The organism is Sphingomonas sp. Leaf407 (genome assembly GCF_001425385.1).
Taxonomy (GTDB): domain Bacteria; phylum Pseudomonadota; class Alphaproteobacteria; order Sphingomonadales; family Sphingomonadaceae; genus Sphingomonas.
In genome coordinates, this window is sequence record NZ_LMQO01000008.1 from 1 (window position 1) to 52,694 (window position 52,694).

42 protein-coding genes and 1 riboswitch are annotated in these 52,694 nt (G+C 69.0%); of the genes, 15 read left to right on the forward strand and 27 right to left on the reverse strand.

All coding sequences use genetic code 11. The annotated features are described in order from the left end of the window. On the forward strand, positions 1–319 hold a 319-nt coding region (locus ASG37_RS16760), incomplete at its 5' end, for an Lrp/AsnC ligand binding domain-containing protein (protein ID WP_055763261.1). Positions 320–457: 138 nt separating this feature from the next. Continuing rightward, on the forward strand, positions 458–2,167 hold the full coding sequence (locus tag ASG37_RS16765; protein ID WP_055763152.1) for a peptidase M61: 1,710 nt from the start codon (positions 458–460) through the stop codon (positions 2,165–2,167). Positions 2,168–2,183: 16 nt separating this feature from the next. On the opposite strand, the gene ASG37_RS16770 is transcribed toward ASG37_RS16765, so the two are convergent. Next, on the reverse strand, positions 2,184–3,440 hold the full coding sequence (locus ASG37_RS16770) for an MFS transporter (protein WP_235525123.1): 1,257 nt from the start codon (positions 3,438–3,440) through the stop codon (positions 2,184–2,186). Positions 3,441–3,532: 92 nt separating this feature from the next. On the opposite strand from ASG37_RS16770, the gene ASG37_RS16775 reads away from it, so the two are divergent. From ASG37_RS16775 to ASG37_RS16785, 3 genes are all read left to right on the forward strand, one after another. After that, on the forward strand, positions 3,533–4,675 hold the full coding sequence (locus tag ASG37_RS16775; RefSeq protein WP_082448022.1) for an ROK family transcriptional regulator: 1,143 nt from the start codon (positions 3,533–3,535) through the stop codon (positions 4,673–4,675). A gap of 74 nt (positions 4,676–4,749) precedes the next feature. Next, the gene (locus tag ASG37_RS16780; protein ID WP_055763158.1) at positions 4,750–7,260 is read left to right on the forward strand and encodes a TonB-dependent receptor; all 2,511 of its coding nucleotides are present in this window, start codon (positions 4,750–4,752) and stop codon (positions 7,258–7,260) included. Further along, on the forward strand, positions 7,257–8,210 hold the full coding sequence (locus ASG37_RS16785) for a glycerophosphodiester phosphodiesterase family protein (protein ID WP_235525124.1): 954 nt from the start codon (positions 7,257–7,259) through the stop codon (positions 8,208–8,210). Before ASG37_RS16780 ends, ASG37_RS16785 begins: the two co-directional genes overlap by 4 nt. A 19-nt stretch (positions 8,211–8,229) precedes the next feature. Here the strand turns inward: ASG37_RS16785 and ASG37_RS16790 are convergent, their stop codons facing one another. Continuing rightward, positions 8,230–8,793 carry a recombinase family protein gene (locus ASG37_RS16790; protein WP_055763160.1) on the reverse strand — a complete coding sequence of 188 codons (564 nt, stop codon included), beginning with the start codon at positions 8,791–8,793 and terminating at the stop codon, positions 8,230–8,232. Positions 8,794–9,155: 362 nt separating this feature from the next. Here ASG37_RS16790 and ASG37_RS16795 point away from each other — a divergent pair, with 362 nt between their 5' ends. The 5 genes from ASG37_RS16795 (at position 9,156) to ASG37_RS16815 (ending at position 16,513) form a co-directional block, all read left to right on the forward strand. Beyond that, the gene (locus tag ASG37_RS16795) at positions 9,156–12,176 is read left to right on the forward strand and encodes a TonB-dependent receptor plug domain-containing protein (protein WP_235525125.1); all 3,021 of its coding nucleotides are present in this window, start codon (positions 9,156–9,158) and stop codon (positions 12,174–12,176) included. 401 nt (positions 12,177–12,577) lie between these two features. Then, positions 12,578–13,504, forward strand: a complete 927-nt coding sequence (locus ASG37_RS16800) for a DUF459 domain-containing protein (protein WP_082448024.1) — start codon at positions 12,578–12,580, stop codon at positions 13,502–13,504. Beyond that, positions 13,504–14,736: a GDSL-type esterase/lipase family protein gene (locus tag ASG37_RS16805; RefSeq protein ID WP_055763170.1), complete on the forward strand. Its 1,233-nt coding sequence runs from the start codon at positions 13,504–13,506 to the stop codon at positions 14,734–14,736. Before ASG37_RS16800 ends, ASG37_RS16805 begins: the two co-directional genes overlap by 1 nt. A gap of 1 nt (position 14,737) precedes the next feature. Next, complete coding sequence (locus tag ASG37_RS16810; RefSeq protein WP_055763173.1) at positions 14,738–16,153, forward strand: MBOAT family O-acyltransferase; 1,416 nt, start codon at positions 14,738–14,740, stop codon at positions 16,151–16,153. 12 nt (positions 16,154–16,165) lie between these two features. Then, a complete protein-coding gene (locus tag ASG37_RS16815; protein WP_055763178.1) occupies positions 16,166–16,513 on the forward strand; it encodes a hypothetical protein in 348 nt (115 codons plus the stop codon). Between the two features lie 200 nt (positions 16,514–16,713). Here the strand turns inward: ASG37_RS16815 and ASG37_RS16820 are convergent, their stop codons facing one another. From ASG37_RS16820 to ASG37_RS16895, 16 genes are all read right to left on the reverse strand, one after another. Next, positions 16,714–18,015, reverse strand: coding sequence for a hypothetical protein (locus ASG37_RS16820; RefSeq protein ID WP_156349051.1), 1,302 nt, complete (start codon positions 18,013–18,015; stop codon positions 16,714–16,716). Positions 18,016–18,360: 345 nt separating this feature from the next. Next, complete coding sequence (locus tag ASG37_RS16825) at positions 18,361–18,891, reverse strand: cell wall hydrolase (RefSeq protein ID WP_156460581.1); 531 nt, start codon at positions 18,889–18,891, stop codon at positions 18,361–18,363. A gap of 448 nt (positions 18,892–19,339) precedes the next feature. After that, positions 19,340–19,594: a PepSY domain-containing protein gene (locus tag ASG37_RS16830; RefSeq protein ID WP_055763189.1), complete on the reverse strand. Its 255-nt coding sequence runs from the start codon at positions 19,592–19,594 to the stop codon at positions 19,340–19,342. Between the two features lie 43 nt (positions 19,595–19,637). Next, the gene (locus ASG37_RS16835; RefSeq protein ID WP_235532993.1) at positions 19,638–19,976 is read right to left on the reverse strand and encodes a hypothetical protein; all 339 of its coding nucleotides are present in this window, start codon (positions 19,974–19,976) and stop codon (positions 19,638–19,640) included. 5 nt (positions 19,977–19,981) lie between these two features. Next, the gene (locus tag ASG37_RS16840) at positions 19,982–20,227 is read right to left on the reverse strand and encodes a hypothetical protein (RefSeq protein ID WP_055763194.1); all 246 of its coding nucleotides are present in this window, start codon (positions 20,225–20,227) and stop codon (positions 19,982–19,984) included. A 478-nt stretch (positions 20,228–20,705) separates the two neighbouring features. Continuing rightward, positions 20,706–21,893 (reverse strand): replication initiator protein A, encoded by a 1,188-nt coding sequence (locus ASG37_RS16845; protein ID WP_055763197.1) that lies wholly within the window; start codon positions 21,891–21,893, stop codon positions 20,706–20,708. Between the two features lie 136 nt (positions 21,894–22,029). After that, positions 22,030–23,052 (reverse strand): ParB/RepB/Spo0J family partition protein, encoded by a 1,023-nt coding sequence (locus ASG37_RS16850; protein ID WP_055763200.1) that lies wholly within the window; start codon positions 23,050–23,052, stop codon positions 22,030–22,032. Between the two features lie 158 nt (positions 23,053–23,210). After that, positions 23,211–24,407 carry an AAA family ATPase gene (locus tag ASG37_RS16855; RefSeq protein ID WP_055763202.1) on the reverse strand — a complete coding sequence of 399 codons (1,197 nt, stop codon included), beginning with the start codon at positions 24,405–24,407 and terminating at the stop codon, positions 23,211–23,213. Positions 24,408–24,494: 87 nt separating this feature from the next. Continuing rightward, positions 24,495–25,019 (reverse strand): flavin reductase family protein, encoded by a 525-nt coding sequence (locus ASG37_RS16860; RefSeq protein ID WP_055763205.1) that lies wholly within the window; start codon positions 25,017–25,019, stop codon positions 24,495–24,497. After that, positions 25,016–26,014 carry a bile acid:sodium symporter family protein gene (locus ASG37_RS16865; RefSeq protein WP_235525126.1) on the reverse strand — a complete coding sequence of 333 codons (999 nt, stop codon included), beginning with the start codon at positions 26,012–26,014 and terminating at the stop codon, positions 25,016–25,018. Before ASG37_RS16865 ends, ASG37_RS16860 begins: the two co-directional genes overlap by 4 nt. After that, a complete protein-coding gene (locus tag ASG37_RS16870) occupies positions 26,011–27,045 on the reverse strand; it encodes a methionine synthase (protein WP_055763208.1) in 1,035 nt (344 codons plus the stop codon). Before ASG37_RS16870 ends, ASG37_RS16865 begins: the two co-directional genes overlap by 4 nt. Positions 27,046–27,242: 197 nt before the next feature. After that, entirely contained in the window at positions 27,243–28,220 is a 978-nt protein-coding gene (locus ASG37_RS16875) for a putative oxygenase MesX (RefSeq protein ID WP_055763212.1), read from the reverse strand. A gap of 126 nt (positions 28,221–28,346) precedes the next feature. Beyond that, positions 28,347–28,569, reverse strand: a riboswitch (cobalamin riboswitch). Positions 28,570–28,610: 41 nt separating this feature from the next. Then, on the reverse strand, positions 28,611–29,240 hold the full coding sequence (gene prfH, locus ASG37_RS16880) for a peptide chain release factor H (RefSeq protein WP_055763215.1): 630 nt from the start codon (positions 29,238–29,240) through the stop codon (positions 28,611–28,613). Further along, the gene (locus ASG37_RS16885; RefSeq protein WP_055763218.1) at positions 29,237–30,388 is read right to left on the reverse strand and encodes an RNA ligase RtcB family protein; all 1,152 of its coding nucleotides are present in this window, start codon (positions 30,386–30,388) and stop codon (positions 29,237–29,239) included. The genes prfH and ASG37_RS16885 overlap by 4 nt, the downstream gene beginning before the upstream one ends. Before the next feature lie 146 nt (positions 30,389–30,534). Beyond that, positions 30,535–31,716, reverse strand: coding sequence for an N-methyl-L-tryptophan oxidase (solA, locus tag ASG37_RS16890; RefSeq protein ID WP_055763221.1), 1,182 nt, complete (start codon positions 31,714–31,716; stop codon positions 30,535–30,537). A gap of 5 nt (positions 31,717–31,721) precedes the next feature. Further along, positions 31,722–33,932 (reverse strand): TonB-dependent receptor, encoded by a 2,211-nt coding sequence (locus ASG37_RS16895; protein ID WP_055763223.1) that lies wholly within the window; start codon positions 33,930–33,932, stop codon positions 31,722–31,724. A 140-nt stretch (positions 33,933–34,072) separates the two neighbouring features. Between ASG37_RS16895 and ASG37_RS16900 the strand changes: the two genes are divergently transcribed. Further along, positions 34,073–35,251: an MFS transporter gene (locus ASG37_RS16900; RefSeq protein WP_082448032.1), complete on the forward strand. Its 1,179-nt coding sequence runs from the start codon at positions 34,073–34,075 to the stop codon at positions 35,249–35,251. Then, the gene (locus ASG37_RS16905; protein ID WP_055763230.1) at positions 35,248–36,480 is read left to right on the forward strand and encodes a cytochrome P450; all 1,233 of its coding nucleotides are present in this window, start codon (positions 35,248–35,250) and stop codon (positions 36,478–36,480) included. Before ASG37_RS16900 ends, ASG37_RS16905 begins: the two co-directional genes overlap by 4 nt. Here ASG37_RS16905 and ASG37_RS16910 read toward each other — a convergent pair. The 7 genes from ASG37_RS16910 to ASG37_RS16940 form a co-directional block, all read right to left on the reverse strand. Beyond that, positions 36,461–37,054, reverse strand: a complete 594-nt coding sequence (locus tag ASG37_RS16910; RefSeq protein ID WP_056493724.1) for a TetR/AcrR family transcriptional regulator — start codon at positions 37,052–37,054, stop codon at positions 36,461–36,463. The two genes, ASG37_RS16905 and ASG37_RS16910, sit on opposite strands and share 20 nt — an antisense overlap. 82 nt (positions 37,055–37,136) lie before the next feature. Further along, positions 37,137–37,322: a hypothetical protein gene (locus ASG37_RS17855; protein ID WP_162233454.1), complete on the reverse strand. Its 186-nt coding sequence runs from the start codon at positions 37,320–37,322 to the stop codon at positions 37,137–37,139. A gap of 75 nt (positions 37,323–37,397) precedes the next feature. Further along, complete coding sequence (locus tag ASG37_RS16920) at positions 37,398–38,708, reverse strand: APC family permease (protein WP_055763239.1); 1,311 nt, start codon at positions 38,706–38,708, stop codon at positions 37,398–37,400. Then, positions 38,705–40,162, reverse strand: a complete 1,458-nt coding sequence (locus ASG37_RS16925; RefSeq protein WP_055763242.1) for a S10 family serine carboxypeptidase-like protein — start codon at positions 40,160–40,162, stop codon at positions 38,705–38,707. Before ASG37_RS16925 ends, ASG37_RS16920 begins: the two co-directional genes overlap by 4 nt. Next, the gene (locus ASG37_RS16930) at positions 40,159–41,394 is read right to left on the reverse strand and encodes a pyridoxal phosphate-dependent aminotransferase (RefSeq protein WP_235525127.1); all 1,236 of its coding nucleotides are present in this window, start codon (positions 41,392–41,394) and stop codon (positions 40,159–40,161) included. The genes ASG37_RS16925 and ASG37_RS16930 overlap by 4 nt, the downstream gene beginning before the upstream one ends. 56 nt (positions 41,395–41,450) lie before the next feature. Further along, complete coding sequence (locus ASG37_RS16935; RefSeq protein WP_055763245.1) at positions 41,451–44,507, reverse strand: TonB-dependent receptor plug domain-containing protein; 3,057 nt, start codon at positions 44,505–44,507, stop codon at positions 41,451–41,453. A 169-nt stretch (positions 44,508–44,676) separates the two neighbouring features. Then, positions 44,677–46,083 carry a S10 family serine carboxypeptidase-like protein gene (locus ASG37_RS16940; RefSeq protein WP_156349052.1) on the reverse strand — a complete coding sequence of 469 codons (1,407 nt, stop codon included), beginning with the start codon at positions 46,081–46,083 and terminating at the stop codon, positions 44,677–44,679. Positions 46,084–46,205: 122 nt separating this feature from the next. On the opposite strand from ASG37_RS16940, the gene ASG37_RS16950 reads away from it, so the two are divergent. After that, on the forward strand, positions 46,206–47,495 hold the full coding sequence (locus ASG37_RS16950) for an aminotransferase class V-fold PLP-dependent enzyme (RefSeq protein WP_055763253.1): 1,290 nt from the start codon (positions 46,206–46,208) through the stop codon (positions 47,493–47,495). A 19-nt stretch (positions 47,496–47,514) separates the two neighbouring features. Next, positions 47,515–49,026, forward strand: a complete 1,512-nt coding sequence (locus tag ASG37_RS16955) for a S10 family serine carboxypeptidase-like protein (protein WP_235525128.1) — start codon at positions 47,515–47,517, stop codon at positions 49,024–49,026. A 218-nt stretch (positions 49,027–49,244) separates the two neighbouring features. Here the strand turns inward: ASG37_RS16955 and ASG37_RS16960 are convergent, their stop codons facing one another. Further along, on the reverse strand, positions 49,245–51,311 hold the full coding sequence (locus tag ASG37_RS16960) for an amidohydrolase family protein (protein ID WP_235525129.1): 2,067 nt from the start codon (positions 51,309–51,311) through the stop codon (positions 49,245–49,247). Next, complete coding sequence (locus tag ASG37_RS16965) at positions 51,308–52,261, reverse strand: ornithine cyclodeaminase family protein (protein ID WP_055763258.1); 954 nt, start codon at positions 52,259–52,261, stop codon at positions 51,308–51,310. Before ASG37_RS16965 ends, ASG37_RS16960 begins: the two co-directional genes overlap by 4 nt. Before the next feature lie 128 nt (positions 52,262–52,389). On the opposite strand from ASG37_RS16965, the gene ASG37_RS16970 reads away from it, so the two are divergent. Then, positions 52,390–52,694 (forward strand): Lrp/AsnC family transcriptional regulator (locus ASG37_RS16970; protein WP_156460582.1); only part of this gene is annotated, 305 nt, incomplete at its 3' end.

The following is a 52,694-nucleotide window of genomic DNA, read 5'->3' on the forward strand; positions in this document are numbered from 1 at the left end:
GCGAGAAGTTCGGCGAGAGCATGGCGAGAAGTTCGGCGAGAGCATGTATATCTTCGCCCAGCTCAAGATGGGCCGGCTGAGCGACGACGCGCGCGACCGCTTCATGCGCGCGATCGAGGATATTCCCGAGATCACCGAAGCCTATACGCTGTTCGGCGAGATGGACGTGATGCTGAAGGTGCTGGCACCCAGTATGGGCTGGTATCAGAATTTCACCTTCCGCACGCTGCTGCGGCTGCCCGGCGTCGAGGATATTCGCTCGATCGCCACCCTGTCCGAAGTGAAATGCACCCACCGGCTGCCGCTGCCCGCCGCATGACATGCCGCCGCCGGGGCGGTTGCCGCGAATAGGCTATGCACGTCCCCGCGCGAAACGCGCCGCGCGCGACCGGATTTCGCGGGCGTGGCGCGCTAGGCTGATCGCCGGAACGAGGGAGGCGGCATGATGGCTCGAAGAATGCGCAGGGGTATGGCACTGGGATCGGTGCTGCTGCTGACCGGCGCGACCGCCCCCGACGGCGCGGGCGAGCCGCGTCTGGTCGTCCTGCTCGCCCCCGGTGCGCCCGACGCGGCGCGGCACGTGCCGTTCGTCGACGTGACGCTGGAGGCGCAGGCGATGCACGCCGCGCCGGGCGACGCGCTGTTCGAACTGCCGCTGGTCGCCAGTACCGTGGTGACGAGCGGGCGGGACCTGCGCGCGCTGACGCTGGCCGATGCGCAAGGGCCGATCCCGGTGACGACGCAGGACGTGGCGCAGGACGGGTCGAACACCGTCCGCCGCTGGCGCGCGGGGCGCGCGGTCGACGGGGTGGTGACGGTGCGCTACCGCGTGCCGATCGACGCGGCGGCACCGCCGCTCGCGCTGCCGCAATATGAGATGCGGACCGAGGGCGGCACCTTCTCGGCAGCGGGCAGCGCCTTCCTGCTGCTGCCGACCGACGGCAAGCCGCGCCGGGCGGAGGTGCGGTGGGACTTCGCGGGCTATGGCGCGTCCGGCGTGGGGGCGTCGAGCTTCGGCATGGGTCATGCCCTCACCCCTGCCGCGATCCCGGCGCAGCGACTGGCATCGGCCTATTACATGGGCGGCCGCCCCGGCGTGACCGGGCCGGAGCGCGACGGCTTCTTCGCCGCGTGGCAGGGGGAGCCGCCGTTCGCCATGGCCCCGCTGATGGGCTGGGCCGCCGCGCTGCACCGCTATTACGGCGGCTTCTTCGGCTATGCCCCGCCGCGGTTCGGCGTGTTCGGGCGGACCAACACGCGCAACCCGGGCAGCGGCATCGGGCTGACCGACAGCTTCGCCTATACGTTCAACGCCACGTCGAAACCCGACGACCTGCGCACGCTGCTGGCGCACGAGATGCTGCATAGCTGGGTCAATTCGCTCGACGGGTCGATGGACGCGGCGGGCGGGCTCGACCGGTCGTGGTTCGGCGAGGGGCTGGCGGTACATTACCAGCGGGCGCTGCCGTATCGCGCGGGCATGATCTCGGCGGCGGATTTCCTGACCGACCTCAACGAAACGGCTGCGCGCTACTATACCAACATCAAGATCGCGACGCCCAATGCGGCGATCGCGGACGGCTTCTGGCGCGACACGCGGGTGCGCGTCCTGCCCTATGATCGCGGATCGCTGTATTTCGATACGGTCGATGCGCGCATCCGGGCGCGCTCGGGCGGGCGGCGCTCGCTCGACGACATCGTACGGACGATGCTGCGCACCCGGCGGGACGGCGGCAAGATGGACGAGGCGCTGTACCGGTCGCTGCTGGCAAAGGAACTGGGGCCAGGCGGGATCGCCGATCTCGATGCGATGCTCGGCGGGGCGACGATCCTGCCGCCGTCCGACGCCTATGGACCGCGCTTCCGCCGGGTGATCCGGCCGCTCAGGCGCTATGATCTGGGGTTCGACATGGCCTCGCTCCAGAGCAGGCCCCGGATCGTGCGCGGCCTGAAACCGGGGTCGAACGCCGCCGTCGCGGGACTGCGCGAGGGCGACGAAATACAGAACGGCTTTCCGCAGGATGCGCTGCAGGGCGATCAGCAGGCCTATGTCACGCTGGACGTCGCACGGGCGGGGCGGACGTTCCAGCTCCGCTACCGGCCGAGGGGCGAAACGGTCGATGCGTATCAATGGGTGATGGCCGGTCCGCCGCGACGCCCACGATAGGCGCGACACGACCCGTTCAGGGGACGGAAGCCGCCGGCGCGCCGCGTGGCCGCAGGACGTACAGCGCCAGCAGGCATCCGACGACCGGCAGCAGCAGGACGCCGACCATCAGGTCCGGCCCGTCCGGCGCGGACGTCATCGGCGATGTCGTCAGGGCGACCATCGTGCCCGACACCAGATTGCCGATTGCCGCGGCGGATTTGAGCGTCGTCAGGAACAGGCCGACGGGGGTCGCCTCGTTGGTATCCCCGCTGGTTTCCGGTCGCTGGGCGGCAAGCGCGAGCATCGCCCAGAGCGCGAGGTTCGTCGCGGCCAGCGCCATGCCCAGCAGCATCAGCAACACGGTGCCGCCGATCCCGCGCGAGGCGATCACCAGCCCCAGCATCGCGACGATCGTCATCGCATGGCCGATACGGGCGATCACGATCGGCGGCAGCCGGCGCGACAGCGCCATCCACCCCGGCAGCGAGAGCGACTGGCCGAGCGTGATCGTCGCCAGCGCCGGCCCCGCCCAACCCGCATCCTGATGCACCGCCTGTCCGAAGAACGGCAGCGTGCGCAGGAACAGCGGCACGATCCCCGCCTGAACGGCGGCCACCAGCAGCGTGCGGCGAAACGGGCCATGCCGCCACAGGGCACGCAGGCGGCCGCCCCGCGATACCGGCAGCGGGTTCGTACACGCCGCCGGCCCGCCCAGATGCCGTGTCGCGAACCACGCGGTGGCCAGCGTCGCGACATAGATCGCCCCGCCAACCAGCGCCCCGGTGGCAAAGGCCGCCTGCCGCGCGGCGGCGCCGGCCGGCGCGAGGCTCCAGGTCGAGGCGAGCGCGACCAGCGCCGCGCCGCACGCGCTGAAGATCAGCCGGTATCCCGACACCGACGTCGCATCGCGCGGCGTCCGCGCGACCCGCACCAGCAGCGTGTTATGGCCGACGTCGCACAGCGAATAGCCGATGCGGCACAACAGGATCGCCGCCGCGATGGCCGCCGGCCGGTCGAGCGCGAACACCAGCCAGAAGCCGATCGCGCACATCGGCGCGCCCATCACGATCAACCGGCCCAACCGGTCGCCGCCGCCGCGCGCATCCGCCCACAGCGCCACGGCCAGATCGAACAGCGCATCCCACAACAGCGTCGCCGCCAGCAGGCTGCCCGCCACCAGCGGCGGCAACCCGGCGATCGACACCAGATAGAACAGCATGAAATTCTCGAAGCTGGTCCACACCACGCTCTTGCCGAGATTGCCGATGCTGTAGCCCAATTTGGTCGGCAACGAAGCGGGCGCGGGCGGGGACGGCATGGCGACGATCCATACCCCGGCGCGATTTCATTTATTTGACATTTTGCAACTATATTGACCGTTCCATGTCGCGACCGCACCGCCCGCCGATCCCGCTCAGCGAACCGCAACGCCGCGTGTTGATGCAGCTTCGGATCGACGGCACCGCGCCGCGCACGCATCTGGCCCGGGCGCTCGACATGAACGGCGCGACGATGACCCGGCTGACGCAGTCGCTGCTGGCGCTGGGACTGATCGAGGAGTTGGAATCGCCCGAAGCGGTCGCGCGCGGCCGGCCGATGGTGCCGCTGACCGTGTCGGGCCACGGGGCATGGGCGATCGGCGCGACGCCGCATCCGGGATGGCTGGAACTGGTGCTGGTGGATTTTCGCGGCCGGCCGATCGTCCACGACGCGACGCCGTTCGACAGCCCCGATCCGCATGTCTTCGCCCGCGCGGTCGAGGCGCGGTTGCAGGTGCTGGCGGCATCGCACGGCTTCATGCGCGGCAAGTTCCTTGGGCTGGGCGTCGCGGTGCCGGGCTATGCGCTGCGCGGCGACCGCAACCGCCGGGCGGTGGTCGATCGCGTCGCGGGATGGGACGACGTGCCGCTGGCCGACATCATGGGCGACGCGCTGGGCATGCCGGTGTGGATCGAGAATGACGCGAGCGTCGCCGCGCTCGCCGAATTCTATCAGGACGGGATCATCGGCCGGTATCGATCGGTGCTGACGCTGTTCCTGGGGCACGGCATCGGCGGCGGCCTGGTCGCCGAGCGCGACCTGTTTCTGGGCGAACACGGCAATGCCGGCGAGGTCGGACGGCTGTTCCCCGCCGATCGCGACCGGCCATCGGGCATCGACCTGCTGCGGACGTTCCAGGACGAAGGGGTCGCGGTCGATTCGCTGGCGGAGATCGATGCGCTGATGGAAACGCACCGACCGATCATCGATCGCTGGACCCGGCGGGTGATCGACCAACTGGAACAGGCGGTGCTGAGCGGCATCGTCTGGCTCGATCCCGGCGCGATCGTCGTGTCGGGCGCGCTGCCGCTGCCGCTGTTGCGCACCATCGCGCAGGGGCTGGACGAAATCGGCCGCAACCGGAGCGATCGGTATCGCGCGATGCTGCCGCCCGTCCTGGCATCCCCCATCGGCAGCAAGGCGGTGGTGATCGGCGCGGCGATGATTCCGATCCATGCCGTGACCACGCAACAACCGGCGATTTAATTGCGCGTAAGTAAATAAAACTGTCATCCCCCACGGCCAAGGCGGCCGCCAATCGAACCACCGGGGGCTTCATCATGCACACCAACTTCCTCGGCGGGGCCGCGCTGTTCGCGCTGCTCGCCGGCACCACGCCGGCCGTGGCGCAAACGGCATCGGGCACGCCGGCCACCACCACCACGGACGATAGCGCGACCGACGACGCGCCGGCATCGGACATCATCGTCACCGGATCGGCACGCCAGCAGCGCCGCTTCGACGTATCCTATGCGGTCAATTCGCTGAGCCAGACCGAAATCCAGAAGATCGCGCCCAAGAGCATGACCGACCTGATCGGCACGCTGCCCGGCATCCATGCCGAGGCGACCGGCGGCGAGGTGCAGAACATCACCCGCGTGCGCGGTATCCCGACCGATCGCGGGTTCCTGTACTATCAGCAGGACGGCCTGCCGCTGTTCCAGGAACTGGACGGCTATTTCTTCAACCAGGGCGACGGCATGAACCGGCTCGACCTGATGACCGACCGGGTCGAGGTCGTGCGCGGCGGCCCGGCGCCGATCTATGCCAGCACGGCGGCGGCGATCGCCAACGTCATCACCGTCACCGGCACCGCGACCACGCGCGGCAAGGCGCAACTGACGCTGGGCGATACCGGGCTGTACCGGCTCGACGCCTATCAGGCGGGGCCGGTGTCGGACGACACCTATTATGCGGTCGGCGGCTTCCTGCGCCATCATGACGGCTATCGCGATTCAGGCTTTCCGTCGGATCGCGGCGGGCAGATTCGCGCGAACCTGCGCCACGATCTCGCCAACGGCTTCGTCAAGCTGTCGGCACAATATACCGACGACCACAACCTGTTCTATCTGTCGATCCCGACCGCCGATCCGCGCAATCCGTCGGTCAGCCTCGACCCCTATATCGATTATTTCACCGGCACGCTGAACAGCCCGGCGCTGCGCGACGTGAACATCAAGTACCGCGACGGCGCGGGCGTGCTCCAGAACCAGCGCGGCGACCTGTCGAACGGGCGGCACCTGCGCTTCGGCAATGTCGCGCTGACCTATGAAGGCGATTTCGGCGACTGGCACGTCTCGGCCAAGGGCGGGGTGACGCGGGGCAAGCTGCATTTCGACGCCTTTTACTCCACCTCCAACCCGGTCGACGCGACGACCTTCGCCAGCAACTACCGCGCCGCCGCGACCACCGCGTTCGGGGCGAATGTCGCCCGGCTCGGCTACAGCGTCGCCGGCACCGCCGGGCAGAGCGCCTACAACCCCGCCGCCGATTCGGGGCTGGTGATGCAGGCGCAATACCGCTCGGTCGAGAACGACTTCCATTCGACGCAGGGCGATGTGTCGGTGACGCGCCGGTTCGACACCGCAATCGGCACGCATGACCTGCGCGCCGGCGTCTATGGCTCGCTGTGGGGGCAGACGACGTTCAATGCGTACCAGAACCTGCTGGTCGAGGTGAAGTCGCGCCCGCGCACGCTCGACCTCGCCGCCTATGACGCCGGCGGCGCCGTGCTGGGCTATGTCACCGATCACGGCGCGCTGGCCAATGCCGCGACGCTGGGCGGCGGCGGTGCCGATGGGCAGCTCGTCGCGCTGTATGGCACCGACACCTGGGACGTGACCGACCGGCTGCGCATCGATGCCGGCGTCCGCCACGAATGGTACAGCTACGACGGGTTCGGCCGGCTGAGCGCTGCCTATAACCTCGGCGATCCGACGACGCTGGCCGATAATGCCACGCGCGGCTTCACCGGGGCGATCGGCACGCTGAAACTGAAGCAGCAGGCGACCAACTGGACGGTCGGCGCCAATTACGACGCGACCGGCAACATCGGCGCGTATCTGCGCGCGTCGCAACTCGAAGTGCCGCCCAATACCACGATCACGCTGAACTATCCCACCGCCGCGATCGTCGCGACCAAGGCGAAGCTGTACGAGGCGGGCGTGAAATTCGCCGCCGGCCGCTCCTATCTCTACGTCACCGGCTTCTACACGCGGTTCGATCCGCTCAACGCCAGCTTCGCCGCGTTCAACCCGGCGACCGGTCGCGCCGATCAGGTGACGAACTTCATCGGCACCGCCGAGACCAAGGGGCTGGAAGCCGACGGCCAGCTCCGCCTCGCCGGCCCCGTCTCGCTCGCCGGATCGGTGACGTTCCAGAACCCGCGCTACCTGAACTTCAGCAGCAACACCGGCGCCGACGGCAGCCGGGCGAGCGGCAAGCAGATCATCCGCGAACCCAAGCTGTTCCTGAACGTGCGCCCGACCATCGACTTCGACGTCAGCGGCGCGGCGGTCAGCGTCTATGGCCGCTATGATTATGTCAGCCGGCGCTATACCGATTTCTTCAACAGCACGGCGCTGCCCGCCTATGGCGCGTTCGGGCTGGGCGCGACGGCGAGCAGCGGCGACTGGCAGGTGCAGCTCGTCGGCGACAACATCACCAACGCGCACGGCTTTACCGAGGGGAACACCGCCGGCGACCGCTTCGGGCAGGGTGTGCCGACCGCCATCTTCGGGCGGCCGCTGTTCGGTCGCAACCTGCGCCTGATCGTGAGCCGCAAGTGGTGATCCGCCCGTTGTTCGCCCCGCTCCTCGCCGGTATCGTCCTTGCCTGTGTCGCCACTTCGGCGGCGCAGGCGGGGCCGGCCGACACGATGCGCCGCATCGCCGATCCTAACGGCGGGATCATCGCCATCGCCCATCGCGGCTGCCATGCCGCCGCGCCGCGCCGGGGGCTGGGCACCGTGCCCGAAAACTCGCGTGCCGCGCTGCTGCGCTGTGCCGAGCTGGGCGTGGAGGTGATGGAAACCGACGTGCGCCGCACCCGCGACGGCTATCTCGTCATGGTCCATGACGACAGCGTCGACCGGACGACCGATGGCACCGGCCGCGTCGCCGACCTGACGCTGGCGCAGATCCGCGCGCTGCGGCTGCGCGAGGACGAAGGCGGCGCGGGCGCGGCACCGACCGGCGAGCGCGTGCCGACGCTCGACGAACTGCTGGCGCTGGCCAGGGGGCGGATCGTCCTCAACCTCGACGTGAAGGATGCGATCTATGGCGAGGTCGTCGATGCCGTCGTCCGTGCCGGTGCTACCGACCGGGTGATCGTCAAGACCTTCGCCGGAATCGGATCGCCGCCGCTGGCGGCGATTGCGCCGTACGACCGCGTGCCCTTCGCGCCGATCCCGATCACCGGCGATCCGGCGGCGGGCGACATGCCGGCGATCATCCGGCGGCAGGCGGCGGGGCGGCGGCGGCCGATCGCGGTCGAACTGCCCCGGATGCCCTTGGCGAGCCTGCCGGCCAGCGTCGCGGCGGCCCGGCAGGCGGGCATCGCCGTCTGGGTGAACACGCTGTTCGAAGGCTTCGTCACCGGGCTGGGCGGCGACGCGGCGGCGGCGCGCGATCCCGACGCGGTCTGGGGACGACTGGCGAACGACGGTGTCCGCCTGTTCCAGACCGACGCAGTGGAAGCGCTGCTCGACTGGCGACAGACCTACGGCCGCGCCCGGCGGTAAAACACGGGCAAGGCTGGCGTCACCGGGCGGCGGCAGCGGCGGCCAGCGCTCGGTAGAGCGTGGCATGGTGGCATTGGAGCAGCCGCGCGGCGTCCCGCACCGACGTACCCTCGCCCACCAGTCGTTCGCCCAGCGCGATCTGATCGGGCGTCAGCTTGGGGGGTCGGCCGAAGCGCACCCCCCTCGCCCGCGCCGCCGCCCGGCCGCTGCTGGTGCGCTGGTGGATCAGCTCGCGCTCGAACTCGGCGATGCCGGCGAACACGGTCAGCACCATGCGACCGGCGGGCGAGGTCGTGTCCGCCCAGGGCTCGGCCAGCGAGCGCAGCCCCGCCCCCGCCGCCTTCAGCGTCTCGGCAATGTCGAGCAGGTCGCGGGTGGAACGCGCCAGCCGGTCGAGCCGCGTCACCACCACCGTATCGTCGTCGCGCAACTGGTCGATCATCCGCGCCAGCTCGGGCCGGTCGCGCTTTGCGCCCGACACCTTCTCCTCGAAGGTCCGGCGGCAACCGGCTTCGGCCAGCGCGGCGCGTTGCAGCCGCAAATCCTGGTCGTCGGTCGAGACACGGGCATAGCCGATCAGCATGTCGCGAATATGTATCGGAACCGCCGCATTCGGCAACCGACTTTTGCGACACCACAATGTGCGGAAACACGGTCGGCGGATCGCTGTCGCGAAACTTCGGAGTTGCGCGACACGACAGGAAAAGCCCGCAAGCCCACCCGAAGGAACCGGCGCATCATGCCGCCGACGATCCTGGCCATACCCCACGGCCGGTGCGACCGATCGATGGCGTCGCTGGTGTGTCCCTTCGGCAACACCGGCGACGCTAGTAGGCAGGGCCTACATTTTGCCGCTTGCCGGGTTCCAATATAAATACTCTTATATCGATCAAGCCCAAGCGGCTGAATAAACGGGGAAACTACGTGAAGCTGTCACATCTTTATGTGGCCACGGCTCTGACGCCGCTGGCCATCGCTATCGCTTTGCCTGCGGCGGCGCAGACCATCGCCACCGATACGCAGACCAGCCCGGTGCCCGATCCGACGCAGGTGCCGGCCGACGCGCAAAGCCCGCAGTCGCCGAACGCCGACGCGCAATCGGCCGGGGCCGACATCGTCGTCACCGGATCGCGCATCCGCCGCGACGAATATTCGGTCGCCGAGCCGATCACCGTGGTCGGCCGTGACGAAATCACCCAGGCCGGTTTCGCCAGCATCGCCGACGCGCTGCAAAGCAACGCGATCGCGCAGGGCGCATCGCAGATCAACAGCGCCTATGGCGGCTTCGTAACCGACGGCGGCGGCGGCGCCAACACACTCGGCCTGCGCGGCCTTGGCCCCAACCGCACGCTGATCCTGCTCAACGGCCGCCGGTTGGCGCCGGGCGGAACGCGCGGCTCGCTGCTCGCCGCCGACCTCAACGTGCTGCCCAACGCGATCGTCGAGCGGATCGAGGTGCTGAAGGCCGGCGCGTCGTCGGTCTATGGCTCCGACGCGGTCGCCGGCGTGGTCAACATCATCACCGACCAGAAGCTGAACGGCCTCCAGCTCAATTTCCAGGTGAACGTGCCCGAAGTGGGCGCGGGCATCGATCGGCGCGGCAGCGCCAGCTTCGGCTTCAATAACGACCGGCTGAGCATCATCGGCTCGGCCGAATATCGCAAGCGCGACACGCTCTCGCGCAACGACGTGCCCTTCTTCGGCTGCCCGATCGGCGGCTTCCTGAACGGCGAAGGCTCGGCATTCGGGTCGGGCGACAATTTCGCGCCCGACGATCCGCGTGCCTGCTTCACGATCGACAATGGCGGCGTGACGATCAACACGCTGGGTCTCCCCACGCGCGACGCGATCGGGCGGACCAGCGGCACCATCGGCCGGTTCAACCGGTTCGTGCCCGCGCCCGGCGTCACCACCGGGCCGTTCCCCGGCTATCTCGGCGTCGGCACCTATGACCGCGACACGTTCGATCCACGGCAGGAAGAAGAGCCGCTCATCAACTCGGCCGAAATCTACACCGGCTATCTCGCCGCCACCTACAAGCTGGGCTTCCTCGGCGATGCCGAGGTGTATGGCGAGCTGCTGGCGACGCGCCGCAAGTCGTCGACCCCGCTCTACCGCCAGTTGTCGCTCGACTATCTCCAGGGCAGCCCGCTGCTGCCCACCGCGATCCGCAACGGCGCGTTCGCCAATCCGACCAACACGTCGAGCGGCCGGTTGATCGCGGCGCGCGCGTTCATCGGCTATGGCATGACGTCGTCCGAACAGACGGTCGACTATGTCCGTGCGTCGGGCGGGGTGCGCGGCGACTTCTTCTTCCCGCGCTGGCGCTATGACGCCTATGTCGGCAAGTCGTTCAACGACGGCACCTATGAAGCCGAATCGTTCCTGACCGATCGTCTGGCCAATTCGCTGAACGTCGTGGCCAACGCCAACGGCACCTTCAGTTGCGCCAGCGCCGCCGCGAACCCGACGTGCGTCGCGGCACCGGCACTGACCGCCGGCGTGATCGGTGGCGATCTGCCCGCCGCGTTCCGCAACTACATCGTCCAGAACACGATCGGCAAGACGCGCTTCCGCGAGACGACCTATGCGTTCAACATCGACGGTCCGCTGTTCCACCTGCCCGCCGGCGACGTGCAGGTCGCGCTGGGCGTCGAGCATCGTCGCCAGAGCATCGACGATCAGCCCGACCTGAATTCGATCAACGGCAACCTGTTCGGCCTGACGGCGGCAACGCCCACGGTCGGCAAGGACAATGTGAAGGAAGGCTTCGGCGAAATCTTCGTGCCGATCTTCGAAGACAAGCCGTTCTTCTATCGCCTTAACCTCACCGGATCGGCGCGCTATACCGACTATGCGTCCTATGGGTCGGACGTGACCTACAAGGTCGCGGGCGAATGGGAGCCGTTCCGCGGCTTCGGCGTCCGGGGCAGCTATGGCACGTCGTACCGCGCGCCCGCGCTGGCCGAACAGTTCCTCGGCGCCACCAGCGGCTTCCTGCCCACCACCAGCGATCCGTGCAGCGCGCTGCCGGTCGCCGACGAACAATCGCCCAACCAGCGGATCATCGCGCGCAACTGCGCCTCTATCGGCCTGCCGGCGGACTTCGAACAGCGCAGCGGCATCACCTCGTTCCGGGTCGGCGGTGCCGAAGCGGGCCTCAGCGCGGAAACGTCGACCAACTGGACGATCGGCGCGGTGGTGCGCCCGCAACTGCCCGAGTCGGTGGGCCAGTTGTCGCTCTCGCTCGACTATTTCGACGTGAAGGTCGACAATGGCGTGTCGGACCTGAGCGGCGCGACCATCCTCCAGCGCTGCTACGGCAACGCCAATTTCGATGCGACTGGCGGCTTCTGCCGCTTCGTTCAGCGCGATGCCAACCAGGCGCTGACCGTGACGAGCAGCTTCGTCAACCTGTCCGAAAACATCGTCAAGGGCTTCGAATTCAACGGCCGCTATGCCCGCGAATTGCTGGGCGGAAAGTTCATCCTGAACGCCAACGTCACCAAATATACCGAACAGTCGACCCGCCTGTTCCCCGAGGAGTTCCTGACGGACTCGAACGGCATCGTGACGTCGCCCGACTGGGTCGGCAATTTCGACGCGACGTTCAACGTCGACGCCGTGACCATCCGCTACGGGCTCGACTGGACCGATGGCGACCGCAACCGGACCTATGATTATTTCGCGTTCGACAATCTGACCGGGATCAGCGACCCCGAGCTGGTGCAGGAATATCGCGACAATTATTATCTGGAGGTCGACAACTACTTCCTGCATTCGCTGTCGTTGCAGTTCAACGTGCAGAAGCAGTTCCAGTTTACGGTCGGCGTCCGCAACATGCTCGACACCAAGCCGCCGCGCATCAGCGCGGTCGGGTTCACCACCGTCGCCAACGCACCGTTGTATTCCGGCTACGACTATGTCGGACGGCAGTTCTTCGCCAACGCCAACATCAAGTTCTGATAGCCTGTCTGGAAACTCGCGGAAACGCGGGTTTCCATGCGGTGCCAGCCCGCTCCCCCTCCCGACCACCCACAGCGTATCCTGATTGGGTGGTCGGGAGGGGGAGCGGGCCGGCACCGCAAAATGCGTTTCGACGCATTTTCAAACGATCCAGGCGGGATTGACCTTCAGCCAATGCCACGGCTGTTCGTCGTTCCCGCGCAGGCGGGAACCCATAGACGCAACATGCGCGATTTGATCGCAGGCGTCGGCGTATATGGATCCCCACCTGCGCGGGGATGACGCGGGGAGAGCGGGCCGGCACCGCCTCGAAACCCGCCCTTCCGCAAGTTTGCGGATCATACCGAAAAACTCCGATCTGCCTCCCTTGCGGATATTCCGGCGTCGGGTAGATCGACCCGATGATCCGACCAAAATGGACCCCCGTAGCTTGGCTGGCGGACCGGATGGCGGTCCTCGTCCTCGGGCTGATCGCCGGCTTCCTCGTTGGGCTGTCGTTCGCCGGCGACGGGCGCATCCTGCCGGCCGCGACGACGGTGGCGAGCACGGACGGCCCCGCCCCGTCCCCGGTGCCCGCGGCACCCCCCGTCGCGGCGCAGGGCGTCGACGGGCCGATCCCCCCGCAGGTAACGGCACGGATGCGGCGCGGCGGCGTGCTGCGCGTCGGCGTGTTCGGCGACAGTTTCGGCAACGGCATCTGGGACGCGCTCTACCGGCAATTGCCCACGAGCGACGGGTTCGAGGTGCTGAAATTCGCCAAGGAAGCCACCGGCTTCACCCGCTATCGCACGCTCGACCTCGAAAAACGCGCCTATGAGCAACTGGCACGCGATCCGGTCGACGCGGTGGTCATCAGCTTCGGCGCCAATGACGCGCAGGCGGTCTATGACGACGGGCATCTATACCCGTTGATGGGCGACGGGTGGAAACGGGTGATCGGCCAGCGGGTCGACCGGTTCGTCGCGGCGGCGCGATCGACCGGGGCGGTGGTCTATTGGGTCGGGCTGCCGGTGATCCGCGATCCGCAGCTCGATGCCGACATGCAGGCGATGGACGGTTTCTACGAAGCGCATATGCGTCGCCTCGGCGTGCCGTTCGTCGATTCGCGTCCGCTGACGCTGGGCGCGGACGGGAAATACACTGCCTATCTGCCTGACTCGAAGACCGGGCGACCGGTGTTGATGCGCACCGGCGACGGGCTGCACATGATCGGGATCGGCTATCAGCGCCTGACCAGCGGCGTCGCCGCCGACCTGCGCCGCTATGCCGCGCGCGTCCGGCAGGCGGCGGGGCGGCCCGCACCCACACCGACCGGGGAGCCACGCTGATGCCCGCACTTCTGGCTGTCGCGCTGGCGCAGGCCGCCGCCGCCGCGACCTGCAACGGAGCGCTGTGCGATGCCGATCGCCTGCGCCCGTTCCTCGAAAAGCTGGCGGATGCGCCCGCCGATCCCGCGCCGGTCCGCATCCTCCAGATCGGCGATAGCCACACCGCCGGCGACCAGATCACCGGAAGCTGGCGGACGCTGTTGCAGGCCCGCTTCGGGCGCGGCGGACGCGGGGTGATGGCGGTCGGGCGGCCCTATGCCGGCTATCTGACGCGCGACATCACCGCGACCCAGTCGCCGGGATGGAGCGTCGACGGCATTTTCGGGCCGGCCTATCGCCCCGCCGCCACCGTGCGCATGGGCCTTTCCGCCTATAGCCTGACCAGCCAGACCCCCGGCGCGACGGTGACGCTGAGTGCCGATGGCGGTCGGACCTTCGACCGGCTGACGCTGTGCGCGCTGACCGGGCCGGGGGCGGGCACGGTGCGGCTCGGCATCGGCGCGGCGTCGCTCGACTGGTCGCTGGCCGCGCCCGCCAGCGGCAGCCAGTGCCGCACGCTCGATGCCGGTGGCGAGGCGTCGGGCGCATCGGTCACGGTGATCGCCGGCCCGGTGACGCTGACGTCATGGGATACGGCACGCAGCCGGGGCGGCGGGGTCGTCCTGTCGAACCTCGGCACCGTCGGCGCGCAGCTCGTCCATTTCGGCCGGACCGACGAGCGCGTCGTCACGACCGAACTCGCCACCTATCGCCCCGACCTGATCGTCATCGCGTTCGGCACCAACGAGGCGTTCCGCCCCGGTTTCTCGGCCGCCGCCTATGAAGCGACGCTGCGCGCCGATCTCGCCCGGCTGCGGCGACTGGCCCCCGGCGTGCCGATGCTGTTGTTCGGCGCGCCCGATTCCGCCACGCGCACCCCCGGCCTGCAAAGCGGCGAGGGCGGGATCAGCCCGCCCTGCCCCACCTCAGCGCTCTGGCGGCCGACCGCCGCGCTGGCGGCGGTGCAGGCGATCCAGCGGCGACAGGCGCATGCCGCCGGCATCGCCTATTGGGACTGGGCGCAGGCGATGGGCGGGCGCTGCACCGCCGATGGCTGGACGCAGGGCACGACGCCGCTGATGCGCGGCGACCATGTCCATTTCACCAGTCGCGGCGGCGCGGAGATCGCGCGGCGGCTCCAGGCCGATCTCGACCGCGCGCTCGCCGCGCTGCCCGTGCGGGACCGGTTTTAGGATGCTGTTTCCGACGCTGGGCTTCGGCCTGTTCTTCCTCGTCGTCTATGCGATCACCTGGTCGCTCGACCGGTCGAACGAATGGCGCAAGATCGCGCTGCTGCTGGCGAGCTGGTTCTTCTACGGCGCATGGGATGCGCGGTTCGTCGCGCTGCTGTTCGTCTCGGCGGTGGTCAACTGGGCGCTGGCGCAGGCGATCGTCCGCGACCGGGAAGGCACAGACGGGCGACGCGGGCGGGCGCTGGTCACGCTCGGCGTCGTCGCCAACCTCGGCGTGCTCGGCTATTTCAAATATGCCGGCTTCTTCCTGGAACAACTCGCCAGCCTGTTGCAGCCGTTGGGCTTCGGGCGCGACCTGCCGTTGTTGCAGGTGGTGTTGCCGGTCGGCGTGTCGTTCTTCACCTTTCAGGCGATCTCCTATCTGGTCGACGTCCATCGCCGGCGGATTCCGGCGGCGGGACTGCTCGACCTGACGCTGCTGATGTCGTTCTTCCCGCATCTGGTCGCCGGGCCGATCGTGCGCGGCGCGGACCTGTTGCCGCAGTTCCGCCGCGTGCCGGTGATCGATCGCGGCACCGTCGCCGCCGCGCTGCTGCTAATCGTATGGGGGCTGTTCAAGAAGGCGGTGATCGCCTCGCAACTGGCCGGCGCGCTGGTCGATCCGGCGTTCCTCGATCCCGCCGCGCGGTCGAGCTTCGACCTGCTGATCGGCGCTTACGGCTATGCGGTGCAGATCTACTGCGATTTCTCCGCCTATTCGGACATGGCGATCGGGCTGGCGGCGCTGCTCGGCTACACTTTCCCGCGCAATTTCGACCAGCCCTACCGCGCCGCCTCGCTCCAGGATTTCTGGCGGCGCTGGCATATCAGCCTGTCGAGCTGGCTGCGCGACTATCTCTACATTCCGCTCGGCGGCAGCCGGAAGGGGCCGGTGCGCACCTATCTCAACCTGTTCGCGACGATGGTGCTCGGCGGGCTGTGGCATGGCGCGAGCTGGAGCTTCCTGATCTGGGGCGCGCTGCACGGCGGTTGGCTGGCGATCGAGCGGTTCTGGGCACGGCATCGCCCCGCCGGCCTGCCGCGCGCGCCGCGCTGGGCGGGGATCCTCGTCACCTTCCACATCGTCGTGCTGGGCTGGATCTTCTTCCGCGCGCAGGGCGAGGGGGAGGCGGTCGCCTATCTCGCCGCGCTGGGGGCGGGCGACTGGCGCAACACGCTGGTCACGCCGCTGTCGCTGGGGCTGGTCGCCTTCGGCCTCGCCATCCATGCGGTGCCGGCCCACCTGCTGACCGGGGCGGCGATGCGGCTGCGCCACCACGCCGCGCCGGCGATCGCCGTGGCGCTGGGCATGGCGATCCTGATCGTCGACGCGATGCGGCCCGCCGGGGTCGCGCCGTTCATCTATTACCAGTTCTGAAGCGGGGCAGTCATGACCACGGGTGCCGACCATGGCGAGATCGCCGAAGCAGGATCGCCGGTCCAGGTGCCCGCCGACCCGGTCGACGGCGTGCGGCCGCTGCGCTGGATGACCGGCATTGTCGCGGGTTCGACGCTGTTCCTCGCGCTGTTCAACGCCCCTGCGATCGGCGAATGGTTCGACGAACTGCCGCCGTCGCCCGCCACCGAACCGCTGCGCGCGCCGATCGCGGCATGGGTGGCGACGACCGCCCGCCTGGGGCTGGACACCCCGCGCACGGCGGTACGCACGCGCTGGGAAGCGGCACGCGCGGCGCGCTTCGGTGGGGAACATCCCGGCGGGGAGGATGGTGCGGAGTAGCGCGGGTAACGGCGCGGTGCCGCGAACCGCGCGCTGTCAGGGGTCCGGTTAGAGGATGGTCAACATCGTACGCCAGGCCCCCGCAACCGTCCCGATCGGGATCGCGAAATGGGATCGCCAACGGCTTCCCAGTTCTCCTCCGTGACTATGGGTTTTTAGAACGCGAGCGGCGATATGGCGTCATATCAGCCCCCCCCTTGTCACGGCGCGACGAGATCGTCAGGGATCGTCGGGCCGCCGATCAGCCGCTCGAACGCCGCCCAGCGCGCGGTGGGGTCCGTGCCTACCGCCGCTATCGTCTTGGCAACCATGGCGCGACCCAGGAAATAGTTGAGCACATAGCTGCGATAGGTATCCACGAAACGGATGCTCCGTTGCGCTTCCTGCGGAGTCACCAGAAAATACTGCTCCTTCAAGGCAACGGAGCGAGCGCGATCGATCCGCCCGTCGATATAGTCACGCGCGATCACCGCCGACGCCGGCGCGAGCTTCGCTTGCACAGCTCGGACCTTTTCGAACAGCGCCACGTCCGCCGGGTCGAGCCCGGCGAGGGGGGACAGCGTGTCACGTTCGAACGCAATGCGCTCATCGCCGGGGAACGCCAATTCAGGGCCATAGTCGGCCGACCCTTCGGCGATCAGTGCCATCGGTGCAAAGAGGGGAAACACCGTGTATTCGATCCAGCTCCGCCGCTCCGCCAGGTTTCGTTCGTACAGGGAATAGAGCACGTGATGCCCGGGATATGCCTCGTGGCAGCCCAGCTTGATGACCATGTCCATCGTGAGCGGCACATCAAGGTTGACCTGAATCAGACTGTGCGCATGGCCTTGGAAATAATTATAGCCAGCCCATGGCTTGTCGCGAACCATCTCCAGCGTGATCGCTTCGCCCGGCGGCATCGCGATATGGTCGAGCGTCCGGCGGCGACATTCGGCGATGGCTGCCTTGACCACCGTTTCCGCCTTTTCCGGCGGTACGGTGACGCGGTCGCTCAGCCTTTTCATGCGATCGGCGAGCGTTCCCGGTCCGGCGGGCACGAGCCGGTCGAGCTCGGCGAGAACGGGATCAAAACTGGCGAGCGTCGGAGCAGCGAACGTCACGCCGAACAGGGCCTTGGACTCCTGATCGAAGCTGAGCTTCTGACCCACAACCATCGCCATGCGCGTTTGCGCGGCCGTGAGCTGGAGCAGCAGCGCCGCGCGGCGCTTGCGCTCGATGGGCGACAGCGTCTTCGGGCCGATCGCCGCCAGTCGCGTATGTAGCCTTGCTGCATCGCCGCTCAGTTCAGATGGCGTGCGCTGGTCGAGCTTTGCTGCGGCGGCGAGAGTTGGCGGGCCGAAATAGGCATCGACATAGCCAGGGTCCCGCTCGCCCGCGGCCAGGCTTAGCGCCACATAGTCCTTGGCGATCGCATCGATCGCTGCGCCAGAGCCGCGAGATGATGCCGGAACGACGGCGAACCCGACACATGCAATTGCCAAGAACCACATCAATCGTCGCATTCCGCCGTTCCCCCAACCCGGTTTTAATGGGGTCAATCACGGGCGCACGAAAAACACAATGAACACTTTGGTGGCAGGCATTCCCGAAAACCAAGGTTGAAGGGGGGAGCGCCTGTGCGGCTCGATCCGCATCAACGGTATCCCCTGACCCGTCACGCGATCCATGCGCCCTGATCGGTCCCGGCTCGGGGCGGAAGCGCTCGAAGCGCCGGACCCCGGTCAGAGGACCCTGCAACAGACGTCATCCCGGTGAAGGCCGGGATTTCCCAGGGCCGATGCGCGACAGGCGCCGCTGGAGGCCCCGGCCTTCGCTGGGGCGACGCCTCGATACCGGTGGATCGGACTTTAGCGGTAGAAGATGTGATCCGCGATCTGGGCGACGCGGACGCGCTTGGGCATCGAGCTGCCCGCCGAATGGAAGAACAGCGCGCCCGGCGCGACGTCCTCGTCCTTGCCGCTCAGCGTGCGGATGGCGATGTCGACAGCGGTCGACCAGCGGCCGTTGTTGCGCGGGGGGTTGTAGGCGTCGACGTTGAAGAACTGGCCGCGCTGGCGGACCACGCCGCACGCGCTGTCGGCGAAGCGGCCGCTCTTGACGCGGGCGCGGATGACCTGTGCTACCGCCAGTTGCCCGCGATGCGGCTGATTGCCGGCTTCGTGGACCACGACCTTGGCAACGCATTCGACCTCGTCCTGGTCGACGTCGATGTCGGCGGTGGCATCGGCCACGGCGGGTTCGGGCGGGAGATCGGCTTCGGGGCGGGCTTCGGGAAGCGCCTGCATCACCGGAGCGGGGGTGGCGACCGCATCGGGGGCGGTGGCGGGAACAAGGGCCGGGGTCGGTTGTGGCAAGACCTGTGCCGGATCGGCGGTCATCGCGATATGGGCACTTGCGACGCCGCTAAGGGCCGTCAGACACCATAAAACCAGTACGGACCAGCGCTTGTTCATTCCCACTCGCTATTTATGCGCAAGGGTGCCCGCCATCGGCCGCGGAAACGCGGACAAAATAAAGCGGCCGTCGGGATCCCCCACGTCTCGCCGTCCGTTTCCCGCGTCTCGGTCACGCGGCATACAGGAACGGCTGAAATCGTTCGCTCCCATCGCTTCGCGGCGGCCGGCTGTCAACCGGCGGACGCTGCGCCGGCGACGAACCGTTGGTTCCATCGGATCAATCCATCGCCGAAACGACCCGTCTACACCGGATCGGCGCCGGATCAGCGCCGGCAGGGGCGATCGTCCTCCCGCCGGGGATCACGACGAATCGACGGGCGGTGCCGGCCCGCATATCGCATCATTATGTCGGATACCCCCGCGCGACCGCTCAGTCGGTGTCGGGTTCCATCGCGATGATCCGTCCGGTCTTCGGGCTCATGCGGAAGTCCCACGTCCGGCCGTGGCGGGTCGCCTCGCCTTCCCAATGATCGTCCTCGGGTTCGATCTCGATCAGGCGATAGCCTTCGCGGTGCAGTACCCGCTCGGCCTGACCGATCGAAATCCAGTCCTGTCCGGGTTGATCGGCGCGCGCGGGGGCGGGCGCGATCATCAGTCCGGTCGCGATCAGGGCAAGGGTCTTCATGGCGGGGCTCCTCGACAGACGACAGGCGCGCGCACCGCGGCGCTCACGCATAGCGCCCGAACGCATAGGGGTTCAGAAAGGCGCGGGTCCGCAATATTTCGCGCTCCACCGGGGGTAGCGCGGCTTCGCCGCACGGCGCATCGATCACCGCTTGCGCCGCCGCCTCGCTGAGCAGGAACGGCAGTGCCGCCGCCAGGGCGGCGACCGGGCGGCTGTCGCTGCGCTGGCCAACGATCAGCATCGCCTGGCTCGCCTCGCTCCCCTGCCCTGTCGCCCGGGCAGCGGACGATCCTCCTTCGCGCAGCGGCAGTTCGGGGGCGATCCCGATCGCCCCGCCCCGCGACGATCGGGTCGGCGGCACCGGGCAACCAGATCCAGACATAGGCCTCAGAAGGCATCGTCGACCCGCGTGGCGTGACACACCGCGCCCGACAGCAGCACGAGCCGGTCAGCGGTCCGTGTCGCGGCCTGCGCCAGTCCCCCGGCCTCCAGCCCGAACAGCGGCACGCCGAGGATCGTGGCAACCTTCGACACTGAACCGACCGCGCATCCTGCGTCGCCCCGCTCGATGCGGATCGTGCCGGCCATAAGGGGCAGCGCGTCGCTGGTATAGCGGTAACGAGGCACGGCCATGCGGCACTTGCAGCAAATATCGTACATTCGCCGCACCAAGCGCGGTATTCGCGACTTGCGGGCGGTTCACCCGTTCTTCTCTCTTACAAACCTGAAAACAGCATCGCGCCTGCGTTAGAGGGTTAAATACTAGGTTAAAAGGTTAAGCGGCCAGCAGCACCCCGCAAACCCGCAGAAATCCACGAGTCGCGCGGACCCCCGCGTTCCCGAAGGATCGACGATCCGTTCCCGAAGTGTCGATGCCAGCGTTCCCGAAGGATCGACGATCCGTTCCCGAAGTGTCGATGGCCCGTTCCCGAAAGATCGATGGCCGTTCCCGAAGTGTCGATGCCCCCAGACACGACCGATCCGGCATCCGGCGTTTGAATCAGTTCACCCATGCCCGCCCACAGGAAGGTTCAAAATGGAGCAAACGCCCGCGATCCCCGCCGGAGCGTGGTCGCGAGTGCCGATACTTCGGGAACGCCTGCGCCGAGGATCAGCCCAGTTCGTGGCGATGCTTGGCGTCGAACCGGCGGACATAGCCGATGAACGCCGCCTGATAGCTGACCGGGGTGCGCGCCGGATCGCCGTCGATCCAGCTACGGAAATCGGTATGAAGCGTCTGGTAATCCCATCCCGGACATTCGGCGCGCAGCGTCGCGAGCGTGGCCGACGTGATCTCGCCATCGGTGGCGCGGGTGGCGAGGTGCTTCACCGCCTGGCGGATCGCGGCGGCGGCGTCGACCAGTTCGTCGGTCCGTCCGGCCGACGGCGCGGCGGGCGCGGCGATGGACAGGGTGCGCGGCCCGGGTTCGGGCCGCCGCCGCATCCGCAAGGCCGGTTCCTTGCCGTCGTCGCCCGGCTCCAGCGTCAGCGCATAGCCGGGCAGCTCGTCGCGCTCGGCGATCTTGGCGATCTCGAACTTGAAGCGGCGATACTGCCCCTCCGCCCCCGATTTCTCGAACAGGGTCGGCATCGAGATGGCGAACCCCCCCTCGCCCGCCCCGCCGGCGTGCTTGCGCGCCACGCGGTACAGCCAGCGCTCGCGCCCGCCGGTCAGGTCGAAATAGGCGCGGTCGATCGACAGCACCCCGCCCGCCATCATCACGCCTTCCCAGAACCAGTTCGACAGCTCGATCGTCATGCCGCGCGACCGTTCGGTGGTTTCGTCGACCAACTGCGTCCAGCCATCGAGCCATGAGAAGGTCGCCTCGCGCCGGCCGCGCGTGGTGGCGGCCGCGCCGGTGTCGGCGCGGATGTTGGTCTTGATCGTCGTCGCCACCAACCGGTCGAGCGACTGGCCGAGCAGTTCGTACGACCGTCCGGTCGTCGGCCGGCCGATCGCGCGCAGCAGGTCATAGGGCATCAGGTGCAGCGTGCGCGGCACGTCATTGACCCCGCGCCTTGCCATGTCGGCCAGCACGCTGGCGCAATAGATCAGAATATCGGCGTCCCAGATCGTCGCCATGCCGAATTCGGCATTGGCCGACACATGGACCCACAATTTCCCATCGGGACTCTTGTAGTCGATCGGCTTGACCCGCTTCGACTTGGCGAGGCTGAAGAACGGGCGTTCCATCATCTCGCGCTGGTCGCGTAGCGGCATGTCGGCGAGATAGGGGAGGAACAGGTCGAACTGCCCGGCGCCCTTCGTGCCTCCCTTCGGGGCGGTGGTGCCGGTCATCGGCCGGCGATCCCGGAAAGTTTCCCCGGGGAAACATCGGCGCGGGAGCGATGTGCGGAAAAGTTTCCCCGGGGAAACTTCCTCGCCGCACACCCCGGCGGGGCGCGATGTTTCCCCGGGGAAACACGCCGCCGCATCACCGCTGCAATCCCCGCCCCTGACGCTCCAGCTCGGCGAGCGCGTGGCGCAGCATGCCCGCGAGTTCGTCCGGCCCGACGCCCGATCCAGCGTGCAGCCGCACCGTCACCCCCTGCCGACCGACCGACTGCACGCTGAGCGCGGTCCGGCCGTGCGGTGTCGTGCAGACGATCGGAATCGGCGCGGCGGTGTGGCGATGCGGGGCGGCGAGCAGGCAGCGCAGCACCTCGGACCCGGGCAGCGGCGGCAACCCGTCCTCGCGCAACGCCGCCTGTTCCTCCACCAGATGCTTTGCCTCGGCCAGAATCGCGGCCGATGCGGCGGGATCGTCGAGCGCCTGCGCCAGCGCATAGCCCGGCTTCAACTGCACCTCGGCGGGCGAGGCGAAGGCAGCGACGATCGCGTCGGGCAGCGCCGCGACCTTGAGCATCTTCGACAGCCAGCCCTTCGACAGCTTCAGCCGTTCGGCCATCCGCGTGGCGTGGTTGCCGTAATGCGTCTTGAGCGCCGCCGCATAGTTGCGTGCGCGCTCGAGGTCCGACACATCGGCGCGCGCGCGGTTCTCCAGATCGGCGAGGCGGAACGCCGCCTCGTCGTCGAGCGTCGCGACCTGCGCCACGAAGCGCATCTCGGGATAATTGTTCGCGCGCAGCCACGAGATCGACCAGTGCCGCCGCGTGCCCGCGATGACCTCATAGTCGTGGGCCGCATCGCCCTCGATCCGGCGGACGACGGCGGGGACCTTCTGCCCGCCCTCGGCGATGATCGAATCGATCAGCTCGCGACACCCCGCCTCGGTCAGATGCGCGTAGGAGCGTGCATTGCCCGGCCAGATCCGCACCCGCGCCGGATCGAGCAGCAACTGCGTCACCTGCCGCACCTCGCCCGACGCGACCCGCGCCAGCGCCGATTCACGCCCCAGTAGCGTCGTGCCGCGCGCGCGTTCGGGCGGGGCGGGGGAGGGGGGTGCGGCCTCGTCGTCGAGCAACGCCGCCAGATAGTCGGACTGTTTACGTGCCATCGGATACCCCCTTTCTGCGGAACATATGCGGAACTTTCGCGTGTAGGAAAGGGGGGAGTTCGGGGCGGCCGCACCCGCCGGCGCGGATGCGTCGGACGGGCAGGGTGCCCGCCGGCCGGGCGGCCTGCGCGGCGGATGCCGCGCCGCGCCTTGCGCGGTCAGGCCGCCGCAACTACCGTCTCCTCGCTTGCCGGGGTCACCCGGCCCCATCCCTGCCGCACCAGTTGCGCGATCTGCCCCATCGCCTCGTCGAGATTGGCGCGACAGCGTTTGTGCGTCTTGGGCGTGCCGATCGGCTTTTCGAGTTCGTAGATCGTCATCATCCGCATCGCCGCATGGCTGATTTCGGCGGATTCGAGGATGGGGACGGGGAGGAGCGCGGGGCCGAAGCTCTGTTCCATGATCGCGCGCACCATCGCATGGCTGGGATCATTGCCGTCGAACTTGGAACAGATCAGCCGGACGAAACTGTAGTCGACCTCGATCCCCGCGCCGCTCAATTGTTGCAGCACCTGGTCCATCATCGACAGGAACTGGACGGTCGAACAGAAATCGGGCGTCGTCGCCGCCAGCGGCACCAGCAGCGCGTTGGCCGCCTGCATCACCGCAAGGCTGATCGTGCCAAGCGCGGGCGGCGGATCGAGCAGCACCACGTCATAGTCGTGCGCCAGCGCGATCAGCCCGCGTTTGAGCTTGCGGAACCGCGCCGCCAGCACCGACTGCCCGTCGGATCCCGCCGCCGCCAGTTCATATTCCACGTCGAACAGTTCGAGGTTCGACGGGATCAGGTCGACGTTGGGCCATGGCGTCGCCTTGACCGCATAGGCCAGATCGTCCTGCGTCGGATCGATCGAGAGATAGGGGTAGAGCGTTTCCTCGCGGGTGATGTTAAAATGCGGGTTGAAGCCGAACAGCGTCGTCGTCGTCGCCTGGCTGTCGCAATCGACCACCAGCACGCGGTAGCCCTGCACCGCGAAATAATGGGCGAGGTGGCAGGTGACGGTCGACTTGCCGACGCCGCCCTTGAAATTCTGCACCGCGATGATCGCCGGCACGTCGCCGGCCGAGCGGGCGGGGGAGGCGCCCAGCACCTGGCGCATGTGCAGCAGCTCCTGCACGGTATAGCCGATCCGCCGCCCGTTCTCGCCTGCCGGGGGGGCGGGCAGCCGGCCGTCGTCCTCGGCCATGCGGATGCGATTGGTCGAACAGCCGAGCAGCCCGGCCGCCTCGGCGATGCCGAAGCGGACGTTCAGTCCCTTGCGGCTTTCGGGCAGGAACGCTTTCCGCCGCAACCGCTCGATCATCCGTTCGCCGGCATCGGCCAGATCGCCGATCTGGGTCACGATTGCATTCATAATCCCACCCGATGACCGCTTTGAAGCTTGTTCGCCCGCGACACTGGACCGAATGCTTCAATCGTGCAAGCCCGTGGGCGGGCAGTGTCAGTCGATTGGCGTCAGCGTGTGGAAGCCGCTGGCGTGGAACACCAATGGCGCGATCCCCCCGGCGGTGGCGGCGCGGTGGAGGCGCAGCAGGATGATGTCGTGATCGCCAGCGACGATCTCGCGCTCGACCGAACAGTCGAGCCATGCGGTGGCATCCCCAAGGAACAGCGCGCCGTCGGGGGTGACGTCATAGGCGATGCCCGCGAACCGGTCGTCGCCGGGGCGGGCGAGCTGGCGCGCGGTGGCGGCCTGGGCGTGGCCGAGGAACGAGATGCCGATCCGCCCCAGCGTGCGAAGCTGTGCCCATGTCGCCGATCCGTGGCGGATGCACACCGATACCAACGGCGGCGCGATCGAGATGGCGACGAACGCGCTGGCCGTCATGCCGACCGGCCGGTCGCCGTCCATCGCGCACAGCGCGGTGACGCCGGTCGGGAAGTGGCCGAACAGCCGGCGCAGGTCGGTGTCGTCGCCGGGCGCGCGCAACGCATCGATCGCGCAAGGGGCGGGGGCGGGGGTCATGCCGCCACCTCCGCCGGCATGGCGGCCGGAGCGGTGCGCAGCGCATAGCGCCGGGCGAGCGCGGCGCAGACCATCAACTGCATCTGGTGGAACAGCATCAGCGGCAGGACGATCAGCCCGACCGTGGCCGCCGGGAACAGGATGTTGGCGATCGGCAGTCCGCTCGCCATGCTCTTCTTGGAACCACAGAACACGATCGCGATCTCGTCCTCCCTCGAAAAGCGCAGTAGCCGGCTCGCCATGGTCGTGAAGCCCAGCACCATCGCCAGCAGCGCGCCGTCGAGCAGGAGGACCAGTCCCAGGTCCCGTGGCGTCACCCGGCTCCAGATGCCGGCGACCATGCCCGCGCTGAACGCCGCATAGACGACCAGCAGGATCGATCCGCGATCGACCGACATCGTCAGGGTCTTCTTCTGCGCCAGCCAGTCGCCGATCAGCGGCCGCGCGCATTGGCCGAGCACGAACGGCAGCAAAATCTGCAACGCGATGTCGCCGATCGCGTCGAGCGACATTCCGCCCGCCGCCGTGCCGAGCAGCAGCGTCGCCAGCACCGGGGTCAGCACCACGCCCATCAGGTTGGACAGCGACGCGCAGCACAGCGCCGCCGCGACATTGCCGCGCGCGATCGAGGTGAAGGCGATCGACGACTGCACCGTCGAGGGCAGCAGCGCGACGAACACCAGCCCGGTGACGAGCCCGTCGTCGACATGGCCCTTGAGCGCGGCCATCATGCCCAGGCCGATCAGCGGAAAGACGGCGAAGGTCGTGGCGAACACCAGCGCCTGCAACCGCCAGTGCAGCATGCCCACCCAGATCGCCTGCCGCGACAGCCGCGCGCCGTACAGGAAGAACAGCAGCGCGATGGCGCCATGCACCACCAGATCGAGCAGGTCCTTTGCCGACCCGCGCGCGGGGAACAGCGCGGCGAGCGCGACCATGCCCATGATCGCGACGATATAGCCGTCGGGGCGCAGCCGGCGCAGGAGTGTCGTCAACCGTGGCCCCCCAGTTCGGCGCGGACGATCGCCGCGCCGGCGCACAGCGCGTTCAGCTTGCCGCGCGCCACGCCCTGCGACAGCGGGGCCATGCCGCAATTGGTCGCGGGATATAATTTGTCGGCATCGACGAACGCCAGCGCCCGGCGCAGCGTGTCGGCGACTTCCTCGGGCGTCTCGATCGCGTCGCTCGCCACGTCGATCGCGCCGACCATCACCGTCTTGCCGCGCACCAGCTCGATCATCTCCATCGGCACGCGCGAATTGTGGCATTCGAGCGAGATGATGTCGATCGACGAGCGCTGCAGGTTGGGGAAGGTTTCCTCATATTGCCGCCACTGCGATCCCAGCGTCTTCTTCCATTCGGTATTGGCCTTGATGCCATAGCCATAGCAGATGTGGACGGCGGTCCGCGCCTTCAGCCCCTGCGCCGCGCGCTCCAGCGTGGCGATGCCCCAGTCGTTCGCTTCGTCGAAGAACACGTTGAACGCCGGTTCGTCGAACTGGATGATGTCGACGCCCACCGCCTCCAGCTCGCGCGCCTCGTCGTTCAGGATGCAGGCGAATTCCCATGCCAGCTTCTCGCGGCTGCGGTAATGGCCGTCGTACAGCGTGTCGATCATCGTCATCGGACCCGGCAGCGTCCATTTGATCGGCTGCGCGGTCTGCGCGCGCAGGAACCGCGCGTCGTCGACGAACACTGGTTTCGGCCGCGACACCGCGCCGACCACGCTCGGCACGCTGGCGTCGTAGCGGTTGCGGATGCGCATCACCTCGCGCTTCTCGAAATCGACGCCGTCGAGGTGTTCGACGAAGGTCGTCACGAAATGCTGGCGCGTCTGTTCGCCGTCGCCGACGATGGCGATCCCCGCCTGCCGCTGATCCTCGACCGCGAGGCGCAGCGCGTCGCGCTTGCCCGCAACCAGTTCGTCGCCTTCGAGCTTCCACGGCGACCACAAGGTTTCCGGCTCGGCCAGCCAGAGCGGTTTGGGCAGGCTGCCCGCGGTGGTCGTCGGCAACAACATGGTCATGATCGGGTGTCCTGTATTCGTGGTGCCGCTCCTGCGTCCGGTCGACCTTCGACCCGGAACGCCGGAACCGCTGCTCCCCTCCCTGACAAGCGAGGGGCTGGGGGTGGGTCGGCCTGCGAGGAAACGGGAGCGCGCCACAACCGGCCGCCCCACCCCCGCCCCCTCCCTTGTCAGGGAGGGGAGACGCCGATCCCGGCCTATGCGTCCGAGAACAGCCGTTCGAGCAGCGCGCCGTGCGGGGCGATGAGCTGTTCTTCGGCGAAGCGGCCCTGTTCGACCGCCAGTCGGGCGCGTTCCTCGCGGTCGTAGACGATGCGGGTCAGCGAATAATCCTGCCACGTCAGGCTGGGGCGATAGCATTCCGCCGCGACCGAATTGGCGTTGTAGATTTCGGGGCGATAGATTTTCTGGAACGTCTCCATCGTCGCGACCGTGCTGGCGAGTTCGAGGTTGGTGTAATCGCCGACCAGATCGCCAGCATGATAGAAGGCGAGCGGCGCGACCGCGTGTGGCGGCATGAAATAGCGCGCCTTCAGCCCCATCTTCGCGAAATAGGCATCGGTCGGCGACGACCGGTCGTTGCGATATTCCACGCCCAGGATCGGATGGACGTTGGCGCTGCGGTGATACACCTCGCGGCTCGATACGCTGAGGCAGATGACCGGCGGCTTGGCGAACCGCTCGCGATAGGCCGCCGAGTGCAGGAACAGCTTGAACAGCTTGCCGTGCAGTTCGCCGAAGCGCACCGGCGCGCCGCTGCCATGCTGCTTCAGATGGTCGGGCAGCACCACGCTGAAATCATAATCGCGGACATAGGAGGAGAAATTGTTGCCGACCATGCCGGGCACGCGCTCGCCGCCGACCTTGTCGACGATCGTCGTCTGGAGCACCTCGATCAGCGGAAACGCCCGGTCGCCAGCGCCCTCGTCGATCGTCAGCGCCGCCGACACGATGTCGAGGTCGAGGCCGTAGCGGTCGCCGGCCGGATTGTCCCAGTGCATCAGCGTGTTGAAGCGATTGTCGATCATCGCCAGCGTGTTGCGCAGGTTTTCGCGGCACCGCTCGCCGCGCGCCAGATTGGCGAAATTGGTGGTGATGCGCGTGTTGTCGACGGGGCGATAGTCCTCGTCGAAAGGCATGCTGCTGATCGTGAAACTACACCCGCCGTCGGCCATGACTCACCTGCTTTTGCCGGACGGGGGCGCCGGTGGCAGAACGCGCAGAGCGTGACGCGACCCGGTCGGCGATTGCCGCAGGGCCGTGGCGTCGAAGCGCGATCCACCGGAGGAACCCCCGTCCGAGGAACATATGGCGTCGGAGGCAGGTCTCCTGGCTCACGGGTCGACACGGCGGTTCCGGCCTTCCCGGGCTTCGTCAAAAGCCCAGTGACACGAAAAGGAACCGCCGCTCACCGCTTACAGTTGCGGGGGCAGCGCCGGACTTTGCCCCAGGGGACATCACCGGCTTCCCGTCTTAGCCCCGTCGCCATCGCTGGAACGGGGAACCTCGACAGCGGCGTTCAACACCATCGACCATCGGCTGTCAATGACGATATAAAGATATGTTTATATCGTTGAATGGTCGAATACGAACCGGTCCCCGCGATAGGTGCGGACCGCGTTGCCGCGCTCCAGCTCGCGGTTGCGTGTCCACAGGGTACGCTGGTCGCTGGCGTCGCGGTCGTCGCGCAGCGCGTCAAACAGCAAAGCGAGTTTCAGCCGGGCGATCCTGCGGTTGGCGAACTGGGATCGCTGCTCCTGCGAAAAGGCGGTGAGGCCGGTCGGGCTATGGGTGGCGCGCACCGCGCTGTCGGTCTTGTTGACATGCTGGCCGCCCGGCCCCGACGCGCGTAGCGTCTGGTAGCGGATGTCGGCGTCGCGCAGCGTCGGCACGTCGCCGTCGGCGGGCGCGCGGGTCGCGGCGACGAACCAGTTGCGCCGCCGGTGGAGCGGGCGAAGCAGACTGGCCCCGATCCAGCGGATCGTGCCGCACCGCGCGGCGACGAACGCTTCCGCGCCGTCGCCCGCCACCCGCAACAGCACCGACGCGGCGGCATCGCCGACCGGCTCGACCGGTTCGCACACGAGGCCCGCCGCCGCCGCCTCGCGCGCCCACACGCGGACCAGTCGGCCGACGACCCATTCGCACTCCGCCGGCCCCTGACCGGCGGAGAGGTGCAGGATGATCTCGCTCATGCCCGCCTCGTCTTGTAGGTGAGCAGCGGGCGGAGCGTGGCGACCGGTTCGACCAGTTCGGCATCGGTCAGGTCGCGCACCACCTGATGGATGTCCTTGTACGCCTGCGGGGCCTCCTCATAGATCAGGTCGCGATCCTCGCAGATGACGCGGCTGCCGAGTTTGGTCCGTTCGAGGTCGGCGATGCGGAAGCGGCCCGACAATCTGCCGCGTGCCTCGCTCCGGCTCCATTTGCGGCCGGCACCATGCGCCAGCGAATGGAGCGCCTCGCCCGCACGGGCATCGATCGGCCGGACGAGATAGGTCAGGTCGCCGCGCGATCCGGGGATGACGATCATCCCCCGATCGGCGGGTGCCGCGCCTTTGCGATGCAGCCACCCGCCACGATACGGCGTGACGCTGTTGTGGCAGATGTCGAGCAGGCGCGTGCCGTCGCCGCCGATCCGGTCGAGGAACCGTTCGGCGATCGCCGCGCGGTTCAGGATCGCCCAGCGGATCGCATCGTCATGCGCCGCCAGATAGGCATCGCCCGCCGCCTCGCCCGCGATCAGCCCGGCGACATTGTGGCGGGCGCGGTGGGTGTCGAGGATCGCCTGGCCCAGCCCACGCGATCCGCTGTGGACCATCAGATGGACCGCAGCGGCATCGAGTGGCGTATCGGCCACGAACGTCTGTTCGACGCGCAGCAGCTCGGCGAAGTGATTGCCGCCGCCGATCGTGCCCAGCGCCTCGCCGGCGATCGCCGGCAGCCCCGCCGCCGCCAACCGCTCGGCGGCATCGGGCAGGGGGGTCTCCAGCCCGTGCAGCTTGCGCTCGACGGTGTCGGGACGGAATTTGCGCAGGGTGAGCGTGGTGCTCCACAGCCCCATGCCGCAGCCGATGTCGCTGCCGACGAGATGCGGATAGACGTACGCCCGCGACCAGAAGGCGGCGCCGACCGCGATGCCGCGCCCGGCATGCAGGTCGGGCAGGCCGACGATGGCGTCGATGCCGGGCAGGGTGGCCGTGTGGTGAAGCTGGTCGATCGCCGCCTGTTCGATCCAGCTATCGGACGAGGCGATGACGCGGATGGTCGTCGAAGAAGCCGTGGCGTCGTCGCCACCGCTGGAAATCAGGCGATCGTGATCGCCCGTGGGGGAAGTGCCCATGTCGTATGTTCCGGAACCCGGGGAGTGAGAATGGCGATGGGTGCGGTCGCTGCGCGCATGGCTTCACTCCTTGTGTTCGGGTTGGAAAACGAGGTTGTCCGATAGCGTGATCGTCGCGGAATTGCAACCGTGCGGGTCGGGGATCGTCACGCCGGCAGGGCGACCGCGTCGAAGCGCGACAGCGCGAAACCGGCAAGGTCGATCGCGTCCGCCTCGCCCGCCAGGCGCTGGGCGATCGCCTCGCCGATCGCCGCCGAATGTTTGAAGCCATGCCCCGAACAGGGCGAGGCGACCAGCACCCGGTCCATCGCCGGATGGCCGCCGATCGCGAAATGCGCGTCGGGCGACTGGGTATACAGGCAGGTCGCGGATCGCGCGGCATCGGCGCGCACCCCGCGCAGCCGCCCGGCGACATGCCCGGCGTACATCGCCGCCGCCTCGTCGGGACCGGCGGTGCGGTGCATCGTGTCGGGGGTCACGCGGACCGGGGGTTGTTCGTTGGCGGTCTTGATCGTGCAGCCGCCGTCGATCGAGGGAAAGCCATAGAAATCGCGCGTCCGGTCGGCATGCGACCAGATGAAGGTCGGCCCGTCCGCCCATGCCGCCGCCAGCGCCGGCACCGGATCGAGCGGGAACCAGTGCATCACCTGCCGCGTCGGGGTGAGCAGCGAGGCGAACGGCTCCCCCAGCAACGCGCCGGCCCAGCTTCCCGCCGCGACCACCACCTGCGCGGCGGTGATGCGTTCGCCCCCGGCCAGTTCGATGGCGACGCCGCCGGTGACGGGGTCCAGCGCCACCGCCGTTTCGCCGAAGCGGCAGAGGCCCCCCGCCGCCCGCGCCAGCATCAGGTTGGTCGCGATGCAGCGTTCGACATGGAGATAGCCGCCGCCCGGTTCGAAACAGCCATGGTCGGCGTCGCCCGCCGCGAAGTGGGGAAAGCGGTGGCGGATGGCGTCGGCGTCGAGCTGTTCATGGTCGATGTCGAACCGTTCGGCGGCGGCGATCGTGCGGCCGAGGAAGCTGTCCGCCGCCCGGCCACCGCCTTCGGCCAGCACGAGGCAACCCGATGCGGTCAGCAACGTGCGGCCGGTGCGCGCCTCCAGATCGCGCCAGATCGCATGGCTGCGCAGGGCGAGCGGGACATAGGCCAGCCCCTCGCCGATCGCACGGCGGGTGATCCGCGTCTCGCCGTGCGACGATCCCCAGATGTGCGGCGGCACGAACCGGTCGATGCCGACGCAGTCGAGCCCGCGTTCGGCCGCCTGCAACAGCGTCGCGCTGCCGACCGCGCCCAGCCCGATGATCGCGACGTCGAACCGGTTCGCCATGACGATCAGTAGCTGTAGCCGACCGACAGGCCGATGGTGCGCGGGGTGATGACGCTGATCGTGGTGCCGCTCGCCGGGGTCGCGGCGGTGCGATAGGCCGCGCCCAGACGCCCGCGCCGGTCGGTCACGTTGCGCGCGAACACCGTGAAGGCCAGCGGGCCGCTGCGCACGCCGCCGCGCAGGTCGAGCGTGGCATAGGATGGCAGCACCACCCGCGGCACGCCGGCGCGCGCCTGGAATTCGGCGATGCGCCGGCCGTTGTAGACCGCCGTGCCGCCGATGAAGCCGGTGACGTCGTTGCCCAGCGCCACGTCCTGATCGGCGGCGACCGATCCCGCCCAGCGCGCGCTGTAGGGCAGGCGGTCGCCTTCGGTCCCGAACAGCGCGGCGGTGCGGCCCGCCGGCAGGTCGCGGGTCAGCGCGGCATCGGTATAGGCGCCCGTGACCGCGACGGTGCCGCCGTCCCACGGGCGCAGGTCGACGCTCGCCTCCGCGCCACGGCTGCGCGCGCGGCTGCCGTTGGTGTAGAACAGATAGCCGCTGGTCGGGTCGTTCCCCGACAATTGCACGTTGGTCCAGTCGATCCAGAACAGGCTGACGTCGAACCCGATCCGGCGGTCGGGGGTCAGCCCCTTCAGCCCCAGTTCGTAGTTGGTCGTCCGGTCGCTGTCGAACGACGGCGGCAGGCTGGGCAGGTTGGTGTTGGGGCCGCCGGGGCGATAGCCCGACGCGATCCGGGCATAGGCGGTCAGGTCGCGGCCGATCCGCCAGCGCGGCGACACCAGCCACGTCGCGGCGGTTTCGCGGAAGCGCTGGACATTGGCGGTGGTGCCGCCGTTGAGCGGCCCCGACAGCGCCTGGCGGTACACCTGCCGGTTTTCCGCCACGCGCCCGCCGAACTGGACGTCAAACGCCGGGGTGAAGTGCCAGGTGAGCGTGCCGAAGGCGGCCAGATCGCGGAAGGTCGACGGGATGTTGCCGGCGTACAGGTTCGCGCTGTCGCCGCCGGCGAGCGCGTCGAGGCTTTGCAGCGCGACCGTATCCTCATCGGTGTAGAAGCCGCCGACCAGCCAGTCGATCGTGCCGCCGGGCTGCGAGGCGAGGCGCACTTCCTGCGTCCATTTGTCGGTGTTGATCGTGTTGCTCAGGATCGCGCGGCGACCGGGATAGCCGAAGCGGGTCAGCACGCCGGCGAACCGGTCGGTCGAATCGGTCGGCGTGTTGTAGCGGCTTTCGCCATAGCCGGTGATCGAGGCCAGCTCGACCCCGCCCAGATCCCATGCGATCCGCCCCTGGTACAGCCGGTTGCGCACCGCATAGGGCACCGGCCGCGCCGACAGCGGCGCGGCCCAGCGGCCGAACGGCGACGATCCGTTGCCGGCAAGGAAGACGGTCGGCGCGTCGGTGCCCGACAGGTCCTGCGTCAATGCCTGCACGGTGATGGTCAGCGCATCGACCGGCCGGGCGAACAGCGCGACACGGCCGCCCCACACCCGCCCGCTATTGGCGTCGTCGACCCGCGACAGCGTGTTGTCGATGAACCCCGGGTCCTGCCGGTAGAAGCCGTTGACGCGTACCGCCACCCGGTCCGCGACGATCGGCAGGTTCACCGATCCGCGCGCGAAGGCGCCATCGTCGCCATGCGCGATCGATTGGCCGCCGAATTCGAACGCGGCGCGGGTGCGCGACGGATCGGGGGTGGCGGTGACGTATTTGATGAGCCCGCCCAGATTGTTCGCGCCGTACAGCGTCCCCTGCGGCCCGCGCAGCACCTCGACCCGCTCAAGGTTCGACGGATCGAGATCGGGGGTCAGCCGGTCGCCATAGCCGGCGAAGGACGACGATCCGAACGGGGTATCGTCGACGGTGGTCGACACCGTCGGATTGGCCCCGCGCCCGGTGGTGATGCCGCGCAGCGCGACGGTGGTGAAGCCGCCGCCGCCGGTGTAGCTGAGCCCGGGCACCCGGTCGAAATAGTCGCGAAGCTGGGTCAGATTCTGCCGCGTCAGGTCGGTGGCGTCGATCGCCGTCACCGATACCGGCACGTCGATCAGCCGTTCGACCCGCTTCTGCGCGGTGACGACGATGTCGCCGGGCGCATCGGCGCTATCGGTCACGGGCGCGGGGTCGGCGGCCTGCGCCTGCGCCACGCCGCTCCACCCCGCCACCGCGATGATCGCACCCAGCGCGACGCCATTTTTCCCGATGTTTCGCATAGCCCACCCCGTCGTTACCATTGCACCGCCAGCAGAACAATACACAGGTGTATCGTCAACGCATACGAATGTGATGGGGATTAAAGCTCAGCTATTCGCCGGTTTTGGCATCTGCGATACATCTGTGTATCGTCGCGCCGATGAAAGCCATGGCGGTCCCCGGTTCGACACGCGCCCACCCGTTCCGGTTCTGGACGGGGCTGGCGCCGCGCGACTGGGCGGCGGTCGCGGTTGCGCTGATCGCCGTGACCCTGCCCGACGTCATGCCGGTGATGGTCGCCGCGTTGCAGCGGCAGTTCGGCATCGGGCCGGAGGCGGCCGGGGCGGTCGTCTCGGCGAACATGGGCGGCATCCTGCTCGCCACCGCCTTCGCGCCGTTGCTGCTGGCGCGTGCCCGTGAACGCACGTTGCTGCACGCCGGGCTGGCGGTGATGGTCGCGGGCAATATCGCGACGATCTTCGTCACCGATTACGGGGTGCTGATCGGCGTGCGCGCGCTGTCGGGGCTGGGCGAGGGGCTGGCCTGTGCCGTCGCCTATGGCCTGATGGCGCGGTCGGCGCGGCCGGGGGTGTCGGTCAGCCTGTATGCCGCCGGGCAGAATGTGATCGCGGCGGGCGGCATGGCGATATTGACGCTGATGATGGCGGCGCACGGCCCGGCGATCTTCTATATCGCGGTATCGGTCGTCGCGCTGCCCGCGCTGCTGCTGGTGCCGATCGCGACGCGCGGCGCCCCGCCCCGCGCGGTCGCCAGCCTGCGCCGGCCGGTGCCGGCGGCCGGCATCGCGCCGCTGGTCGCCATCTTCCTCGTCTTTACCGGCATGGGGTTGAGCTGGACCTTCCTCGAACGGATCGGCAGCGCCCATGGGCTGGCGGCGGCGGGCATCGCGACGCTGCTGTCGCTGGCGGCCTCGGCCGGGATGGTCGGTCCGCTGCTGGCGGCGCTGGTCGCCGACGCCCTGCGCTTTCGCCCGGTGTTGCTGGCGGTGGCCGGGGCGGTGGTGCTGGCCGCGATCGGGCTGGGCATCGGCGGCGGCGCGGTGGTGACGATCGCCGCCGCCTGCCTGCTGCGCTTCACCTGGGCGTTCGTCTATCCGTTCCTGTTCCGGCTGATGGCCGAACGCGAGCCGAGCGGCCGTGCCGCCACCGTCACCCCGCTGGCGACGGCGGCGGCATCGACGGTCGCGCCGGTGCTGGGCGGCGCGCTGCTCGAACGGGTCGGGCTGGGCGCGTTGCTTGGCGGGTCGGCGGCGCTGGTGCTGGCCGGGCTGTTGCTGGCGTTGTGGATCGCGCCGCACCCCCGAAAGCCCGCCGCATGACCGATGCCCCATGGTCGCACGACCTGCCCTGGCCCGACGACCTGCCGCCGTTCGATCCGTTCGACCCCGCGATCCAGGCCGATCCGTATCGCCATTATGCGTGGTTGCGCGCCCATGCCCCGGTGGTGCGCGCCGGGCGGGCCGATGCGCGGCTCTACCTCGTCAGCCGCTATGACGACGTCCTTGCCGGGTTGAAGGATGCGACGGCGTTCGTCTCCACCCCGCCCGGCGGCGCGATCATCCCGGGGTTGCTGCTGATGCTCGATCCGCCGCTGCACGGACCGATGCGACAGACGATCAGCCGGGCGTTCAGCCCGCGCGCGGTGAACGCGATCGAGGATGCGGTGCGGACGCTGGTCGCGACCCATTGGGACCGGTTTCTAGCCAGCGGCGGCGGCGATGCGGCGGCCGGCTTCGCGACACCGCTGACGATGGGCGTCATCGCGACCGTGCTGGGCATCACCATCGACGATGCCGCGCGGATGCGCGACTGGACCAATTCGGCGGTCGATTTCATCGCCACCCGCATCCGGGGCGTCGTCAATCCCGATGCCAGCGTCGACAGCTATGCCGCCATGCGGGCGTTCATGGCCGATGCGATGGACCGCGCCGCCGCCGATCGCGCCGCCGGGCGCGGCCGCGATACGGTGATCGACGCACTGGCCGCGCTGCGCGACGAGGACGCGCTGACCGCCGATGAGGCGGATGGGTTCGCCTGCCTGCTGTTCATGGCGGGACATGAGACGACCACGCTGTTGTCGGTCAATTGCCTCGACCAGTTGGCGCGCGATCCGGCCGCGCTGTGGTGGTTGCGGGCGGGGGGGAGTCCGGCGGCGTTCGTCGACGAGATGCTGCGCCATCGCCCTTCGGTCCACCGCGTCACCCGCTATGCCGCGCGGGCGACGACGATCGCGGGATGCGCCGTGCCGGCGGGTGCGCCGGTCCGCTTCCTGATCGCATCGGCCAACCGCGACGCCGCGCGCTTTCCCGATCCCGACCGCTTCGACCCCGACCGTCGCGGGGCGCCGCATGCCGGGTTCGGCTTCGGCATGCACATCTGCATGGGATCGTGGCTCGCCCGCCTCGAACTGCGGCTGATGCTGGCGCATATCGCGGCGACCACCGCCACCATCGCCGCGAACGGCCGGCGGGTGCCGGTGGAGGGCGGGGCGTTCGCGACCAGCGGCCTGACCCGCCTCGACCTGTCGGTCACCCGGCGGTCTGCGTGACCCCGCCCAGCGGACCGGTCAGCGCCCGGATGTAGAGCGGGGTCAGCTCGGCCCGGCGGGCGTCGTCGCGCTGCGCATCCAGCGCATAATAGCCGACCTGATGATAATAGGTGATGCGCGCGCGCACCAGCGCCTCGTCCGCGCCATAGCCATAGTCGAGGAACAGGCGGCACAGCGCGCCGATCCGTTCGTCGTCCACCGCATGGACGACCGCCCGCACCGCCGCATCGCCGCGCGCCCATTCGCGCACCGCCGCGTCATAGGCCGAACTGAACCCGTGTTCGTCGACCCACAACCCCGCCAGTCGCGCGAACCGCGCGTCGGGATCGCCCGGCCCGTCCAGCGCCGCCAGCATCGGCGCGGTGTTCGTCTCGCGCCAGTCGTCGAGCAATGCCTGAAGCAGTTCGGCATGGCTGCTGAAGCGCCAGTAGAAGCCGCCGCGCGTCACCCCGCATTCGCGCGCGAGGCGATCGATCTTCACGGCATGGATGCCGTCGCGGATCAACGTCGCCCGCGCCGCCTCCAGCCAGGCGCGCGTGGACAGTTTTGCGGCAGGGGCCAGAGCGTCGGTCATCCGCCTCTCCAACCCGCTTTCGACCGGCATCTCAAGGGCATCGCCGCAAAACCCGCTCTTTCGCGCCTTTTCGGACGGTCGCTCAGGCCCGGGTCGGGGTGGGATCGTCGTCCGGGATCGGCATCGCGATCGATTCGTCCTCGGCACCCTCTTCGAGCGCCGCCTGCAGTTTGGCGATCTCCAGATCGGCGACGCCGCTGCCCGTCGGTTGGATCGGCAGGTCGGCGGGGGACGCAATGTCATGGTCGGATCGGGTGGTGTCGGTCATGGCCTGCTCCTGATGGAGCGGCTTCAACGCGCCAGCGCTCAAACGGGCGCAGCGACCGAAGCGAAAATCGGCGGTTCAGGCCGGCGGGGCGGCGGGCGATCGGCGCGACCGGATTTTCAGGAAGACAAGACCGCACACCATCCAGACGAGCAGCAGGGCATAGGGCCGCCAGTCGGTTTCCAGACCGGCGAAGATCAGCAGGAACGCGCTGGCCGCGCCGCCATAGCCCGCGATCCGCAGGCGCCGCCGCCCCGGTTTGAAGGCGGCCGCGTCGTAGATGTCGGGATGGCGCTCCGCCACCCGGGCGGCGGCGACACAGATGCTGCCGTATTTCAGCAGGTTCGGGATGTTCACCGCGAGGAAGAGGAACGTCAGCTCCATCGGCAGCAGCAGGCCGACGCAGCCCAGAGCGAACACCGTGACCAGCGCGACATGCGGCGTCTGCCAGCGCGGATGGACCCGCCCCAGCGCCGATGGCAGCATGCCCGAAACGCCCATGGCGTACAGGCTGCGGCTGAACATCGCGAACAGCGCGTTGAGCGACTTGCCGATCGACAGCACCGCCGCCAGCACGACCAGCGGCGTCGCCCATGGCCCCATGAACCGCTTCGCCGCATCGAGGATCGGCGCGTCGCTCGCCCCCAGCGCATCGCCGCCCAGCACCCCCAGCGCGACGAAGCCGACCGCGAGATACAGCAACGTCGCCGACCCGATCGACAGCGCGATGCCCAGCGGAATCGTCCGGCGGCTGTCGGCGACCTCGGCCCCCGCTTCGGTCGCGGCCTCGATCCCGAAGAACAGGCCCATCAGTAACGGGGTCGCGGCGATCATGCCGGTGATGCCGTGCGGGAACAACGGCTGCAGCCGCGCGACATCCACCCCGCGCGACGCGCCCCACGCCACGAACACCGCGAACAGCAGCAGCATGCCGACCAGCAGGACCTTCTGCACCCGTGTCGCGATGTGCATCCCGAACAGGTTGGCGACCAGCGCGAGCGCCAACAGCGCGAGCATCGTCGGTTTGGTCGGGAGCGGCACCAGCATCGACGCATAGCGCACCAGTACCAGCGCCAGCACGACGATCGCGCCGACGTTGGCGACGATCCGCGCCCATCCGATGCAGAAGCCCCAGGTGGGATGCAGGAACCGCGCGGGCCACACGAACGACGCGCCCGACGCCGGGCAGGCCGAACCGAGAAAGGCATAGCTGACCGCGATGAGATACATCGGCAGCGCGGCGATGAGCGCGGAAAACAGCATCGCCGGCCCTGCGATTTTCGCGGCGGGGGCGATCGCCGAGAAGATCGACACGCCGACCGCGGTGCCGAGGCCGAGCGCCACCACGCCCCACAGATCGATGCGCCGGGCGAGCGTCGCGTCGCTCAACGCGCTGCCCCCGCCGTGATGAAAGCGCGCAGGTCGCGCATCAGCATGGCCCAGCTCGCATCGTCCGAATAGGCGACATGCCCCGCCGGATAGCGCCGGTTGCGGTAGCGGGCGGGGGGCAGGCTGCTCTGCGCGAACAGATAATCCGCCGCGCCGACCGTGGTGGTCAGGTCGTACAGCCCGGTGCCGACGAACAGGCGCAGCGCGGGTTCGGCGGCCATCGCCCGCTCCAGTCGCGCCATGAACGGCCAGTCGTTGAACGGTGAATCGCCCGATCCGTAGCGCCAGTCGCCGCCGCCCGGCGCGAGAACGCGGTACGCCGCCGGGTCCGCCACGCCGATCGCCGCCAGTTGCCCGATCACCGCCGTGGCATACAGGTCGGAGACGCCCGAAAAGGCATCGGGGCCGACGGTGTCCCCGGCATCGGCGGCACGCGGCGCGGTGTAGCGCGCGTCGTAGCGGCCGAGCACCCGGCCCTTCGCGCGCAGCAGTTCGACGCGGAACCGTTCCTTGGAAATGCGCAGGTCATGCGCGAGATACCACTCGCGCGGAATGCCGGTGAGCGCCGCGAGCCGGGTGGCCACCGCCGCGCGCGCCGCCGGGTCCAGCGCGCGGCCGCGAAACAGCGCGGCGAGATAGGCTTCGGCATAGGCCGACGCCTCGCGGGCGCTGCCGTCCGGCGTACAGGGCAGCGGGCGGACCCCGTGGTAGCAGGCGATCGCCGCCAGCGTCGGCAACGCCACCGGATAGGTGACGACATTGCCCGGCCGCTGCGACGTCTCGATCATGTTCAGCGCCTGCCCCAGCAGCAGGACGCCGCGCAGCTTCAGCGCCGGATCCTGTTCGCGCAGCGCATCGACCATCGCGGCGGCGCGGATCGTGCCGTAACTCTCGCCGAGGATGTAGAGCGGCGCGCCGCTGCGCCCGTGCGCCGCCAGCCATGCGCGCGCCGCCTGCGCCACCGCATCGGCATCGCCCTTGACCGAACGATAGAAGCCGGTGTCGGCATTGGCGGCGACGCTTGAAAAGCCGGTGCCCGGCGGGTCGAGGAACACGAGATCGGCGATGTCGAGCAGCGTGTCGGGATTGTCGCCGATGACGGCGGCGGCGGGCAGGGGGGTGGCGGGGTCCTGCGGCACGCGCGCCCGTTTCGGCCCCAGCGCGCCCATGTGGAGATAGGCCGACGCCGCGCCGGGGCCGCCGTTGAACACGAACAGCACCGGCCGGTCGGCCCCGCGCACCGTATAGGAAATATAGCCGGCGGTCGCGTCGGGGTGGCCCGGCCGGCTCGCGACCGGCACCAGTCCGGCTTCGGCGTCATAGGCGATCGTCGCACCGCGCAGGGAAATCGTGGCGGTGCTGCGTGCCTTGACGGCCGGCGGCGGCAGCGTCTGTGCGACTGCCGTGGCCGCCGTTAACAACGCCGCCAGCGCCAACGCCACCCATCGCATCATTCCCGTTCCTTCCCGCCGCTGTATCGGTCGCGATAGCGGATCAGGCCATCGGTCAGCGCCTGCAACCCGTAATCGACATCGGCGGGCGGGCGGGCGAAGCCGATGCGGATATGGCCGGGCGCGCCGAAATACTCGCCCGGCGCCACGATCACGCCGCAGCGCTCGGCCAGCCATTCCGAAAACGCCACCGTATCGTCGATCCCGACGAGCCGGGGAAAGGCGATGCAGCCGAACGGCGGCAGCGTGCCCGTCACCAGCCCCGCTTCGCGCCAGTGCGCGTGATAGGATTCCATGATCGGCCGCGCCCGGCGCAGGATGTCGGCGCGATACGCCTCGAACCGGTCGGGCCGTTCGAGCACCAGCGCGGCGACCGCGTGCGACAGGGTGGAGACGCCGAAGTCGATCTCGTCGGCCAGCGCGCGGATGCGATCGATCGTGCCGGGCGCACCGACGATCCACCCGCAGCGCAGCGTGCTGAGCCCGTGCGACTTCGTCAGGCTGTTGATGCTGACGATCGCGTCCGACAGCCGCATCGCCGGCGGCGGGCGCAGCGTCGGATCGATATAATCGGCATAGACTTCGTCGACGATCACCCGCGCGCCGTGCGCCTGCGCCAGCGCGCCGATGGCGGCGAGCGTGGCGGGGGGCACCGCCATGCCCGACGGATTGTGCAGGCTGGACAGCACGATCAACCGGGTGCGCGGCGTCATCGCGGCGGCGATCGCGGCGGGATCGACCGCGAAGTCGTCGCCCGACCGCTCGAACCGGTCGACGCCATAGCCATAGGTTTCGGCGATCTTGTGGAACAGGTCGAACCCCGGATTTTCGACCAGTATCCGGTCGCCGGGTTCGAGCAGCGCGCGGTAGATCAGCGACAGCGCGCCGGTCGCGCCGGTCGTACACAGGACCTGCCCGGGCTCGACGCCATAGTGCCGGGCGAGTTGGCCCACGACATAGGGATTGCCGCCGGTGAACGCGCTGGTGTAGCGCGCGGTGATCGTCTCGCCGAAGCCTTGCGCGATGATATCGCGCAGATGGTCGACCGGTTCGGGCACCGAACTGTCGAACAGCCCGACCAGCAGGTTGCGTTCGGCGCGCACCGCGCGGATCACGCGGCGGACCCAGTGCGAATAGGATTCGGACACCCCCGTCGCCGCGACCGGCCCGGTGGGCGGTGGCGGCGCGGATACGGGATCGGTCGGGTCCGGCCGGGTCATCGTCAGGGTCTGCATCCGCTCGTCAGGAGGGTCGCCGGCGCGTCGCCCGGCCGTGGCGGCCGGGCGGGCCGTCACTTCAGCTTGATCCGCGCGCCCGCGTAGAACCGGCGGCCGAGGATGTCGCCATAGGCGATCTGCGGATAGGATGGTTCGCGGTCGGTGAGATTGTCGATCCCGAAACGCAGCGCGATCTGCCCCAGATCGACCTGCGCCGACACGTCGTGGACCACGTTGCTGCGCAGCATCGGATTGGGCACCGTTTCGATCGACGCATTCGGCGCGGCCGCCGTCCGGTCGAGATATTCGAGCTGGTAGGTCAGGCGCAGCGGCCCCTTGGCATAGGCGGCGTTGAACCGGCCGACCCAGCGCGGCGACAGATAGGTGCCGTCGGTGCGGACGAAGGTGGTGCCCGTGACCGAGGTCGTCAGCAACGCGTTGCGCGTCGCCGCGGCACCCAGTTGCAGCCGCCCGAGATCGCCCCCGCCCAGCAGGTCGCCCAAGGCGAACTGATAGTCGACCAGATAGGTTTCGCCGCGATAGCGCACGACCCCGGCGTTGAAGGTGGTGGTGGTGCCGGTGGCGATGGTGCCGCCGGGGCTGACCCCGTCGCTGTTGGTGAGCCGGGTGAAGGCCCCGCACACCGCCGACGACGGGTTGGGATCGTCATAGCAGGCGGCGGCGAAATCGGCGGTCATGAACGATGACAGCCCGTCGGTCAGGTCGATCTCGATTCGGTCGGCGCTGATCGTGAGACCAGGGACGACCCGTGGCTGCAACAGGATACCATAGGTCCAGGTGTTGGAGATTTCGTTGCGCAGCGCGGTGTTGCCGCCGGTGGTGACGATCGCGCGCGGGAAATTCTCCGACGGGTCCTGGAACCGGGCGAGCCGGGCGGCGGCGCCTAGCCCCGCGCCGGTGCCGTCGGGATCGACGCCATAGCCCGGATTGGCGGTGAACAGCGCAAGGCAGTTGGCGCGGCGCACCGCCGGGTTGGGGCCGCTGGCGATCCGGTCGGCATCGCATGGGTCGAAGCCGACGGAGTTCAGCCCGCTGGCGGTCGGGGCGAGCAACTGGGTAAGCGTCGGCGCGCGGAAATTGCGGCTGCGCGATCCGCGCAGCGTCACGCCCCCGGTCACTTCCCAGCGCAACCCCAGATCCCAGACGTTCTGATGCCCGGCATAGCTGTTGTCGACATAGCGGAACGCGCCCTTGGCCTCCAGCAGCCGGACCAGCGGCAACTGGAAATCCCGGCCGATCAGGGGGACGACGAGTTCGGCCGACAGTTCATCGGTGTTATAGTCGCCCGATTGTGCCACCTCCCGCGCGCCGTTGCCGAAGCTGCCGACGCGATTGGCGGCCAGCGGGTCGAAGGCGGCGCGTTCGTTGCGATGTTCATAGGCGACGCTGAAGTCGGCATCGCCCATCGGCAGCTTCGCCAGCGTGCCGCCCAGCGTCGCGAGCAGATCGACCTGTTCGTTGGTCCAGTCGATGCCGGCGCGGGTGCTGACATAGTCGCGCGCCGCCGCGCCGACATTGCCGTCGCCGAACGGGTTGATCGGCGCGCAGGCGGCATCGTCGTTGGTGGTGATCGCATCGGCGTTGATCGCGCAGACGATCCGCCCGCCGCTCAGCGCCGCGCTGACCGCGTTGCGGAAGCGGGTGTTGACCACCTGCCAGTTGCGCTGTGCCCCGTCGACCCGCGCATAGCTGCCGGCGAGCGACCAGTAGAATTCGCGGTCGCCGACATCGAACCCGCCGTCGAGCGCCAGCGCGGCGCGATAGGTTTCGGTGCGGGTCGTCTGGTCGGTGGTGGGGGTCAGGTCGTAGAAATATTTCGAGAGATAGAGCGGCGCGCCGGCGGCGAAGCCGGCATTGGCCCCCGCCAGCAGCGTCCGTGCCTGCGTCGACAGGAACGGGTTGGTGATCGTGAAGGGGATCGGGCCGGCGTAGTTGCCGGCGTTCAGCGTGGTATAGCTGTTGCCCTGCGGAATCTCGGTGCCCGTCGTGCGGGCATAGAGCAGTTCGCTCGACAGGGTGATGCGATCGGTCAGGTCGTAATGGCCGATCAGATTGGCGGTATAGCGCTCGACGCCGGTGCGTAAGCCCGCCAGCGCCTGATACTGGAAACCGTCACCGCCCGATGCGAACGGAATCCCCTGAATCGCGCCGGTGTCGTAGCGCACGACGCTGCCGTCCGGTGCGAACTGCAGCGCGTTGCCGCTGCTGCGCGCGAGGAACTGGGGAACCGGGGCGGGGCGGGTGAAGACCACGCCATTGCGGTTGAACGGCCAGAAGGCGGCGTTGAAGATTTCCTTCACCGCCGGAATCCCGTCCGCCGGGCCGGTGTCGGCCGCGTTGCCCACGGTCAGCCGCCCGCGATTGGACAGCGGACGGGCATCGAACATCAGCGTCGGCGATTTCGAATAGCCCAGATCGATCGCGATGTTGCCGCGTCCGCCGGCGAAGTTCATCCCCGCCGTCGCCCGCAGGCTGGGCGTCGCATAGTCGCCGCGTTCGGAAATGCCGTTCTGCGCATCCAGCACGAGGCCGGAAAAATCCTTCTTCACGATATAGTTGACGACGCCGGCGATCGCATCCGATCCATAGACGGCAGCACCACCACCCTGATACACCTCGACCCGGTCGAGCAGGCCGAGCGGGATGATGTTCGCATCGACGAAGGCGTTGCCCACTCCGTCGCTCGAGCCGATCCCCGATCCGGTCGTGACCATGCGCCGTCCGTTGAACAGCGTGAGCGTGCGGCCGGTGCCGAGGTTGAAGAGATTGGGTGCCTGAAACCCCGGCCCGCTGCTGTCGCCGCTGCCGTTGGCCTGGTTCAGCACCGGCGCGTTCGACGGCAGGTTGTTGAGCGCGTCGGCGGCGGTGACGAAGCCGCGATCGGTGATCGCCTGCGCGGTGATCTCCGCGACCGGCGAGGCCTTGTCCAGCCCGGCGCGGCGGATGCGCGATCCGGTGACGACGATCATGTCGTCGGCGGCGGGGGTGGCATCGGTGGCGATCGACGCTTCGACCGGCTGCTGCGCCCGTGCCGGCAGCGCGGCCAGCGCGGCGAGGATCGCGGTCGGTGCCATCAGGCTGCGGACCATTCCGAACTGTACGTGCTGCATGAAGCCCCCTTGCTGTCGTTTGCCCCGGACCGCGCGGCATGGATGCCGTCTGCGGTCCGTCCCTGAGCGGCAGCATAGCGTGGGCGGCGGGGCATTTTTCGGCGTTGCGGCGGGCTTCGCGGCGGCTTCGGGTTCGCAATGATGCGATTATGCCGGTTCGGCGCAAAAATTATGCGCCGTTTCGCAGAAACCCCGCAAGCTCCTTGCCGAACCGCGCCGTTTCGCGTGGGTCCTCATACATCATGTGGCCGCCGGCATAGCAGCGCAGGGTGAAGCGACGCGGCAGGTCGCCGGGCAACGCGGCGACCGTGGCGGCGTTGCCCGCGCAACTGTTGAGCGAATCATACAGGCCGGTCGCGACCCATGCCCGCAGCCGGGGGGCCCTGGCCATCGCCCGCTGGATCCACGGCTGCGACGCGCTGGGCGGACCTTCGCCGGCCATCGCCCGCGCCAGCGATTCTTTCGTGATCGGCGACTGGTCATAGCGCCACTGGCCGCCGACATCGCCCGCCGGGCTGTCGATCCCGGCATAGCGCCCGGCGGTATAGCCCAGCGCCCGGCGGTAGTAGTCGAGGACGACCGCATCGTCCTGCGCCTGCTGCGCCCGCGCGGTCCGGCGCATGTCGAAGATGTCGAGCGTCTTCCCCTCGGCTGCGAGCAGCCGGGTGCGGAAGTCGCGCGGCGAAACCCACAGCGTCGCCGCATCGATCGTCGCGGGATCGAGCCCCTGATAGCGGGCGAGCGCGGCGACGATCGCCGCGCGGCGTGCGGGTGGCAGTGCGGCGGGATCGGCCAGCGCCGGGGCATAGACGGCCTCCGCCCAGCGCTCGACCTCGGCCAGCGTCGCCGCCCGGTCGCGTTGCAGCTCGGGGGCAAGCTTGCCGAGCGCGAGGGCGGTCGCGGTCCGGTTGACCAGCGATAGCGCGCGCCGGCGGTTGGCCTGTCCCTCCTCGCCCAGCGGGATGCCGCCGGAAATCAGCGCGACGCCGGCGACCGGGATGCTCCGCTCGACCAGCGCTTCGGCGACGCCCGAGGCGCGCCACGTACCGAAGCTTTCACCGACGAGGTTGATCGGGCTGGCCTCCCGGCGATAGCGCTGGCGGAAATCGCGGACGACATCGGCGGTGACGGCGATGTCGGCGACCGTGCCATAGAAGGCGGCGGCCCGTGCCGGATCAATGGCGTGGCTGAAACCGGTGCCGACCGGATCGACGAACACCAGATCGGTGGCGGCGAGCGGACTGTCCGGGTTGTCGATGAGCGCGCCGTCCCGCAGGACGCGCGGCCCGATCGCGTGGAACTGGAGCGTGCGGGAATCCGCGCCGGGGCCGCCGTTCCACACGAAGCTGAGCGGGCGGCGCGCCGCGCCGGGGACCAGATAGGCGGTATAGACGATCCGCGCCTGCGCGCTGCCGATGCGGACCGGCAGCGCGCCGACGCAGGCGACATAGCCAAGGGTGCGTCCCGCGATGCGCGCGCTGTGCCGCGTTTCGACCGCGTCGGGCGCGCAGGTCCGCGCGGCGGCGGGCGCGGCGGCCATGGCCAGAATCATGCCCGTCAAAGCCCATCGGATCATCGCGACACTCCCTTTGTCCGCCGGGGTAGCAGCAATCCGGCGGCAGGATTATGCACAGATCGCGTGCGGCGATCGACCGGCGACCGGGGCGGTCGATCGACCGGCCGCAGGACGCAAGATTTATGCGGGCCGCCCGCGCTAGGCTGTGGCACGAACGGGTGGAGACGGCGGTGGTCGACGGGGTGACGCGGCGCGGAGTGCTGGCAGGCGGGGCGATGCTGCCGCTGGCGGCGCGCGGCATGGCCGCGCCCGTGCCCGCGCCGACCCTGCCTGACCGCGCGAGCTTCGCCGCCATGCCCGGAACCTATCTCGACAGCGGGACGATGCACCCGCTGCCGATCGGTGCGCGCGATGCGGCGCGGGCGTATCTCGACCAGCGCGCGACGATGGACGGCTATTTCCCGACCGACGCGGTCGAGGGGCGGGTGAAGGCGAATTTTGCGCGGCTCATCAACGCGACCCCGGCCGAGATCGCGTTCGTCCAGAGCACTACCGCCGGCGAACAGGCGGTGCTCGACGCGCTCGGCTTTCCGGCAGAGAAGGGGCGGATCGTCACCGATACGCTGCATTTCTTCGGGTCGTTCTATCTCTATCAGGAACTGGCGCGACAGGGGGTGGAGGTCGTGTGGCTGCGGCCGCGCGCCAACCGCATCGCGATCGACGACATCGAACGCGCGATCGTCCCCGGCACGCGCCTCGTCGCGCTGTCGCTGGTATCGACCTACAACGGGTTCGAACACGACCTGAAGCGGGTGTGCGAGATCGCCCATGCGAAGGGCGCGCTGGTCTATGCCGACATCATCCATGCCGCCGGCACGGTGCCGATCGACGTGCGCGCCAGCAACGTCGATTTCGCCGCCTGCGCCAGCTATAAATGGCTGATGGGCGATTTCGGGCTGGGCTTTCTCTATGTCCGCGCCGACCTGCACGACCGGCTGCGGCGGACGCGGTACGGCTATTACCAGCTCGACCGGTTCGACCCGCATGTCTATCCGTTCGATCCCCCCGCGACGAACCCCGACTATCCGGTCGCCGACGTGATGCCGAGGCGCGACATGGAGGGGCTGTTCGCGGGCGGCACCCATGCGCATGTCGTGCCGGCGATGCTCGACTGGTCGCTGGAGCATATCCTCGCGCTCGGCGTCGAGCGGATCGCGACGTGGCGGCAGCCGCTCCTGCACCGGCTGCATGCCGGGCTTGCCAGTCGCGGCTATACCGTCGTGACCCCGCCCGAGAGCCGGACGCCGCTCGTCACCTGCGTGCTGGAGGGCGCGCGCGAACGGCTGTCCGCGCCGCTCAAGGCAGCGAAGGTGCAGATCACCCTGTCGCGCAATCGCTTCCGGGTGAGCCCATCGGTGTTCAACACGATCGACGATGTCGAGCGGCTGCTCGCCGCGCTGCCGCGCGCCTGAACCTTCAACGAAAGAACCGATGCCGATGCGCCGTCTCCTGCCCCTCGTCGCGCTGTTGCTCACGCCCGCCGCGCTGCCTGCGCAGGACGAGGGGAGCGCGCCGATGTCGCCCGCGTTCCTGCGGGCGATGGAGCCGATGGTGCCGCGCGATGCCGCCAGCGCGCGGGTGGTGACGACGCAGGCTCGCATCACGCTGAACGGTCGCCCCTTCGCCTATCGCGCGATCGTCACCGAACAGCCGATGCCGGGGGCCGACGGTGCGCCGGTCGCTGTCGCGGTGAGCTATGCCTATGTCGCCGACCGCGTGGGCGATGCGGCGAAGCGGCCGGTGCTGTTCCTGTTCAACGGCGGGCCCGGGGCGTCGTCGTCGCCGCTGCATATGCAGGCGTTCGGGCCGCGCCGGATGGTCGGCACCGGCGATGCCGCGCATCTGGAGGACAATCGCTTCACCCTGCTCGACATCGCCGATCTGGTGTTCATCGATCCGGTCGGCACCGGGGCGTCGATGCCGGTCGCGGGTAGGGATGCGTCGCCCTATTTCGGGGTCGGCGGCGATGCGCGCGGGGTGGCATCGATGATCGAGCGGTGGCTGGCGGCGAACGGGCGGACCGCCTCGCCGGTGCTGCTGGTCGGCGAAAGCTATGGCACCGCCCGCGCGCTGGCGATTTTGAACGAGACGATGGCCGCGAAGAAGCCATTGCCCGATGGCGTCGTGCTACTGTCGTCGGCGATCGGCGACAGCGACGGGCCGGTGGTGTCGGACGCGGTGCTGTTCCCCACGCTGGCGGCGGTCGCATGGTATCACGGCGCGGTCGATCGCGCAGGGCAGGGGGTCGCGGCGTGGTATGACGCGGCGCTGCACTTCGCGCAGACCGACTATGCCGCCGCGCTGATGCAGGGCGCGTCGCTGCCGGCGGCGGACAAGGCGCGGATCGCGGCGCGCATGGCGGCGTTCACCGGCCTGCCCGCAGCGACGATCATGGCGAAGAACCTGCGGCTCGAACGGCGCGACTTCATGCTCGGGCTGCTCGCCGACAAGGGGTTGCGCACGGGCCAACTCGACGGGCGCGCGACCCGCGCCCTGGCCGACAGCCGGCTGCGCCCGCCGTTCGACGATCCGTCGATGTCGCTGGGGATGGGCACCGCCAGCCTGATCGAACGCTATCTGAAGGACGATCTGGGCTATGCGGTGCCCAGCGCCTATCGCAGCCTGAACCTCGGCATCAATTTCAAATGGAGCTGGGACAAGGAGTATGGCGGCAGCTACCGCGCGGCGGCGTTCGCGCCGTATCTGACCGCCGCGATGGCGGCGAAACCGACGCTGCGCCTGTTCGCTGCGGGCGGGTATTACGACATCACCACCCCGGTCTATGCCGGACAGTTCGCGATCGAGCAGCAGGGCGTGCCCGCCGGCCGCGCGACGTTCCGCCGCTATGCCGCCGGCCATTCGGCGTTCGAGGATGTGGAGGCGCTGGCCGCGCTGAGCGGCGACCTGCACCGCTTCGTGGAGGAGGTGGTCGCGGCGCGGTGACGCGGGCGACCCCCATTGGGACCGATCGACATTCCTTCGCGCGTCGTCACCCCGGACTTGTTCCGGGGTCCACCTGGCCGCACATGCGGTCGATCGAGGCTCAAGCTATGCCGATTGCCGAGCCGTGGACCCCGGAACAAGTCCGGGGTGACGAAAGGGACGGCCGTTTCGGCCGAAAATGACGAAGACTGGCCGGAAATGCTGAACGTCGACCGGCCCTAAAACAGAAATTCATCCGCCACGTCATGGCCCGGCGCGGCACCCGCCGCCGCCGGGGCGGTGGCGGGCAGCGTCAGGCGCGGGGCGGGCGCGAACGGCCTGATTCCGAACGCCGGATGGATTTCGGACGGGAAATACAGCGTGCCGTCCTTCACCACCATCGCGATACGGTGCAGTTCGCCCAGGTCGCGGGTCGGATCGCCCGGCAGTAGGAGGAAGTCGGCCAGCTTGCCGCGCGCGATCGATCCCAGTTGCTGGTCGCGGCCCAGATAGCGTTCGGGGCCCAGCGTCGCGAGGCGCAGAACCTCGGGGATCGGTATCCCCGCCTCGGCATAGATTTGCAGTTCGCGGTGGAGCGACAGGCCGGTCTGGTCGTCGGTGCCGGGCAGCAGGCGGATGCCGCGATCGTGCAGCAGCTTCAGCGTCTGGCGCACCTTCGCCATCGCTCCGTCGTAGGCCGCGGCATCGGCCGGCCCCGCGATCGGGGCGATCGCCTGACGGCGGCGGCGTTGCAGTCCGATCGGCAGATGGTCGATATAGCCCGCGACCGACGGGTTGGCGATGCCGTCGCGCCCGCCCATCAGCAGCTCCAGCGTCACCGCCGTAGGATCATGGGCAATATTGCCCGCGACCATCCGGTCGATCGTCCGCCGCACGCGCGGCGACGCCAGGTCGAGCGTCGCGGTGCGGCGCATCGCGGTCAGGCGCAGCGGGGTGCGGGTATCCTCGCCCGGGGCCAGCACCCAGCCCAGCATGAGCTGGTTGATGTGCGTCACCTCGTCATAGCCCGCGTCGATCATCGCGTCGGCATCGGTGAAGGCGGGGACATGGCCGGTCACGCGCATCCCCAACCGGTGCGCCTCGCGCGCGATCGCCGGCACCCACGCCGGGTTCATGCTGTTGTAGATCTTGATCTGCCAATAGCCCCGCGCGGCATACCAGCGGACGGCATCGGTCGCCCCGGCGGCGCTGTCGGCGACGATGCCGAGCCGCGCGGAATAGGGGCTGCGCCCTTCGAGAAAGCCGTTGGCGGTGATGCGCGGCCCCGCCACCTCGCCCGCGCCGATGCGGCGGATCAGGTCGGGCAGGAAGCCGTTGTCGTTGCCCATGTCGCGAACCGAGGTGACGCCGGCCGCCAGATAGAGCAGCGCGGAATCGAGGCCGACATGCGCGTGCATGTCGTGCAACCCCGGCAGCAGCGTGCCGCCCGCGCCGTCGATCATCGCCTCGCCGGGCGACGCGGGCACGTCGAGGGGCTGGATGCCGGTGATACGCCCGTCGGCGAACACCACCGACACCGGAGGCCCGAGCGTCGCGCTGACCGGGTCGAACACGCGCACGTTGCGGATGCGCACCGGTGCGTCGATGCGGTGGGCGAAGCGGCGCTGGAGCGCAGCATAGCGCTCCGCCGTCAGCCGCGTCGCCAGCGCGGCGAGTGCCGGCACGTAGCGCTCATGCCCCTCGCGCACCGTCGCGCCGCCGGACCCCAGCACCGCGAACAACGCCTCGTCACCATCGAGCAGGATCAGTTCGGGCGTCAGGTCGATGCCGCCGATCGCATAGGCGTGATAGGCGGTGCCGCCGATCGTCTGGACCCCGAGCCGCTCGATCCGCACCTGCCCGCCGGGAAGTGCCGGGAGCGTGCCGCCCGGTGCCTTCAGCAGCGCGCGGGCATAGAGGCCCAGCGCCCATGGGCTGGCGGCCTGCCCCAGATACAGCGCCTTGCCATCGAGCTTGCTATCGCGCGGTCCGCCCGCGTCGGTCCAGCGGGCGACGGCGGCATCGCGGGCGAAGCGTTCGTGAACCGCGCCGCCGAACGTCCCCGTGCCGTCCAGCGTCCAGCGGCGCGGCAACCCGTCGCGGTCGAGCTCGATCGCCTCGTCCATCGTCGGGCCGCGCCCGTTGTTCTTGACGTCGTGATGGATTGCGACGTGATCGCCGTTGCGCGTGACGGTGACGCTGCCGACCTTTTCACCATTGGCGATCACCGACAGCCGCTCGTGCGTCTGCGCGGCGGCCGGGGCGGTGCCGGCCAGCAGCGCGGCGAGGAGCAGGCGGGCCATCATCGGCCGCACGTCCGGTACAGATGGGCGGCGGCGGCCAGATCCTGCACCGCATGGCCGAGCGATTTATAGAGCGTGATGTCGGTCGGGCCGGTCCGCCCCGGCGTGCGGCCCAGCAGCACCTCGCCGATCTCCGCGACGATATGGTCGTCGGTGACGAGGCCGGCATCGCGCGCGACGAGGAATTCGGCGGCGGCATCGCGCGCCGAGGCGGTGCTGTCGGCGATATAGCGGCTGCGCATCACCAGCGCGCTGTCGACCTCGACCGGGCCTGGGCCGCTCGATCCGACGAGGTTCACATGGGTGCCGGGCCGGACCCATTCCCCCCGGACGACCGGCTCGGCGGCGGCGGTCAGCGTGCAGATGACGTCGGCCGCGCCGCACGCGGCGGCCAGATCGTCGGCGCGTTCGCACGGCAGATCGGGGAAGGCGGCGACCACCGCGTCGGCGCGTACGGCATCGCGGCCCCAGACCAGCACCCGGTCGAACCGGCGGACCAGCGGCAGCGCGCGCAAATGGGTATGTGCCTGCCCGCCGGTGCCGACGATCAGCAGCGTGGCGGCATCGGCGCGGGCCAGCGCGTCGGTCGCGACCGCGGTGGCGGCGGCGGTGCGGATATGGGTGATCTCCTCGGCATCGGCGACGGCAACCGGCCGGCCCTCGACCGGTTCGAACAGCACGACGAGGCCCCGGTGACGGCGCTTGCCGGGTGCCTGGGGGTCGGCGAAGACGCTGATCGTCTTGGTGCCGAACATCTCATGGTCCCCCAGCGCGCCGGGCATCTGCGCGAACGTCCGCCCTGGCCCCAGCGACAGCATCGTGCGCAGCAACTGGCGGGTGGTGCCCGCCGACAGCGCCATCATTGCCGCGCGCACCACGGCGATGCAGTCGCCGTACCCGAGCCCGGCGCGCACCGCCGCGCTATCGAAGATCGCCAGTTCGTCGCGTAGCATCCCTATTCCCCAACGGCCTGTCGGGCATCAGCCTACCCCGAGAAACGGGCAAATGCTTGCCGATCGATCGCATCCATGGTCAAACGGCGGCCGGTTCAATTCGCCTTTCACCGGAACTGTGCATAATCATGGCTGACGCCCTCGACCGCCTCGACCTCAAGATTCTCGACCGGTTGCAGATCGACGCCTCCGAATCGTCGAGCGAGATCGCCGACCGGGTCGGCCTGTCGCAATCGCCGTGCTGGCGCCGTATCCAGCGGTTGAAGGACGAAGGCTATATCAAGGCGCAGGTCGCGGTGCTCGATCGCGAGAAGTTCGGCGAGAGCATGTATATCTTCGCCCAGCTCAAGATGGGCCGGCTGAGCGACGACGCGCGCGACCGCTTCATGCGCGCGATCGAGGATATTCCCGAGATCACCGAAGCCTATACGCT

Coding starts and splice junctions, on each gene's coding strand:
- ASG37_RS16765 (WP_055763152.1), top strand. CDS start 458: ATGCGCAGGGGTATGGCACTGGGATCGGTGCTGCTGCTGACCGGCGCG.
- ASG37_RS16775 (WP_082448022.1), top strand. CDS start 3,533: ATGTCGCGACCGCACCGCCCGCCGATCCCGCTCAGCGAACCGCAACGC.
- ASG37_RS16780 (WP_055763158.1), top strand. CDS start 4,750: ATGCACACCAACTTCCTCGGCGGGGCCGCGCTGTTCGCGCTGCTCGCC.
- ASG37_RS16790 (WP_055763160.1), bottom strand. CDS start 8,793: ATGCTGATCGGCTATGCCCGTGTCTCGACCGACGACCAGGATTTGCGG.
- ASG37_RS16800 (WP_082448024.1), top strand. CDS start 12,578: ATGATCCGACCAAAATGGACCCCCGTAGCTTGGCTGGCGGACCGGATG.
- ASG37_RS16805 (WP_055763170.1), top strand. CDS start 13,504: ATGCCCGCACTTCTGGCTGTCGCGCTGGCGCAGGCCGCCGCCGCCGCG.
- ASG37_RS16810 (WP_055763173.1), top strand. CDS start 14,738: ATGCTGTTTCCGACGCTGGGCTTCGGCCTGTTCTTCCTCGTCGTCTAT.
- ASG37_RS16815 (WP_055763178.1), top strand. CDS start 16,166: ATGACCACGGGTGCCGACCATGGCGAGATCGCCGAAGCAGGATCGCCG.
- ASG37_RS16820 (WP_156349051.1), bottom strand. CDS start 18,015: ATGCGACGATTGATGTGGTTCTTGGCAATTGCATGTGTCGGGTTCGCC.
- ASG37_RS16825 (WP_156460581.1), bottom strand. CDS start 18,891: ATGACCGCCGATCCGGCACAGGTCTTGCCACAACCGACCCCGGCCCTT.
- ASG37_RS16830 (WP_055763189.1), bottom strand. CDS start 19,594: ATGAAGACCCTTGCCCTGATCGCGACCGGACTGATGATCGCGCCCGCC.
- ASG37_RS16835 (WP_235532993.1), bottom strand. CDS start 19,976: ATGTCTGGATCTGGTTGCCCGGTGCCGCCGACCCGATCGTCGCGGGGC.
- ASG37_RS16840 (WP_055763194.1), bottom strand. CDS start 20,227: ATGGCCGTGCCTCGTTACCGCTATACCAGCGACGCGCTGCCCCTTATG.
- ASG37_RS16845 (WP_055763197.1), bottom strand. CDS start 21,893: ATGACCGGCACCACCGCCCCGAAGGGAGGCACGAAGGGCGCCGGGCAG.
- ASG37_RS16850 (WP_055763200.1), bottom strand. CDS start 23,052: ATGGCACGTAAACAGTCCGACTATCTGGCGGCGTTGCTCGACGACGAG.
- ASG37_RS16855 (WP_055763202.1), bottom strand. CDS start 24,407: ATGAATGCAATCGTGACCCAGATCGGCGATCTGGCCGATGCCGGCGAA.
- ASG37_RS16860 (WP_055763205.1), bottom strand. CDS start 25,019: ATGACCCCCGCCCCCGCCCCTTGCGCGATCGATGCGTTGCGCGCGCCC.
- ASG37_RS16870 (WP_055763208.1), bottom strand. CDS start 27,045: ATGACCATGTTGTTGCCGACGACCACCGCGGGCAGCCTGCCCAAACCG.
- ASG37_RS16875 (WP_055763212.1), bottom strand. CDS start 28,220: ATGGCCGACGGCGGGTGTAGTTTCACGATCAGCAGCATGCCTTTCGAC.
- prfH (WP_055763215.1), bottom strand. CDS start 29,240: ATGAGCGAGATCATCCTGCACCTCTCCGCCGGTCAGGGGCCGGCGGAG.
- ASG37_RS16885 (WP_055763218.1), bottom strand. CDS start 30,388: ATGGGCACTTCCCCCACGGGCGATCACGATCGCCTGATTTCCAGCGGT.
- solA (WP_055763221.1), bottom strand. CDS start 31,716: ATGGCGAACCGGTTCGACGTCGCGATCATCGGGCTGGGCGCGGTCGGC.
- ASG37_RS16895 (WP_055763223.1), bottom strand. CDS start 33,932: ATGCGAAACATCGGGAAAAATGGCGTCGCGCTGGGTGCGATCATCGCG.
- ASG37_RS16900 (WP_082448032.1), top strand. CDS start 34,073: ATGAAAGCCATGGCGGTCCCCGGTTCGACACGCGCCCACCCGTTCCGG.
- ASG37_RS16905 (WP_055763230.1), top strand. CDS start 35,248: ATGACCGATGCCCCATGGTCGCACGACCTGCCCTGGCCCGACGACCTG.
- ASG37_RS16910 (WP_056493724.1), bottom strand. CDS start 37,054: ATGACCGACGCTCTGGCCCCTGCCGCAAAACTGTCCACGCGCGCCTGG.
- ASG37_RS17855 (WP_162233454.1), bottom strand. CDS start 37,322: ATGACCGACACCACCCGATCCGACCATGACATTGCGTCCCCCGCCGAC.
- ASG37_RS16925 (WP_055763242.1), bottom strand. CDS start 40,162: ATGATGCGATGGGTGGCGTTGGCGCTGGCGGCGTTGTTAACGGCGGCC.
- ASG37_RS16930 (WP_235525127.1), bottom strand. CDS start 41,394: ATGCAGACCCTGACGATGACCCGGCCGGACCCGACCGATCCCGTATCC.
- ASG37_RS16935 (WP_055763245.1), bottom strand. CDS start 44,507: ATGCAGCACGTACAGTTCGGAATGGTCCGCAGCCTGATGGCACCGACC.
- ASG37_RS16940 (WP_156349052.1), bottom strand. CDS start 46,083: ATGATCCGATGGGCTTTGACGGGCATGATTCTGGCCATGGCCGCCGCG.
- ASG37_RS16950 (WP_055763253.1), top strand. CDS start 46,206: ATGCGGGCCGCCCGCGCTAGGCTGTGGCACGAACGGGTGGAGACGGCG.
- ASG37_RS16955 (WP_235525128.1), top strand. CDS start 47,515: ATGCCGATGCGCCGTCTCCTGCCCCTCGTCGCGCTGTTGCTCACGCCC.
- ASG37_RS16960 (WP_235525129.1), bottom strand. CDS start 51,311: ATGATGGCCCGCCTGCTCCTCGCCGCGCTGCTGGCCGGCACCGCCCCG.
- ASG37_RS16965 (WP_055763258.1), bottom strand. CDS start 52,261: ATGCTACGCGACGAACTGGCGATCTTCGATAGCGCGGCGGTGCGCGCC.